Origin of the sequence: Pseudomonas sp. LABIM340 (assembly GCF_040017195.2) — a bacterium.
Lineage (GTDB): Bacteria > Pseudomonadota > Gammaproteobacteria > Pseudomonadales > Pseudomonadaceae > Pseudomonas.
Genome location: NZ_CM200227.1, coordinates 3,549,948 through 3,605,788 on the forward strand (window position 1 = coordinate 3,549,948; position 55,841 = coordinate 3,605,788).

Below are 55,841 nucleotides of genomic sequence, written 5' to 3' on the forward strand. Positions count from 1 at the left end.
CACCGCCGGTGACGCGCCCTTGGTGATGTAGCCCGCCGCGCCGGCATCCAGCGCCTGGCGCACCAGCGGCAGCTCGTCGTGCATGCTGAAGAACAGCACCCGCAGTTGCGGCAGGCGCTGGCGCAGCCGGCGGGTGACTTCCAGACCGCTGATGCCGGGCAGGCCGATATCCAGGATCACCAGGCTGGGTACGCTGCGCTGGACCGCCTCCAGCGCGGCTTCGCCATCGGCGGCCTCGCTCACTTCCACTTCCGGGATCAGCCCGCGCAGCAGCGAGGCGATGCCATCACGCACCACGAAGTGATCGTCCACCAGCAGAATCTTCACGCCCTCTCTCCTTCCATCAGGCTTTCCGTCAACGGCATCCACAGGCGCAATGCCAGGCCGCCACCGGGACGGCGGCGCAGGTGCAGCTCGCCTCCCAGGCAGCGGGCGCGCTCGCGCATGGAGCGCATGCCGATGCCGGCGCGCGGCAACCCATGGCAGCCCCGGCCGTCGTCACGCACCCAGAGCAACAATCGCCCCTCGCGTCGCCGCAGAACCACCCGCACATGGCGAGCGCCGGCGTGCCGGGCAACGTTGGTCAGTGCCTCCTGCAACAGGCGGTACAGGTGGGCCTTGGCGGATGCCGGCAGGGCCGGCAGTTCGTCCAGCTGCAACCGGCAGGCCACGCCCTGGCTGGCCTGCCATTGTTCAATATGCAGACGCAGCGCCTCCTGCAGGCTGACCCGCTCCAGCACCACCGGATAGAGATCACGCACCAGCGCGCGGAAGCTTTCGTTGAGGCCCTGGCAATGCTGCTCCAGGCGGTCGAGGGTGGCGAAGGCAATGCCATCCTGGCGCTCCAGGCTGCGCAGCAGGAACACCTGCGCGCGGATGCCAGCGAGGTACTGGCCGATGTCGTCGTGCAACGCCTGGGCGAGTTGCTGGCGTTCGCGCTCCTGCACCGCGAGCAGCGCGCGGGTCAGCTCGGCGTTCTCCAAGCAGGCATGCTCCAGCGTTGCCGCCATCCCGTTGAAACCGCTGGCCAGGCGCTGTGCCTCGGGCAGAGAGTGATCCGGCAGACGCACCTGGAACCGGCCACGGGAAACTTCGCCCAGCGCGCCATGCAGTTGCTCCACCACCCGCAGGCCACCACGCACCGCCCAGCGGATCGCCAGGAGGCTGGCCAGCAGCGACACGCCGAACAGCACCAGCAGTTGCACCAGCGAATCGCGCACTTCATCGATCTCGTCGCGCGGGTCGAGGCTCAGCTGCACGCGTCGGCCATCGGCCAGGGTCAGCAGGGTCGGCGCCGGCAGGTCGGGGTACAGGCGCGCCGCCAGCCAGTCATCCAGCCCCGAGCGCGGTGCGGGCGCAGCGGAGTCCAGCCAGTGCACGCGCACATGGCGCAGGCCGGCCGTGAGGTCCGGATCGAGGCTGGCGGGGTCGCGCTGCGCCGCTTCGCGCAGGTAATCGAGCACCCCGCGCGCCGCGTCCATCTCGCGGCGCACATCCTCGTTGCCCTGGTGCAGCAGCACGGCCAGGCACACGGCCGCCAGCAGGCCGAAGAACAGCCCGACCAGCAGGTTGATCCGCCACAGCGCCGACATCTACGGCGCGCTGCGACAGGTCGTGATGCACCCAACCGGGGCTACCGGCGCACGCAACTCCGCCGCCGGCAGGTAGCCGTTGCGGGTATAGAGGAAATCGAAGCCGAACAGGCTGAGCATCAGCAGGATCGGCAGGACGAGAGTGACGGCGATACGCATGGCGACGCTCCTCTTCTGGTTCTTGTAGCGCCATCCTAGGACGCGGGCGCGGCGCGCAACCTACTACCTTGGTACTGCCCCAACCGGTACTTTCTGCATATTTTCCGCACCCCTGGCGCTTCCTATGCTGGCCGCACAAGAACTTGTCGGCCCGGAAAAGGAGTCGCCCCATGCGCCAGTTCGTCCTGCACGGCGTCGCCTATCTGCTCGCGGTTGCCTGCGCCGCTGCCTTCAGCCTCGACGCCCGCGCAGAGGAATCCCCCGCGCTGGAAATCCGCATCGGCTACCTGGGTTACACGCCCGACCCCGGCCCGCTGCTGTCCAACGTCATCCCCGAACCCACCGACGCCGGCCTGCGCGGCGCGGAACTGGCGATCACCGACAGCAACAGCACCGGGCGCTTCCTCAAGCACCGCTACAGCCTGCAAGCCGCCAGCACCGACACCCCGGAAAAGCTGCTCGCCGAGGCCAAGCGTCTGCACGATGCCGGCCTGCGCCTGTTCGTGGTCAACGCCCCGGCCGACACCCTGCGCCAGGTGGCCGCCGCCCTGCCGGACAGCCTGCTGTTCAACGCCGGCGCCGCCGATGACGAACTGCGCGCCAGCCAGTGTGCGATCAATGTGCTGCACACCCTGCCCAGCCGGCTGATGCTGACCGACGCCCTCACTCAGTTCCTGGTGCTGCGCAAATGGACGCGCTGGCTGCTGATCGTCGGCCAGCGCCCGGAAGACGCCCTCTACGCCAACGCCCTGCGCCGTTCGGCCAAGCGCTTCGGCGCGAAGATCGTCGAGGAAAAACCCTTCACTTTCGACAACGACCAGCGCCGTAGCGCCCAGGCCGACATGGCGCTGTTCACCCAGTCCAGCGAGGACTACGACGCCGTACTGGTGGCCGACGAGCACGGCGATTTCGGCGAGTACGTGCCCTACAACACCTGGCTGCCGCGCCCGGTCGCCGGCACCCAGGGGCTGGTCGCCACGGGCTGGCACAAGACCGTGGAAACCTACGGCGCCGCACAGCTGCAGAAGCGCTTCGAAGAGCACGCCGGGCGCTGGATGAACGACCGCGACTTCGCCGCCTGGATCGCCGTGCGCAGCATCGCCAGCGCCGTGACGCGACTGCGCGACGCCGACCCGATGGCGATCCGCAAGCTGTCGCTGTCCCCCGACCTGCCGCTGGACGGTTTCAAGGGCTACAAGCTCGGCTTTCGCCCCTGGGACGGCCAGCTGCGCCAGCCGATCCCGCTGGTGCAGCCGCGCGCGCTGGTCAGCACGTCGCCGCAGGAAGGCTTCCTGCACCCCGCCAGCGAACTCGACAGCCTCGGCCTCGACGCACCGGAAAGCCAGTGCCGCCTCGCGCAAGCCAATCCATAAGAAGAACTCCCATGAGGACCCTGCCCATGCCCCGCCTGCTCGCCCTCTCCTGCCTGAGCCTCGCCCTCGGGCTGGCGTCGCCCGCCTTCGCCGCCACCGCCTACGTGTCCAACGAGAAGGACAACAACCTCAGCGTCATCGACCTGGACACGCTGACCGTCACCGGCACCATAGACACCGGCAAGCGCCCGCGCGGGCTGGCGCTGTCCCACGACAACAAGCTGCTGTACATCTGCGCCAGCGACTCGGACACCGTGCAGGTGCTCGATCTAGCCACAAGCAAGATCATCAAACAGCTGCCCTCGGGCGCAGACCCCGAGCAGTTCGCGCTGCACCCCAATGACCGCTGGCTGTACGTTTCCAACGAGGACGATGCGCTGGTCACGGTGGTCGACACCCAGACTGCCCAGGTGCTCGGGCAGATCGACGTCGGCGTCGAGCCCGAAGGCATGGCGGTGAGCCCGGACGGCAAGTGGGCGGTGAACACCAGCGAGACCACCAACATGCTGCACTGGATCGACACCTCGACCCAGAAGCTGGTGGACAGCACCCTGGTGGACCAGCGCCCGCGCCACGCCGAGTTCACCCACAACGGCTCGCAGGTCTGGGTCTCGGCGGAGATCGGCGGCACCGTCAGCGTGGTCGACACCGCCAGCCGCAAGATCCTCAAGACCCTGCGTTTCGCCATACAGGGCGTACACCCCGACAAGGTGCAACCGGTGGGCGTGCAGCTGACCAGCGACGGCAAGCTGGCCTTCGTCGCCCTCGGCCCGGCCAACCATGTGGCGGTGGTGGATGCGAAGACATTCGAGGTGCTCGACTACCTGCTGGTGGGCCGCCGCGTCTGGCACCTGGCGTTCACGCCGGACGAAAAGACCCTGCTGGCCACCAATGGCGTCAGCGGCGACGTGTCGGTGATCGATGTCGCCTCGCGCAAGGTCACCAAATCGATCAAGGTTGGCCGCTACCCGTGGGGCGTGGTGGTGACGCCATGAACGCAGCCAGTATGAGTGCACCTGCCATGAATGCGCTGGCGGTCCGCGATCTCAGCTTCTCCTACGGCTCGCGCCGTGCCCTCGACGGCCTGGAATTCGAGCTGCCCGCCGGGCGCTTCACCGCCCTGCTCGGCCCCAACGGCGCCGGCAAGTCCACCCTGGTCGCTCTGCTCACCCGCCTCTACGACCTGCAGCAGGGCGAGATCGACGTGCTCGGCTGCAGCCTGCGCCGCCAGCCGCGCCTGGCCCTGCGGGAGTTGGGCGTGGTGTTCCAGCAGAGCACCCTGGACCTGGACCTGAGCGTGGAACAGAACCTGCGCTACCACGCCGCCCTGCACGGCCTGCCACGCAGCGTAGCCAACGAGCGGATCGACGCCGAACTGGCCCGCCAGCAGTTGCTGGAGCGTCGCCGCGACAAGGTCCGCGCGCTCAATGGCGGGCACCGCCGCCGGGTGGAGATCGCCCGCGCCCTGCTGCATCGCCCGCGCCTGCTGCTGCTCGATGAAGCCAGCGTCGGCCTCGACCCGGCGGCGCGCCAGGCCCTCAACGAGCATGTACGCCGGCTGTGCCGCGAAGACGGCCTGGCGGTTCTCTGGACCACCCACTTGCTGGATGAGGTGCGCAGCGACGACGCGCTGCTGGTGCTCGACCGCGGGCGCCTGGTCGCCCGCGGCGAAGCGCGGGAAATCTGCGCGCCCGACGCCGGCAACCTGGAGCGCACCTTCGACCGCCTGACCCGCCTGGAGGCCTGTGCATGAGCGCCCTGGCAAACCCTCCCTTCAGCCCCGCCGCCTACTGGCAGTGCCTGCGCGGCATCGTCGTGCGCGAATGGCTGCGCTTCGTCCTGCAGCGCTCGCGTTTCCTCAGCGCGCTGGTGCGGCCGCTGCTCTGGCTGCTGGTGTTCGCCGCCGGCTTTCGCGCCGCGCTGGGCATCTCGATCATCGAGCCGTACGACACCTACGTCACCTACGAGACCTACATAGTGCCGGGGCTGTGCTGCATGATCCTGCTGTTCAACGGCATGCAGGGCTCGCTGTCGATGGTCTACGACCGCGAGATGGGCAGCATGCGCGTGCTGCTGACCAGTCCGCTGCCGCGTGCCTTCCTGCTCGCGAGCAAACTGCTGGCCACCGCGCTGGTATCACTGCTGCAGGTCTACGCCTTCCTGCTGATCGCCTGGCTGTATGGCGTGCAGCCGCCGCCCATGGGGCTGGTGGCGGCGCTGCCGGCGTTGCTGCTGGCTGCCCTGCTGCTGGGAGCGCTAGGTCTGCTGCTGTCCAACGGCATCCGCCAGCTGGAGAACTTCGCCGGGGTGATGAATTTCGTCATCTTCCCCCTGTTCTTCCTCTCCTCCGCGCTCTACCCGCTGTGGAAGATGCGCGAGGCCAGCCAGTGGCTGTACTGGCTGTGCGCGCTGAACCCGTTCAGCCACGCGGTGGAGTTGGTGCGCTTTGCCCTCTACGAGCGCTTCAATCTGCTGGCGGCGGGCGTCTGCCTGGGGCTGACGCTGCTCTTCGCCGGCCTTGCCGTGCTGACCTTCAACCCGCAGCACGCCGCCCTGCGCAAGGGCTGAAACCTACTACTTTGGTACCGGTTCGCCCCTCCTGACGTCGAATTTCCAAAGCCGCACAGCCGGCATCTAATGGCCACTACAAGAAGAACGAACAGAGATCCCGCCATGCCTCGCCTTGCTCCTGCCCTGCCCGGTCACGTGAGCGGCTGCCTCGCCGCGTTCCTGCTCAGCGTGACCCTCGCGTTGCCGACCGCGCAGGCCGAGGACGCGCCGCTGTTTTCCGCCGACGGCTACCGCCAGGCCCAGTACCGCAGCCCGACGCCGCCTTCCGCCGACCACGCCATCACCCTCGACACCCCCGCCCTGCAGGCGTTGCTCCAGCGCGAACCGCAGACCCGGCTGGTGGACGTCTACCGCCGTACCTTCCTAAACGGCCAGTTCGTCGAGGACGAAAAGCACCGCAACCTGCCCGGCAGCCTGTGGCTGGCCAACGTCGGCACCGGCACCCTGGAGCCGCAGTGGCAAGCCTACCTGGAGCAGAATCTCGCCCACCTCACCGACGGCGATGCCAGGCGCCCGCTGGTGTTCTACTGCCGTTCCGACTGCTGGATGAGCTGGAATGCCATCCGCCGCGCACATGCGCTGGGCTATGCCAGCCTCTACTGGTACCGTGATGGAATCGACGCCTGGGAACAGGCAGGACTGCCCCTGCAGGATGCGCAACCGCAACCCCTGAAGTAACTTGCGATCACCGCCCATAACGACAACAACGAGGTGCAGGCCATGTACAAGATCCTGATCGCCGACGATCACCCGCTGTTCCGCGAAGCCATCCACAACGTCATCGCCGACGGCTTCCCCGGCAGCGAAGTGATGGAAACCGCCGACCTCGACAGCGCCCTGGGCCTGACCCAGGAACACGACGATCTCGACCTGATCCTGCTCGACCTGAACATGCCCGGCATGCATGGCCTGAACGGCCTGATGAGCCTGCGCAACGAGGCGCCAACCATCCCGGTGGTGATCGTCTCCGCCGAGCAGGACAAGCAGGTCGTCCTGCAGGCCATCACCTACGGCGCGGTGGGTTTCATCACCAAGTCGTCGCCGCGCGTGCAGATGACCGAGGCCATCGAGCAGATTCTCAACGGCAACGTCTACCTGCCGTCGGACATCATCCGCACGCAGAAATCCTCGCCGCGCCGCAGCGGCCAGGAAGACCACAGCATCCCGCCGGAACTGCTGCAGGCGCTGACCCGCAAGCAGCTGCTGGTGCTGGAGCGGATGACCAAGGGCGAATCCAACAAGCAGATCGCCTACAACCTGGAGATCGCCGAAACCACGGTGAAGGCTCACGTCTCCGCCATCCTGCGCAAGCTGAAGGTGCACAACCGCGTGCAGGCCATCCTCTGCGCAGGCGATATCGACTTCGCCGCCTACCTGCGTCGTTGACGCCGAATCCGTCCGTGCCGCCGAGACCGCTACCGGGAACCCCTCGATGCCCTCCACCCGCACCCTGAGCCTCACCGGCCTGGCGATGATCGCCTTCGCCGGCAACTCCATCCTCTGCCGCCTGGCCCTCAAGGCCACCAGCATCGACGCGGTGAGCTTCACCGGCATCCGCATCTTCGCCGGCGCACTCGTGCTCGGCCTGCTGCTGAAGCTGCGCCGTCGCGCCGCCAGCGACCGCGGCAACTGGCGCGCGGCGGCGGCGCTGTTCGTCTACGCCGCGGCCTTCTCCTACGCCTATGTACAACTGGATGCCGGCACCGGCGCGCTGCTGCTGTTCGGCGCGGTGCAGGTGACCATGATCCTGATCGGCCTGCTGCGCGGTGAAAGCCTGCGCGGCCAGGCCCTGGTGGGTTTCCTGCTGGCACTGGGCGGACTGCTCGTCCAGTTGCTGCCCAGCGCCAGTGCGCCGCCGCTCGCGGGTGCGCTGCTGATGCTGCTCTCGGGCGTGGCCTGGGGGCTGTACTCGCTGCTCGGGCGCAAGGGCAGCGATCCGCTGGCGATCACGACGGGCAATTTCGTGCGCGCCATTGCCTTTGCGGCCGTGCTGGCGGTGCTCTTCCATGCCGATCTGCGGGTGGACACCCTGGGCGTCGTGTATGCCGTGCTGTCTGGCGCGGTGGCCTCAGGGATCGGCTATGCCATCTGGTACAGCGCGCTGCCGGGGCTGTCGGCCATCCAGGGTGCTTCGGTGCAACTGAGCGTACCGATCCTCGCCGCCCTGTCCGGCGCAGTGCTGCTAGGCGAAGCGATCAGCCTGCGGCTGGCGCTGGTTTCACTGGCGGTGCTGGGCGGGATCGCCCTGATCCTGCTGGCGAAGGTACGCGCGCCCGTCGCGCAGCGCGCCTGATCCGCAGGGCGTACAACCGTTCGCGGTTGTACGCTGCTTCATCTCTGCTCGCCGCGCGCCCAGCTTGATCCCGGAGCGCAATGAAGCCACGGCCAAACGGCGGATAACGTCGAACGTTTTCCGCCCTACGGAGGCATCCAGGAGCGCACCAGTAGGATGGTGTGGAGCGCAGCGATACCCATCGATCCGGCGCGGTTGCAGCATGGGTATCGCCTGGGCTCCACCCCTCCTACGCAGAGTCCATCCTGAAAGCGGGGTGATGGGCTCGATGCGAAACAACACGCGACGCCGGCTCAGTGGGCGTTATCGATCAAGTGACACAGCGCCGTCTTCAGCTTCATCGGCCGCACCGGCTTGTGCATCAGCGTGTGCCCCAGCTCGCGGACCTGCTGCTTCAGCTCGTTGCTGTAGTTGGCGGTGATCATCAGCGCCGGTAGCGGCGTGCCGCGGCGGGCGTTGATCGAGGCCACCGCATCGACGCCGTTCAACCCATCGTCGAGGTGGTAGTCGACGATCAGCAGGTCCGACTCGGCGTGGAAGTTGTCCACCTGCCGCGCCAGGTCCTCCTCCGACAACGCCGTCACCACCTGGCAGCCCCAGGTCTCCAGCAGCGTGCGCATGCCGGCGCAGATCGAGGCGTCGTTATCCAGCACCCACACGCGGGATCCGCGCAAGCGCTCCACCAGGTCGTCAGCGGTGCGCTCCGGTTCCGGCGCGCTGCGGGCCACGCGGCGCGCCAGCGGGACTTCGATGGCGAAGCGCGAGCCCTTGCCGGGCACCGATTCCACCTGGATGCGATGGCCCAGCATGCGCGCGATCTTCTCGACAATGGCCAGGCCCAGGCCCAGGCCGCGATCCTGATGGAAACGCTGCACATCGCCGCGCTTGAACTCCTGGAATATCTCGCCGAGCTTGTCGGCGGCGATGCCCACGCCGGTGTCCCAGACCTCGATCCACAGGCTGTGCCGACGTCGCCGGCAGCCCAGCAGTACCCGGCCCGAAGGCGTGTAGCGGATGGCATTGGTCAGCAGGTTGCGCAGGATCCGCGCCAGCAGCTGGATATCGCTGCGCACCTGCGCGCCGCAGGGTACGAAGTCCAGCGCCAGGCCTTCGCTGGCGGCCACCTGGCGGTACTCGGCGGCGAGGTTGCCGAGCAGTTCGCTGACATCGAACGAGGCAATGTCCGGCTTGATCACCCCGGCATCCAGCTTGGAGATGTCCACCAGGGTGCCGAGCAGCGTCTCCACGTCCTCCAGCGACTGGCTGATATTGCGCACCAGCGCTTCGCCGCTGCGCTCCTGCAGGGCGCTGGTGAACAGCCGCGCGGCATTCAACGGCTGTAGCAGGTCATGGCTGACGGCAGCGAGGAACTTGGTCTTCGACAGGTTGGCCTGCTCTGCCTCGCGCTTGGCCTCGCGCAGACGTCCTTCGACCTGACTGCGCTCGTCGATCTCGCGCTTGAGCTGGTCATTCAGGCTGGTCAGCTCGGCAGTGCGTTCGCGCACCCGTTGCTCCAGATTCTGGTACGCCTGGTGCAGCGCCTCGGCGGTGCGGCGGCGCTCGGTGATGTCACGGATCAGCACGAACAGCCCGCTCACCGTGCCGTCGGCCTGGCGGTTCGGCACGTAGGAGCGCTGCATGTAGCGTTCCTGCCCGGCGAGATTGGTCTCGGCGATCTCGAAAGTCACGTTCTCGCCCGAGAGCGCGCGCTCGAAGTACGGTTCCAGCCGCTGGCAGTGCTCGGCGCTGTGCACCTCGCGCAGGTTGCGCCCGAGCATCGAACCGCTGGGCCAGCGGTACCATTCCTCGTAGACCTTGTTGGTGAAGTCGTAGTCCAGGTCGGCGGTGAGGTAGGCGATCAGCGCCGGCACCTGGTCGGTGATCAGGCGAATCCAGCGCTCGCTTTCGCGCAACGCCTCGGCGTGCCGGTAGCGCTCGGTGATGTCGGTGAAGGTGTTGACGAAGCCGCCGGTGGGCAGCGCGTGGGTGCGGATCTCCAGCATGCGTCCGTCGAACAGGCGCTGCTCGATCACCCCTTCCGCCTCGCCCTTGCGCGGCCGGCTGCGCGGGGTCAGCAGCGGCAGTTCGCTGTCGGCCATGACCTCGGCAAAGGGCCGGTGCGCCTCGATCGGCGCCAGGCCGCAAAGTTCGAGGAAGCGTCGGTTCCACAGCTCCAGCGCGCCATCGGCGCCGACCATGGCCACGCCCTGGGACAGGTTGTCCACGGCGCGCTGCAACAGGTGCGACTTCTGCGCCACCGCCTGCTCGCGGCGGGCCATCTCGTTCTGCTTGATCTCGGTGATGTCGCTGTAGAGCACCACCAGCCCGCCGTCGCGGGTCGGCCGCTCGGTGACGCGCACCCAGCGGTCGTTGCGCAGCCGATAAAGGGTGTGTTCGTCATCGCTGCTGCGCTGCTCTTCGACGATCAGCCCGCTGCTCTGCGCCAGCCGGCGCACCTCGGCGAGCCGCGTTCCAGCACCGACGCGGGCGCGGGTCTGCGCCCAGAAGGCACGGAAGCGTTCGTTGTAGAGAACGATGCGCTGCTGCGGGTCGAACAACACGAAGGCATCGGAGATGCTCTCGATGGCATCGAGCAGGTGCTGGTGTGCGGTTTCCGCGCGCAGGCGGGCATCGCTGAGCAGCTGGTTGCTGGACTTCAGCTCGACCATCGCTTCGCTCAGCGCATCGGTGCGCTCGCGCACCTGCTCGGCCAGCACCACCGAATGCTGGAAGGCGCCGTAGGCGTTGTCGCCCCGCGAGGTGGCCGACTCGACACGCTCGATCAGCGCCGCATTGATCCGCTGCAACTTGTGGTTGTCGCGCTCCAGCTCGTCGATGCGCGCGCGCAGCTCAGCGTCCGGCGTTGCCCCGAGGACGGCCAATGGCGACACCGGTGAAGGTCTGGTTGATATGCATGCCATTGAATTGTTCCCCGTAGGTGTTGAAGCCGATCACCTGCTGGCTGCGGAGAAACTCGGCGGTGGGCTCGGTATCGCCGGCCACCTCCAGCTCCAGGCGACGCAGGAAACAGTCGCAGCCAATGGTCAGCAACGGCGGCCCGAGGCGTTCGTGCAGGCGCTGGAACTGCGCCTGCAGCCCGGGCAGCAGCGGGCCGGTGCTCATGGCGGTGAGGACGATGCCGTTCTCCACTGCGCAGTAGAAGGTCAGGCTGAGGTCGTCGTTGACCTGCTGGATCGAGCGCACGTAGTACTGGTCACGCACCCGCACCGCCAGCGGATGCGCCGGGAACAGCGAGAAGTCCAGCTGCTCCAGCGGCACTCCGACCAGCCGGGCGAACTCCAGCGCGGCCGGCTCGGCGTTGAGCTCCAGCACGCGGCGGCTGTCGCTGTCGGCGCGGGTGACTACCAGTTTTTCTTCGCTGGGCAGCACGTGGTGGGTGGTGAACACCTCGAAGTCCAGCCAGGTGTTGAACAGCACCACCACCGCCGCGCCGGTGTGGAACTGGCCCTGGTAATAGACGTGGGTGTGGGTCAGGTGATTATCGTCGCCGGCCGAGCCGCCGAAATGGGGGATGGCGCCCAGCGCGGCACTGAGCGCCGCCAGCACCACTTCCTCGCGGCTGGACAGGCCGTCCAGCAGGGTCAGGGCGAAGCTGTGGTCCTTGATCGGCGCCAGCCCGGCGCTGCGGCAGTCCGCCACCAGCGACTCGACCATCTGCTGCGCGTCGATCAGGCTGAAGCGCTCCATCTCGTCCACCAGCGCGCAGGAGATGGCGAAGCTGCGCAAATCGAAGCCCACGGCGGTGACGCAGCCACGCCCGTAGCCCTGCGGGGTGATCTCCCCGGCGGTGGTGCAGCCGGCCAGGTCTATGCCGCCGAAGTACTGTTCCAGCGCGGCGGCGAGCGCCGGCAGGTCGTATTCGGCGGAACAGAAGAACAGCACGAAGCCGAGGTTGGGATGGATCAGCTGGCGCGCCAGGTCCTGGGCAACCGCCTCGACGTCGCGGGCACTGGACATGCCGCGAACGACTCCTTGTGTTTCGTGCATGGCGTACGCCCAGTCAGGATATCGACGTGGGCATTCTACGAAGCGGCCGGGGCGCGCCCCATGCTACTTGGGTCGCGGCGGGTCTATCCGAAAGTAGCGGGATATCTGTAGGAGCGGGCCATGCCCGCAACCGCGCCCGTGGGTTGATGCCGGCGTTTCCCGTCAGGTACCGAACGGCATGAAACGCCGGCCTTGCCGGCGGTTCGCGGACATGGCCCGCTCCTACAGGTCGATTCCGTCAGTTCGTAGGGCGCATAACCCGGAACGGGTTATCCGCCGATGGCAACGTCGGCGGATAACGCTGACGCGTTATGCGCCCTACGGCGTCAGGCAGCCGGCCAGAACAGCAAGGTCAGCACCAGCATCCCGGCATAGAAGCCCGTCTCCAGCGTCTCCGTCCACGGCTGAATCCTGCGCAGCGCGCCATGGATGTGCACCACCACCATCAGCCCTGCTACCGCCGCCAGCACCTCGAAGGTGGTCACCAGTGCCTCCCCGGTCAGCGCCGCGCGCAGCATCAGGGCTTCGACGATGAGGATGAACGCCCCCAGGCAACGCCCGAAGTACACCGCAAGATCGGTGTGCTCCGGCAGTTGCCACTGCATCACCCTCGCCCACGACATGGGCATCAGGAAGATGGGCAGGGCGAACACCAGGGTGGTGGCGATGGACAGAACCAGCAGGTAACTCTGCGCCTGCGCGCTCCACATTCCGATCATGAAAAATCTTCCTTGAGAGCAAGAAAAAAGGCGGGCGACACACCGTGCCGACCCGCCGAACTGGAGCCAAAGGAGTTGGGTTGTTACCAGTTGAGGACGGCGCCCACCGCGAAGGTGTCGGTGTCCTCGCTGACGGTGGAGCCCTTGCGGCCGTCGATCTCGTAGACGTTGTACTCGGCCACCAGCTTCAGGTTGTCGTTGATGGTGCGGAAGTAGGCGATGCCCTGGGTCGAGTAGTCCGCCGCGCTGCCCAGGCCGTTGCCGTCGTCGCGGGTCTCGCCGGTGGACAGAGCCACACGGTTCTTGCCCCAGCTGTAGGAGCCCTGCAACAGCACGCCGCGGCTGTCCACTTCCCGCAGCGCGGCTTCACCCGCGTTGTTGGTGAAGAACGGGTTGATGCCCTTGGCGGTAAAGCCCGACCCCGTGAGCGAGAAGCCGCCCATCTTCGCCTGGATGCCATAGCCCAGGCCCTTGGAGGTCACGCTGTCGACTTCGTCATTGGTGTTCTTCGAGGTCTGGTAGGCGCCGTTGACCCAGCTGTAGATCTTCGCCCCGCCGACGTCGAACTGGTAGCTGATCTCGCTCTCGTAGCGCGGGTTGTCCTGGTAGGCCTTGTCGTCGAGGCCGTCGCTGGCGTCCTTGTCGATCTGGTTGGTGTCGATCGGGTCCATGATGCCCACCGCGATGTGCAGGCCGTCGACCAGGTTGTTGTTGCGGTAGGTGATCTGCGAGGTCGGGAACGGGTACGGGTAGCCGGTACCGATATTGCCGAAGGACACGCCCTTGCCATCCACCAGGCCGAGGGTGTCGCTCGCGTTGCCGAAGCCGGCGAGCAGTTCGTCGAGGAAGATGTTGGAGCGCGAGAACAGGCCGAAGTCCTTGCCGATCAGTACCTCACCCCAGTCACCGGCGACGTTGCCGTAGAACTGGCGGACGTCGATGGCGGTGTCGGTGCCATCCTGCTCGCTGTCGTTGATGGTCACCCAGAACGAGGAGCGCCCGGTAAGGGTCAGGCCGTCGATCTTCTTGCCGAAGTTGAAGCCGATGTAGTTGGGCAGGAAGCCCATCTTCACCCGCGACTGACGGCGGTCGTAGGTTTCGCCGTTACGGTCGACGTCGCTGTTCACATAGAAGGCGTTGAAGTAGCCGTCGGTGGAGAAGGTGGTGTCGTCCTTGTCGTATAGCACGATGTCGGCGCGTGCGCCGCTCGACAGTGAAGACAGGGCCAGGGTGGCCAGTGCCAGCGGCAGCAGCTGGTGGCGGACGGCGTTCTTGTTCTTGTTCATGGCGCTCTCCGGGTGGGATCGACTGTGCTCAGTCGTGTCGGAGGCGATTATCGAAACGCCCGCAGCCTCGCCATACGCTGCTTTGGCGCTGGTTCCAAGGGCCTTGCAGGCGTCTTGCGGGAGCGCTGCGCAAGGCTCTGCGACCACCGCTACCTCGGGCGCGCGGCGATGGTCGCGGGTAGTCGCGACCTCCGGGCAGCTACCTTGGGCCGGCACACCGGGCGTAAGGCAAAAGTCGACCGTGGCACCGCCTTGCGGACGGCACCCCAGGTCGAAAGTACGAGGATCAGGCGTGGCTGAGCATCAGCCAGTGACCGCCCTGGGCGGAGCTGAGCGCCGAATGCGCGGCGCGCAGTTCGGTGGCGCAGAGGTTGCCGAGCGCCTGGACCATCGCCTCGCGGTGCGACGATGCGACGCCGGCCAACTGGTCGTTCCAGGCCTGATGCAGGCGTTCGGCGAAGTCGCCCGGCGCGCGCGCCAGCTCGGCGGCCAGCGGAGCGCGCAGGCTGTCGACTCGTTGCGGGTCGATCCGCAGCAGGGCTTCGCCCTGGCGGTAAAGGAAGCTGTCGACCTCGGCCTGCAACTCCACCGCCGACAACAACGGCGACTGCACCGCGAAGAGTATGCCGCGGCGCATGCCCACTTGGCGGAAGCCGCAGTACAGCGCATAAGCCAGTTGCCGCTCACCGCGCAGCCAGTGGAAGAAGGCCGGTTCCAGCACGCGGGCCAGCAAGCGCCACGCGGCTTCGTCGGCCGCCGAGCGCGACGCCAGCGGGCAGAACAGCAACAGCGCCGCTTCGCCCGCCAGCTCCAGTACCTGGCGATGCCGACCGGCCGGGCCGCTGCGCGGCGGCAACGCGCTGGTGGTCGAGTAACCGGCCAGGGTATCCGGCAACTCGATGCGGCGAGTCAGGTCGTCCCAATGGGCGGCGGACCAGTCCGGTGATGCATCGCTGTCCCCGGCCAGCATCTGCGGCAGCAGATCGAGCAACTGTCGGATCGGCATTTCACCTTCGCGGCGACGGCGTTCGGCAGCGTGCAGACGCGCGCCCTGCCCCAGCACAGCGGCGGCAGGATGCTGAAGCGCATGGATCGCGCACTCGGCCAGCTCGGCAAGGTGGTTCTTCGCCCCCGACAGCATCAGCGTCCAGTCACTTTCCATGGCTTCCAGACGCAGGCTGGCGCCCTCGTGCCGCGCTGCGCCCGCCAGCGGGCGCAGCGCCTGCCGGGCGCAAAGGAAGGCCGGCCGGCTCGGTGCCAGGGGGAAGCGCCAGCGCAGGTAAAGGGCGGCGGGCTCGGCGTTCGTGGCCGCTTGCGTCGGCGCGAACGACCACGGTTCGCCACGCAACGGTTCGATGCTGCGTTGCGGACTGCGGGCGACATCGAGGATGAAGCCGGCCGAGGTCAGCGACTCGCCGATCACCGACTCGCAGGCGAGCAGGCGGGTCATGCGCGGCGTCACCAATTGGCCGAGCCATGCCGATGGATGGGCGCTTCCCGCGCGGCGTTGCAGCTGTTCCAGGGCGCCGGTGGGTTCGTCGACAGGTGCGCCGGCGAGGATATCCGCCGGCAATTTGCGCAACGCCTCCAGCCAGGAGAGGAAGGCCGATTCCACGAGATCGGCAGTGGAGGCTTCAGCCAGTTCGAAATCGAAACGCAGCAACGCCTGGCTGTTGGCGAAGCGACTCAGGCGCACACGGGCGCTGTCAGCCAGTCCGTTCTGCCCCAGGCAGGCCAGCAGCGATCCGGGCGCCTCGTCGGCCAGCCAGCCCTGCAACTGCTCCAGCAACGCACCACCCTCACCCGCCACGCCCTCCAGGGCGAACGCCAGCACCAGTCGCGGCGCGCCGGTCAGGCGCAGCTTCAGCTCCTGACCGGTCAGCGGCAGGAGGGATTCTTCACTGGCGGGCTCGGCCAGCGCGCCGGACGGGAACACAGCGGCTTCGCGCTCGGCCAGTGCCGCCAGTTCTTCCAGCGATTGCGGCCCCTGCAGCCAGAGTTCCAGCGCCCCGCCCACCTGACAGGAGCGAATGAAGTCACGCAGCGCCTTCTGGAACTCGGCGCTTTCCACCTTGAGGCTGTCGCGGCGACCGGCCACGAAACGCCCCAGCGGGTGCTCCGGCGCCACCGCCAGCGCCAGGGCGGCGTCGATCAGGGTGTCAGGGTCACGGCCGCGGGCGAGGAATTCAGCTTCCAGCACTTCGCGTTCGGCAACCTGCACGGCTTCGTCCAGCAGCGGCCGCGCCAGCATGTCCACCAGCCGCGCCAACCCGTTGCCCAGATCATCGGCCGGCACCTCGAAGAAGTAATCCGTCTGCCGCGCGCGGGTGCTGGCATTGAGTCGGCCGCCACGGGCCTGCACCCAGGGCATCAGGCGCTCGCCCTCGACGAAGCGCTCGCCACAGAGGAACAGCAGGTGCTCGATGAAATGTGCGAGACCAGGGAAGCCTGTCGGTTCGTCGTGGCTGCCACGGGCGATCCGCAACAGCGCGGCGGCGCGGCTGGCGCCCGGAGCCTGGATGACGGTGGCGCGCAGGCCGTTGGCGAGGGTCAGGGTCTTGGCGGGAAGGCTGTTCATCGGCATCCGTTCCGGTTGATGGCCGCCACCATCGCCGAAGGCGCGGCAAAGGGAAATACGGCTTTGGCAGCAAATGCTGGGCGGCATTGGCCCACGCCATCAGGCCGGCTACCATTCCCGGCTCCACTCGACCTTCGCCATTCTCTTGAAAGGAATACGCTCGCCATGAGCACCGCCCTGCTGATCATCGACGTCCAGTCCGACCTGTGTACCGGCGACTACGCCTGTTTCGACATCGACAATGTGCTGCAGCGCATCAATGGCCTGAGTCGCGCGGCGCGTGAGGCCGGCGTGCCGGTGGTGCTGGTGCAGCACGAGGACGATGATCTGCAGTATGGCAGCGCCGGCTGGCAGCTGGAAACGTGCCTGCTCACCGATCCTGCGGACCTCAAGGTGCGCAAGACCACCCCGGACTCCTTCCTGCGCACCGGCCTCGCCGACCTGCTGCAATCGCGCGGCATCGATCACCTGGTGATCTGCGGCCTGCAGAGCGACTATTGCGTCGACACCACCACCCGCCGCGCCCTCGCCCAGGGCTACGCGGTGACGCTGGTGGGCGACGCCCATTCCACCGTCGACAATGCCGTGCTCAACGCCGCGCAGATCAGTGCGCACCACAACGCAGTGCTGGGCAGCATCAGCAGCTTCGGTCCGCGCGCCAAGGTCGTCCCGGCCGCCGACGTGCATTTCTGAAGCCTGCGAGGCCATCGCCGTGAATTTCGACTGGAACGACATCCCGATCCTCCTCGCCCTCGCCCGCCACGGCAGCATGAGCGCCGCCGGCCGCGCGCTGGGCGTCGACCCCTCGACCATGAGCCGGCGCCTGGTGGCGGCGGAAAGCGCGCTGCAGACTCGCATGTTCATCCGCGACAACGCGGGCTACAAGGCCACCGACGCCGGCACGGCCTTCCTTGGCTACGCCGAGCGAATCCTCGGTGACGTGCAGAGCATGCTGCTGGAAACACGCAACGAAGCCAGCGCCATCAGCGGTTCGGTGCGCATCACCGCGGTGGACTTCCTGTTCAGCCACTGGCTGGTGCAGCACATGCCGCAACTGGCGCGCACCTACCCCAACCTGCAACTGCAACTGATCCCGGCGAACCGCGCACTCTCCTTCACCCGCCGCGAGGCCGACTTCGCCCTCCGCCTGGCGCGCCCGGCCGAGGACGCCGCGCTGGTGATGCGCAAGGTCGCCGACATCGGTTTCGCCATCTACGCCGCCACGCCCTTCGCCCAGGTACCGCCTGAACAATGGCCGCAGCAGCCCTGGCTGGGCTACGGCGAAGACCTCGATGACACCCCGGAGATGTGCTGGCTGCGGCGCTTCGTCCCGGATGCCAACTTCGCCCTGCGCGCGAGCAGTGTGACCACGCTGATCCATGCCTGCGAAAGCGGCCTGGGCATGGCGCTGCTGCCCTGCTTCCTCGGCGAGCGCGAAGGCCTGGTGCGTCTCTCCGGCGCGGTGGTCGTGCGGGAAATCTGGCTGCTCGCCCACCGCGACGCCGGCCGTATCGGTCGCTTCCAGGCGGTCAGCGACTGGCTGCGCGAAGTGTTCGACCAGGACACCGCGCAGCTCAGCGGCGAACATCTCGACGGCCGCACGCTCGGCGCGGTGGAAGTCAGCCGGGGCTGACAGCGCCCGGAAGAAAGAAAAAGCCCGGATGTCGCGAGACATCCGGGCTTTTTGCCGTCGGGGCCGAATGCGTGGTTACGGCTGGACCGGCGGCAGGTACTGCAGGGTGGTGCCCAGCGCCCAGAGCAGGAACAGCACCAGGGGCACGTGGACGAGCAACTGGACGAAGCTGAAGCCGATCAGGTCGCGGGCTTTCAGGCCCAGCACGCCCAGCAGCGGCAGCATGTAGAACGGGTTGATCAGGTTCGGCAGCGCCTCGGCGGCGTTGTAGATCTGCACTGCCCAGCCCAGGTGGTATTGCAGCTCGTTGGCCACCTGCATCACGTAGGGCGCCTCGATGATCCACTTGCCGCCGCCGGACGGGATGAAGAAGCCCAGCACCGCCGAATACACGCCCATCAGCAGCGCATAGGTGTCGTGGGAAGCGATCTGCACGAAGAAGGTGGAGATGTGGTGGGCGATGGTGGAACCGTCGCCGCCCTTCACGGTGGTCAGGATCGCCGCGATGGAGCCGTACAGCGGGAACTGGATCAGCACCCCGGTGGTGGTCGGCACCGCGCGGGCCACGGCGTCGAGGAAGTTGCGCGGGCGCCAGTGCAGCAGCGCGCCGACCATGAGGAACAGCAGGTTGTAGGTGTTCAGCCCGGAGATCGCGGTGATCGCCGGCTTGGTGCTGAATTCGTGGACCAGCCAGCCGGCGGCCAGGGCAACCAGCATCAGGATCAGCAGCGGGCTGTGTTCCAGCCATTCGCCCGGCCGGGTCGCCTTCGGCGCGCTGGGCGGGGTGAAGCTGACGTCCACGCCGCAGGCCTTGGCGTCACGGGCGCTGGCCGCGCCGGGTGCGGTCATGTAGGCGATGACCAGCGACACCAGCACCAGGGCCAGCAGCATCACGCCGGACTGCCAGAGGAAGATGGTCTCGGTGAACGGGATGACGCCGGTGATCGCCAGGATCGACGGCGGCAGGCTGGCCGGGTTGGCCTGCAGCTGCGCGGCGGAGGACGACAGGCCCAGCGCCCACACGGCGCCCAGGCCCAGGTAGGCAGCGGCGCCGGCGGCGCGGTAGTCCATCTTCAGGTCTTCGCGACGCGCCAGGGCACGCACCAGCAAGCCGCCGAACACCAGGGACAGGCCCCAGTTGAGCAGCGAGGCGACCATGGAAATGACCGCGACCCAGGCGACTGCCGAGCGGCCGTTCTTCGGCACGCGGGCGAACAGGTCGATGAGCTTGGAGGCCGGGCCGGAGCTGGCGACCACGTAGCCGCCGATGACCACGAAGGCCATCTGCATGGTGAAGGGGATCAGGCTCCAGAAGCCGTCACCGAAGGCCTTGGCGGTTTCCGTGGCCGGTGCGCCAATGGCCAGCGCGGCGACGCTGACGATCAGTACCGCCAGCGCGGCGAACACCCAGGAGTCGGGGAACCAGCGTTCGGCCCAGTTGGAACAGGCCATGGCGAAGCGCGCGGAGCGACTGTCCTGAACGGCTGTGCCGGAAGTGTGGGCGTGGGAATTCATAATGGTCTACCTCGTTGTTCTTGTAATGGCTCATCGTCGAACGGGGCTTGTGGCAATTCCCGTCCTGGAATGAAAAACCGCCCGGCCTGCGTGGGGCCGAGCGGTGACGCAAGGGCTTGCCGGCGCCGGGGGACGCCGAAAACCGCGGCAGGATGTTCGTCTGTCGGTGTGCCCACCTACCATCCCGCCTGCCGGGCTGCATGGGTACATGCCGCCCGGCGCTCGCCAACTGGTCGTTAGTCGCGCACTCCTCAGTCCCTCACGAGAGCCATGGCGACACCCTGACCGCCGCCGATGCACAGGGTCGCCAGACCCTTCTTCGCGTCGCGGCGGAGCATTTCGTGGAGCAGCGTCACCAGCACGCGGGCGCCCGAAGCGCCGATCGGGTGGCCAAGGGCGACAGCCCCGCCGTTGACGTTGACCTTCTCGGCGTTCCAGCCCAGTTCCTTGCCGACCGACAGGGCCTGCGCGGCGAAGGCTTCGTTGGCCTCGATCAGCTCGACTTCATCGAGATTCCAGCCCGCCTTTTCCAGGCAGCTGCGGGTCGCGGTTACCGGGGCGATACCCATGATCGACGGGTCTACGCCACTGCTCGCATAGGCTTGGATGCGCGCCAGAACCGGGAGGTTCAGACTGCGTGCGCGCTCGGCGCTCATCAGCAGCACGGCGGCAGCGCCATCGTTGAGGGTGGAGGCGTTGCCGGCGGTGACGGTGCCGTCCTTCTTGAACGCGGGCTTGAGCTTGCCCAGGGACTCGGCGGTGGTGCCGGCGCGCGGTTGCTCATCGGTGTCGAAGGACAACGGCTCGCCTTTGCGCTGAGGAATCAGCACCGGGGTGATCTCGTCCTTGAAGCGGCCGGCCTCGATGGCCGAGGCGGCTTTCAGCTGGGACTGCGCGGCGAAGGCGTCCTGCGCCTCGCGGCTGATACCGAACTTCTCGGCCAGGTTCTCGGCGGTGATGCCCATGTGGTAGTCGTTGAAGGCATCGATCAGGCCGTCGCGCAGCAGGGTGTCCTGCAGCTCGGCGTGGCCCATGCGCAGGCCGGTACGGGCCTTGGGCAGCACGTAGGGTGCGAGGCTCATGCTCTCCTGGCCACCGGCGATGATCGCTTCGGCGTCGCCGCAGCGGATTGCCTGGACGCCAAGGAACAGCGCCTTCAGGCCCGAGCCGCAGAGCTTGTTGATGGTCATCGACGGCACTTCCACCGGCAGGCCGGCGCCGATGGCGGCCTGGCGTGCAGGGTTCTGCCCGGCGCCGGCAGTGAGCACCTGGCCGAGGATGACTTCGTCGATCTGGTCCGGCTTCACGCCGCTGCGTTCGAGCAGCGAGCGGATGACCAGGCTGCCCAGTTCATGGGCGGGAATGTTCGCCAGGCTGCCCTGGAAGGCGCCGATGGCGGTGCGGGTGGCGGCGACAATGACTACGTCTTGCATCTGGGAACTCCGAAGCTGGCTTTACCTGTAGGAGCGGGCCATGCGCGCGAATCGCGGGCATGGCCCGCTCCTACACAGGGGATCAGAAGGTCATTTCCTTCACATCGTCCGGCACGATGAGGCGGCCGGCGGTCTTCTCGGCGATCTCTTCGACAGTCACTCCCGGCGCGGTCTCGCGCAGGATGAAGGCGCCGTTCTCGATTTCCAGGTAGGCCAGGTCGGTCAGTACCTTGCGGATGCAGCCGGCGCCGGTGAGCGGCAGCGAGCAGCGGTCCAGCAGCTTGGACTCGCCGTCCTTGGAGGCGTGGGTCATGGTCACGATGATGTTGTCCGCGCCGGCCACCAGGTCCATGGCGCCGCCCATGCCCTTCACCAGCTTGCCGGGGATCATCCAGGAGGCGATGTTGCCCTGCACATCCACCTCGAAGGCACCGAGCACGGTGAGGTCGACGTGGCCGCCACGGATCATCGCGAAGGATTCGGCGGAGGAGAAAATCGACGCGCCCTTCACGGCGGTCACGGTCTGCTTGCCGGCGTTGATCATGTCGGCGTCGACCGTGTCTTCGGTGGGGAACGCGCCCATGCCGAGCAGGCCGTTCTCCGATTGCAGCATCACTTCCATGCCCTCGGGCACGTAGTTGGCGACCAGGGTCGGGATGCCGATGCCCAGGTTCACGTAGAAGCCGTCCTGCAGCTCGCGCGCCACGCGCTGAGCCATCTGTTCGCGGGTCAATGCCATGTTCTTGTCTCTCTTGTCCGGTGGGCTCAGGAACGCACGGTGCGTTTTTCGATGCGCTTCTCGAAGGTTCCCTGGATGATGCGGTCGACGTAGATGCCGGGGGTGTGGATCTGGGTCGGGTCCAGCTCGCCCGGCTCGACGATCTCCTCCACCTCGACGACCGTGATACGGCCTGCGGTGGCGACTACCGGATTGAAGTTCTGCGCGGTGTGGCGATAGATGACGTTGCCGTAGTGGTCGGCCTTCCAGCCCTTGACGATGGCGAAGTCGCCGGTGATGGCGCGCTCCATCACGTAGTGGCGGCCGTCGAACTCGCGCACTTCCTTGCCGTCGGCGACCGGGGTGCCGTAGCCGGTGGCGGTGAAGAAGGCCGGGATGCCGGCGCCGCCAGCACGGAGTTTCTCCGCCAGGGTGCCCTGCGGGGTCAGTTCGACCTCCAGTTCACCGGACAGCAGCTGCTGCTCGAACAGCGCGTTCTCGCCAACGTAGGAGGCGATCATCTTGCGGATCTGGCGGTCCTCCAGCAGCACGCCGAGGCCGAAGCCGTCGATGCCACAGTTGTTGGAGACCACGGTCAGGCCCTTCACGCCCAGCTTGCGGATGTGCGCGATGAGGTTCTCCGGGATACCGCAGATGCCGAAACCGCCCGCCAGTACCGTCATGTCGTCGGTGAGCCCGGCGAGGGCTTCCTCGTAACTGCCTACACGCTTGTCGAGTCCTGCCATGTCGCTGCTGCCTCTTGTATTTGGAATGTCCGACCCATCGGTCAGAGAGCGTCTGCAGCTTCACCGGCGGCGACTGATTTGTTAAGTTTGTTTTTCCAATGGATTGATATGGTTTGCTTATCAATATGACCGTGAAGCAACTGCGCGCCTTCCTTGCCGTCGCCCAGAGCCTGAGCTTCGCCCAGGCCTGCGAGCGCCTGCACCTGTCGCAGCCGGCGCTGAGCCTGGCGATCAAGAGTCTGGAAGAGTCCCTGGGCGGTCAGTTGCTGGTGCGCACCACCCGCAGCGTGGCGCTCACACCGGAGGGCGAAACACTGCTGCCCCTGGCCCGCCGGCTGCTGGCGGACTGGGACAACGCCGAAGAAGTGATGCACCAGCACTTCACCCTGCAACTGGGCAGGGTGTCCATCGCCGCCATGCCCTCCTTCGCCGGCAACCTGCTGCCCGCCGTGCTGCGTACCTTTCGCGACCGCCACCCGAAGGTGAACGTGGCGGTACACGACGTGATCAACGAGCAGGTGCTGGAATTGGTGCGCAACCACCGGGTGGAACTGGGCATCGCCCTGGAGCCGGACAGCCTCGACGGGCTGACTTTCACGCCTTTCTACACCGACCGTTTCGTCGCGGTGCTGCCGGCGGATTCAGCGCTGGCGAATGAATCCCGGATCACCTGGGAGCAGTTGCTGGAAGACCATTTCATTACCCTGCAGCGCCCGTCGGCCGTACGTCTGTTGCTGGAAGATCGGCTGCAGGGGCGACTGCCGGTGGCGTTCGAAAGCCACCAGTTGGTGACCGTGGGCCGGATGGTGGCCGAAGGACTGGGCGTGAGCGCCGTGCCGCGCCTGTGCCGGCAGCAGATGGAAGAACTGGGGGCGCGTTGCGTGGCGCTCGACGAACCGCGTATCGAGCGCCGGGTGGGGCTGTTCTGCCTGGCGGAGCACAAGCTTTCCAGTGCCGCACAGGCGCTGGGCGATGTGCTGGTGAACGGGACGGATTGGGCGGGGATGGAGCGGGAGTGAGCGGATTCTGCGCACACCCTGTAGGAGCGCGCCATGCGCGCGATCGCGGGCACGGCCCGCTCCTACAATCCGACTCCCTGGCTGATCAAAGCATCTCAGGCGGTCAAACCTCTCCCCCCATCCGCAAACTGACTTCCCGGGCCATCTCCAGCAGCGCCCGCGCCGCCTCGCCATGGGCTTCGGCAGCAAAGCTCGCCTCCGAACCCACCACGGTAATCACTCCAGCCAGCTCCCGCCCGATCTTGAACAGCGGCACCGACAGCGCATTCACCCCCGGCATCAGCAGGCCGTGGATGGCATGCAAACCCTCGCTACGAATTCCCTCCAGCACCACCTGATCGGCGCCCTCCTCCAGCCCATCCTTGTAGGCGGCGAACACCAGCCCGGTGGACGAACCGTGCAGCGGCAGCACCGAACCGACCTGGGTCACCAGCGTGACCATGCCCTGGGCCGGCTCCACCTGCACCACGGTCGGCCCGTGGCTGCCCCAGATGGCGAGGAAGCAGGTCTGCCCCAGCACATCGCGCAACTCGGCCAGCGCCGGGCTCGCGACTTTCACCACATCCAGCCGGCGGATCGCCGCCAGCCCGACGTACAACGCCTCGCGTCCCAGGCCGTAATGGTTGGTCAGCGGGTCCTGCTCGGCGAAGCCGCTGGCGATCAGCGCCTGCAGGTAGCGGTGGACCTTGGCTGCCGGCATGTCCAGGTACTCGCCCAGGCGCTTGAGCGAGGTGCTCGGCGAGAGGTCCGCCAGGGCCTTGAGGATCTGCGTGCCGACTTCGGCGGATTGCACCTTTGCGCCCTTCGTCGGGACGGAGTCTTCTGCGTCGTTCATGGTCTTCAACTTAAAGGAACTCCCAGACGGACTTGACGGCCCGTCGACACGAAATTACGTTAATCGTAATTCAATTACGATAACAAGAGTGAAACCACCATGACCGCCTCTCCTGCCTACCAATCCGGGTTCGGCAACGAATTCGCCAGCGAGGCCCTGCCGGGCGCCCTGCCCGTGGGCATGAACTCGCCGCAGCAGGTGCCGCTGGGTCTCTACGCCGAGCAGTTCTCCGGCACCGCCTTCACCGTCCCGCGCAGCGAGGCCCGGCGCACCTGGATGTACCGCATCCGCCCGTCCGCCGCGCACCCGCGCTTCGAGCGCCTGGAGCGGCAGATCACCGGCACTGCCCTCGGCCCGGTCACCCCCAACCGCCTGCGCTGGAACAGCTTCGCGATGCCCGAGGAGCCTACCGACTTCGTCGACGGCCTGCTATGCATGGCCGCCAACGCCGAAGCCGAGGCCTGCAGCGGCGTCAGCCTGTACGCCTACCGCGCCAACATCTCGATGCGCCGGGTGTTCTTCAACGCCGATGGCGAGCTGCTGATCGTGCCCCAGGCCGGCCGCCTGCGCCTGGTCACCGAGCTGGGCGTGCTGGAGGTGGAGCCGCTGGAAATCGCCGTGATCCCTCGCGGCATGCGCTTGCGCGTCGAATTGCTGGAAGCCGAGGCTGCCGGCTACGTGGCGGAAAACCACGGCGCCGCGCTGCGCCTACCCGATCTCGGCCCCATCGGCAGTAACGGGCTGGCAAACGCCCGCGACTTTCTCGCCCCGGTGGCGCACTACGAAGACCTGGAAGGCCCGGTGCAGCTGGTGCAGAAGTTCCTCGGCGAACTCTGGGCGACCCAGCTCGACCACTCGCCGCTGGACGTGGTCGCCTGGCACGGCAACAACGTGCCGTACAAGTACGACCTGCGCCGCTTCAACACCATCGGCTCGATCAGCTTCGACCATCCGGACCCGTCCATCTTCACCGTGCTGACCTCGCCCAGCGACACCCACGGCATGGCCAACATGGACTTCGTGATCTTCCCGCCGCGCTGGATGGTGGCCGAGAGCACCTTCCGTCCGCCGTGGTTCCACCGCAACCTGATGAACGAATTCATGGGCCTGATCCAGGGCGTGTACGACGCCAAGGCTGACGGCTTCGTCCCCGGCGGGGCCTCGCTGCACAACTGCATGAGCGCCCACGGCCCGGACAACGCCACCACCGTGCAGGCGATTGCCGCCGACCTCAAACCCCACAAGATCGACAAGACCATGGCCTTCATGTTCGAGACCGGCCGCGTGCTGCGCCCCAGCCGCTTCGCCCTCGACTGCCCGCAGCTGCAGCGTGACTACGACAGCTGCTGGAGCGGCATGCAGAAGACCTTCGACCCTATCCAGGAGCAGTAACATGAGCGCCGCCCACACCGCACAAAGCTGGATCGAATCGGCCAACGGCCACCCGGACTTCCCCCTGCAGAACCTGCCACTGGGCGTGTTCAGCCCGCCGGGCGACTCGCCCCGCGGCGGCGTCGCCATCGGCGACTACATCTTCGACCTGAAGACCGCCTGCGAGACCGGCCTGTTTCACGGCGCCGCGCACCAGGCCGCACTGGTGGCCAGCGGCGACAGCCTGAACGCCTTCTTCGCCGCAGGCCCCACTGCGCGCCGCACCCTGCGCGAAGCGCTGATCCACCTGCTCAGCGAAGGCAGCGGCGAACAGAAACGCATGGAGCACCTGGGTGCCGCGCTGCTCAAGCCCCAGGCCGCGTGCCGCATGCATCTGCCGGCCAAGGTGGGCGACTACACCGACTTCTACGTCGGCATCCACCACGCGCAGAACGTTGGCAAGCTGTTCCGCCCGGACAACCCGCTATTGCCCAACTACAAGTACGTGCCCATCGGCTACCACGGCCGCGCGTCCACCATCGTGCCTTCTGGCACCGAAGTGCGCCGCCCCAACGGCCAGACCTTGCCCGCCGGCCTTGACGTGCCGGTGTTCGGCCCCTGCGCGCGGATGGACCTGGAGCTGGAGCTGGGCATCTGGATCGGCCAGGGCAACGACCAGGGCAAGGCCATTCCGATCAACGCCGCCTCCGGCCACATCGCCGGCTTCTGCCTGCTCAACGACTGGTCCGCCCGTGACGTGCAGGCCTGGGAATACCAGCCGCTGGGGCCGTTCCTGTCGAAAAGCTTCGCCACCACGGTGTCGCCCTGGGTGGTCACCGCCGAGGCGCTGGAGCCTTTCCGCGTCGCCCAGCCGGCCCGCCCGGAAGGCGACCCGCAACCGCTGCCTTACCTGTACGACGAAGGCGACCAGCAGCGCGGCGCGCTGGACATCGAGCTGGAAGTCCTGCTGCACACCGCGCGCATGCGCCGGGAGCACCAGGGCCCGGAGCGCATCGCCCTGAGCAACACGCTGAACATGTACTGGACCGTCGCGCAGATGGTGGCGCACCACAGCGTCAACGGCTGCCGCCTGCAGGCGGGTGACCTGTTCGGCTCCGGCACCCTCTCCGGGGAAACCCCGGACAGCTTCGGCAGCCTGCTGGAGCTCACCGGCGGCGGCAAGCAGCCGATCGTGCTGGCCAATGGCGAGGAGCGACGTTTCCTCGAGGACGGCGACGAGATCATCCTGCGCGCGCGCTGCCGCCGCGACGGCCACGCCTCCATCGGCTTTGGCGAATGCCGCGGGCGGATCCTCCCGGCCCACTAAGGCCGCTCGCGTCATCCGTAGGGCGCATAACGCGCCAGCGTTATCCGCCGAATAGCCGGCGGATAACCTGTTCCAGGTTATCCGCCCTACGCCATCTCCCGCTCTGTGTAGGATGGCGTGGAGCGTAGCGATACCCATCAATGCCCCGCGCCATCAGCATGGGTATCGCTGCGCTCCACCCATCCTACGAAGCTGACGCCGAACCTCCCTGTAGGAGCGCCCCATGGGCGCGATCGCGGGCATGGCCTGCTCCTACAGGGAAAGTCCGCCGCTGGCCGATGTAGGAGCGAGCCATGCTCGCGAACCGTAAGCAGGGCTTACGGCGCCGACGCACACCGGAGCCGCGAGGACTCCGTCCGCGGTTCGCAGGCATCGCACGCTCCTACAGGACGATCTCTTGGAATTCCTGCGAAAAAAAACGGGCCCGAAGGCCCGCTGCTAAACGAGGGTGTTGCTCTCACTATCAATCAGTGCGCGATGCACACCGACTTGATCTCGGTATAGGCCTCGACCACGGCGCGGCCGAACTCGCGGCCCATGCCCGACTGCTTGACGCCGCCGAAGGGCATGCTCGGATCGAGCAGCACGTGGGCGTTGACCCACACGGTGCCGGACTCGATGCGCGGGACCATGTTCATCGCCTTGGACAGGTCGTTGGTCCACAGGCTCGCGCCCAGGCCGTATTCGCTGTCGTTGGCCATCTCGATGGCCTGCTCGTCCTCGTCGAACGGCAGGACCGCCAGCACCGGGCCGAACACTTCGTCACGGGCCACGGCCATCTGCATGGTCACGTCGGCCAGCACGGTGGGCTGCACGTAGAAGCCACTGCCGCCGACCTGCTCGCCACCGCAGACGATGCGCGCACCCTGCTCGCCGGCACGGGCGATGTGGTCGAGCACGCTGCGCTGCTGCTTGGCGGACACCAACGGGTTGATCTGCGCGCTCGGGTCCATCCCCTCGCCCAGGCTCATGCCGGCCACGGCAGCAGCCAGCTTCTCGACGAACTCGTCGTAGCGCGAACGGTGCACGTAGAAGCGCGACGCCGCAGCGCAGACCTGGCCGTTGTTCAGCAGGCCGCCCAGCAGCGCGCCCTGTACGGCGTTGTCGATGTTGGCATCGGCGAGGACGATCATCGGGTTCTTGCCGCCCAGCTCCAGGGCGAAGCGGGTCATGTTCTGCACGGCGGCCAGGCCGACGCTGCGACCCACCGCGGTGGAGCCGGTGAAGGAAACCTTGTTGACCAGCTTGTGGCTGGCCAGGCCGCCACCGATGCGCGGGCCGTCGCCGGTCACCAGGTTGAACACGCCAGCCGGCACACCGGCCTCGAAGGCCAGTTCGGCCAGGCGCAGGGCAGTCAGCGGAGTTTCAGAAGCGGGCTTGATCACCACGCTGTTGCCGGTGGCGAGCGCCGGGATCAGCTTCCACACGGCGATCATCAGCGGGAAGTTCCACGGCACGATGCCAGCCACCACGCCCAGCGGCTCGCGGCGGGTGTAGGCGGTGAACTTGGCGCCGGGCGGCAGCGGGATGGAGACATTCAGCGACTGGCCTTCGATCTTGGTCGCCCAGCCGGCCATGTAGCGCATGAACTCGACGGTGGCGCCGACATCCAGCATCCGCGAGATGTTGATCGACTTGCCCTGGCTGAGGGTTTCCAGCTGGGCCAGTTCCTCGCCGTTGGCTTCCACCAGGTCGGCGAAGCGCAGCAGGATGCGTTCGCGGTCGGCCGGACGCAGGTCAGCCCAGACGCGGGACTTGTAGGCCGACTGGGCAGATTTCACGGCGCGGTCGAGCAGGTCGGTATCGATGTCGGCGACGCTGGAGATCGCCTCGCCGGTGGCCGGGTTCAGCACGTCGGTGCGGGCGCCCTCGGGCACCACCCAGGCGCCGTCGATGAAGCAGCCATGCTTGCGCGCCAGGAAGGCAGTGACCTGAGGCAGGATCTGTGTGACGTTCATGGTCTCTCCTGATTGATCAGTGCTGCTGGCTCAGCCAGCAGGTGAGCGCCCGCCGCTCGGCCGCATCGGCCAGGCCTGCGAAGGGCATGTAGGTTCCGGGCACGGCGGCCTGGGGCTGGCTGACGAAGGCGTCGAGGTTGTCACGCGACCAGGCCGCGCCCTTGCCTTTCATTGCCTGGGAATAGCTGAAGCCGGCAAGCGATCCGGCCATGCGGCCGACTACGCCATGCAGGTTGGGGCCCATCATGCCGGGGCCGTCGGCCTTGGCGGTGTGGCAGATCGAGCAGTCGCGGGCGAAGACGGTTTCGCCCTGCTGGGCGTCGCTGGCCGGGCAGTCGCCGGCGAACGCCAGGACCGGTTGCAGCAGCGCGCCGGCCAGCAGCAGGCCGAGGGCGCGGAATCGGAGCTTGTTGCGGGACATCGGGAAATCACCTTCGAGTACAGCTTGCGGCCGGATGGCGCGCGTCATCGAAGGTGATTGTTGCCAGCGGCGTCGGGGAGGGTCTTTTCCTCTGTGCCAGACGTGTTGGCGGGAGTGCCAGGATGGCGCTCAGGTGACCAGGGTCATGGCGGGAAAGCGTTCGCGAGCAAGCTCGCTCCTACAGTTCCCCGAATACGCCACAGCCGCTCTTCGTAGGAGCGAGCTTGCTCGCGAACCCTCCTGGCGTATGAGCCGGCGGCAGGCAGCGATACCCATCAATAGGCGGCACAAGACCGCCGGGTATCGCCGTCCACCACCCGAGTCAATTCGCGTAGCGCTTGCGGTACTCGCCCGGCGACACCCCGAAGCGGCCCTTGAAGGCTGTGGAGAAGTAGCTCGAATCGGAGAAGCCCCAGGCATAACCGAGCGCCGACAGCTTCTGCTCGAACTGGGCGTTGCGCAGGGTCTCGGCGCAGAAGTCCAGGCGGCGGTTCTTGATGTACTGCGCCACCACCAGGCCCTTCTTGGCAAACATGCGGTACAGGCCGCGCACCGAGATGCCTACCTCACGGGCGATCAGCTCGGGGCAGAGTTCTTCGGCGCCGATGTGCTGGTCGATGAAGGCCGTGGCCTTGCGGAACATGCGTTCGTGGTTGTCCTGCTCGGCGTCCTGGCTGGCCAGCGCGGGGCGCAGCAGCGTCACCAGGGCGTCCAGGGTCGCCTCGCTTTCCAGCATGCCGAGGCTTTCCTGCTGGCTGGTCTCGACGATCAGGCGGTTGGCGAGCACGGCGATCGGCGAGCTGGCCGGGATTTTCGACGCGCAGGTCACTTCAGACATGCGCAGGCCGCGCTCGATCACCTGGCGCGGCAGGATCAGCGAGAGCTGCCGGGATTCCTCCAGGTAGGTCATGTCGCTGGGCCGGCTGGCGTCGATCAGGCTGATGTCGCCACGCGACAGTTCCACGCGGTTGTCGCCCTGCTCCAGGCGCGAGCGTCCTTCGAGCTGGAACACCGCGTAATAGTGCCCGCCGGCGCTGGTGCCGACTTCCTTGCTGGTCCGGTACAGGTGCACCTGGGCCATGTCGACCACGGAAAGCTTGATCGCACCGCCCTGGTATTCGCGCAACCGTCCATGGAACTGGGGGCCGAGGGTGCGCGCATCGAAACGACCGCACGCCCGGTTGACCTGTCCCAGCCACGCCTCGAAAGCGTCATCCCTCAATGTCGATGAAGAATTCATGACCTGCAAAGCCTCACACGCATTGTTTGTTGTTATTCAGCGACGGCCTCCAGGGCCTGTCGTCATCGTTCGCGGCCGCCCTCTATAAGGAAGGTCGCACCGCGCTGTCCCCGCCCTGCAACCGCAACGTTGCAAAGCGAGAGGCATTTTTCACGCCAACTCCTGTCAGTTCAATCCGCCGAAGCGCTTGTAGAAGCTCTCGCCGACGTCCGGTAGCGGGCCGTCGGCGGTCTCCAGGTTGCGGTTCAGCCAGTCCTCGGCCTTGGCGTGGATCAGTCGGTAGATGTTGCGGCACAGCTGCCGCGCCGCGCGCCCTTCCCAATCCCCCGGCAGCAGTTCGTCGGGCAATTGTGGGTCACGCAGGAGCAGCCGGCGGTATTCGTGGATCAACAGGGTGCGCGCGAGGAAGCAGTCTTCCGGGCGCAGTTGGTCCTGCTCGCGCAGCGCTTGCCAGAGCGGGCGGAACAGCTGGATGAATTCGCTGTAGTGCTCACCGAGTTCGTCGATCTTCCAGCTCTCGCGCACCTGCATGCGCATGGCGCGGGAGGCCAGCACGTCCTGGGCGCGGGTTTCGAAGACGATGCAGTCATCGGCCACGTCGAGGTCCTGCAGGGTCGCCATGACATCGCTGCGGTCGGCCCGCGGGCAGGCCATAACGGTCGGCGAAATGGCGCCGAAGCCTTGCCATTCCAGTTCCTCACGGACCTGCTTGCGCTTGTCGGCGGCGATCTGCGAGAGCATCACCAGGGTCCAGGAACCGTCCCAGGCCGGCAGGCTGGAGCTGTAGACGCGCTTGAAGGCCTTCTCGAAACGCCGCCGGCCGGTGCCGGTCAGGCTGTAGTAACTACGCCGGCCAACCTTCTCGGCAGTCAGCCAGTCTTCCTTGGTCAGCCGGAAGATCGAGGTACGGATCAGCCGCTCGTTGATACCGAAGGGTTCCAGCAGATTGATCAGGCTGCCCAGCCAGACGGTGCCGCCGTGGGGTTCGATGGCATCGCCATACAAGGTGATGATCAGCGAACTGGCGCGGATCGGCGTCTGTTCCTGGAAGCGATTGATCAGCTGATTCAGCGGTGCTAGAGCGGTCATGGCACGTTGCGCAGTCGAAGGAGCGGCGACTATACCTGCCCGCCGCACCGCCTGGCCATTGGAGCGAACCCCAGTACTCATGCGCCCTTCCCTACCCCTGCCTCGGCTTTGGGCCGGAAACCGGAATCACCCAGGCGCGGACGCGCTTCTTCTATTTCCGCCAAAGGCTGGCATTCCACCAGGCTATCGATGCAGCGCTTGGCCAGGGCCTGGTATTCCTCGGTGCCGCGGCGCTTCCAGGCGATCTCTTCGTCGCTCAGGCTGCGCTTGACGCTGGCCGGAGCGCCCATCACCAGGCTTTGCGGCGGGCAGTCGAACTTGGCTTTGACGAAGGCGGCAGCTGAAACGATGGAGCGCGCGCCGATCTGCGCGTAATCCATCACCACGGCGTTCATCCCTACCAGGGCGTCCTCGCCGATGCGGCACCCGTGCAGTACCGCGCCATGGCCGATGTGGCCGTTGCGCTCGACGACGGTGTCGCTGTCCGGGAACCCGTGCATGACGCAGGTGTCCTGAAGGTTCGCGCCTTCTTCGAGGACGATCCGCCCGAAGTCGCCGCGCAACGCCGCCAGCGGGCCGACATAGCAGCCGGGGCCGACGATGACGTCGCCGATCAGCACGGCGGTGGGATGGACAAAGGCGGTCGGATGAACGACCGGGCGCACGCCTTCGAGGCTGTAGCAGGGCATCGGGTTCTCCTGCGGCGCTGCCGGCGTTCCGGCATCACCGCACAAAGCGATTTGTTCTTTTGCAAATTTTGTATCACATCAAGGTGAGTACCTCCAATCTAAATCTGACGTATCACTTCCGAATGATGTTGCCAGGACGACGAAAAGGCTTATAAAACCAGTAAATACGCTGCATGGAAGGCATTTCTCAACCACCCGCCTGCCCACTCGGTGGCATCGGCATAAATACTTTAGACACGCGATTCAACTTTTGTAGTTGTTTTTCCGTATCACTTTAGGCCTATACTGCGAGAAGGCCGGAGACGGGCAACGCCTGCCTCCCATAATTCCAATACAGCCGGCCATGCAGCCGCGCGTGCAGCCTGAGGACGATGTCATGCCTCGCACCCTTGCCGTTCAGATGCCTGAAGCGGGCGTCCGCCTGATCACCCTGCAGCGCCCCGAGGCGCTCAACGCACTGAACACCGAACTGCTCGGTGAACTGGCCGCCGAACTCGACGCCGCCGAGCAGGACAGCGAAACCCGCGCCGTGGTGCTGACCGGCAGCCGCAAGGCCTTCGCCGCCGGCGCCGATATCAAGGAAATGGCCGAGCGCGACCTGGTCGGCATCCTCAATGACCCGCGCGTCGGCTACTGGCAGCGCATCGCCGCCTTTTCCAAGCCATTGATCGCCGCCGTCAACGGCTTCGCCCTGGGCGGCGGCTGCGAGCTGGCGATGCACGCCGACATCCTCGTTGCCGGCGAAGACGCGCGCTTCGGCCAGCCGGAAATCAACCTCGGCATCATGCCCGGAGCCGGCGGCACCCAACGCCTGCTGCGCGCCGTGGGCAAGCCGCTGGCGATGCAGATGGTACTCACCGGCGAAGCCATCGACGCCCGCCACGCCCAGCGCGCCGGCCTGGTCAGCGAAGTCACCCAACCCGAGTTCACCGTGGAGCGCGCCCTGCAGATCGCCCGCAGCATCGCCGCCAAGGCGCCGCTCTCCGTGCGACTGGCCAAGGAAGCGCTGCTCAAGGCACAGGACACCGATCTGGCCAGCGGCCTGCGCTTCGAGCGCCACGCCTTCACCCTGCTGGCCGGCACCGCCGACCGCGACGAAGGCATCCGCGCCTTCCAGGAAAAACGCCAGCCGGCCTACGAAGGCCGCTGAGCACCACCCCTTTCTGCCCATTGTCTGCCCTTTGATGGAGCGAGCCCGCCCATGAACTTCGAGCACATCCTGTTTTCCATCGAGGACGGCGTCGCCCTCCTCAGCCTGAACCGCCCGGAGCAGCTCAACAGCTTCAACGCCGCCATGCATGGCGAAGTGCGCGAGGCACTCAAGCAGGTCCGGCAGAACCCGGAAGCCCGCGTCCTGTTGCTGACCGGCGAAGGCCGTGGCTTCTGCGCAGGCCAGGACCTGTCCGACCGCAACGTTGCCCCTGGCGCGGAAGTGCCGGACCTCGGCCAGTCCATCGAGCAGTTCTACAACCCGCTGATCCGCACCCTGCGCGACCTGCCGCTGCCAGTCATCTGCGCGGTCAACGGCGTGGCCGCCGGCGCCGGCGCGAACATTCCGCTGGCCTGCGACCTGGTGCTGGCGGCGCGCTCGGCCAGCTTCATCCAGGCCTTCTGCAAGATCGGCCTGATCCCCGATTCCGGCGGCACCTGGACGCTGCCGCGCCTGGTCGGCATGGCCCGTGCCAAGGCGCTCGCCCTGCTGGGCAATCGCCTGAGCGCCGAACAGGCCGAGCAATGGGGCCTGATCTACCAGGTGGTGGATGACGCCAACCTGCGCGAGGAAGCCCTCAAGCTCGCCCGCCACCTGGCGACCCAGCCGACCTACGGCCTGGCCCTGATCAAGCGCAGCCTCAACGCCAGCCTGAACAACAGCTTCGACGAGCAGCTGGAGCTGGAGCGTGACCTGCAGCGCCTGGCCGGCCGCAGCGAGGACTACCGCGAGGGCGTGTCTGCCTTCATGGAAAAACGCACCCCCAGCTTCAAGGGCCGCTGATCCATGAGCGCACTTTCGAAAGACGCAAAAGTCGCGGTGATCGGTGCCGGCGCCATGGGTGCGGGCATCACCCAGGTCGCCGCGCAAGCCGGTCACCCGGTAAAGCTCTACGACAACCGCCCCGGCGCCGCCGCCCAGGCCATCGACGGCATCGACCGCCAGCTCGGCCGCCTGGTAGAAAAAGGCAAGCTCGACGCTGATGCCCGCAGCGCCATCGTGGCCCGCCTGCAACCGGTGGAAGCCATCGAGGCGCTGGCCGATTCGAAGCTGGTGATCGAGGCCATCGTCGAAAACCTGGAGGTCAAGCGCGGCCTGTTCCAGCAGCTGGAAGCGCTGTGCGCCCTGGACTGCATCCTCGCCAGCAACACCTCTTCGCTGTCCATCACCAGCCTGGCCGCCGGCCTCGAACGCCCACAGCAAGTGGTCGGCATGCACTTCTTCAACCCGGCACCGCTGATGGCGCTGGTGGAAGTCGTCTCCGGCCTCGCCACCGATCCAGCACTGGCTGACAGCCTGTATGCCACCTCGCTGGCCTGGGGCAAGAAGCCGGTCCACACCAAGTCCACGCCCGGCTTTATCGTCAACCGCGTGGCGCGCCCCTTCTATGCCGAAAGCCTGCGCCTGTTGCAGGAAGGCGCCGCCGACTGCGCCACACTGGATGCGCTGATGCGCGACGCCGGCGGCTTCCGCATGGGCGCCTTCGAGCTGACCGACCTGATCGGCCATGACGTCAACTACGCCGTCACCTGCTCGGTGTTCGCCGCCTACTACGGCGACTTCCGCTTCCAGCCCTCGCTGATCCAGAAGGAGCTGGTGGACGCCGGCCGCCTCGGCCGCAAGAGTGGCCGGGGCTTCTACGACTACGCCGAAGGCGCCGAGCGCCCGCAGCCGGTGAGCCTGAGCAGCAGCGCCAGCGTGACCTCCTGCGTACTGGAAGGTGACCTGGGCGTCGCCCAGCCGCTGGTGCAACGGCTGAAGGATGCCGGCATCGAGATCACCCAGCGCGCCGGCAGCGGCCTGCTGCGGGTCGGTGATGCTGTAGTGGCGCTGTCCGACGGCCGCCTCGCCAGCCTGCGCGCCAGGGAAGACGGCCTGCGCAATCTCGTCCTGATCGACCTCGCCCTGGATTACAGCAAGGCTTCGCGCCTGGGCATTTCCGCCTCGGCGGACACCACGCCCGCAGCGCTGGATCAGGTCGTCGCCCTGCTCGCCAAGGCCGGCATCGCCGCCAGCCGCCTGAGCGATACACCCGGCCTCGCCGTACTGCGCACCGTCGCCATGCTCGCCAACGAAGGCGCCGACGCGGTGCTGCAAGGCGTGGGTAGCGCTGGCGACATCGACCTCGCCATGCGTGCCGGGGTGAACTACCCGCAGGGCCCGCTGGCCTGGGCCGCGCAGATCGGCATCGGCAATGTCCTGCGCGTGCTCGACAACCTGCAGGCCGCGTACGGCGAGGATCGCTATCGCCCGTCCCTGCTGCTGCGCCGCCTGCACGCCGAGGGGAGAAATTTCCATGACTGACGCCACCCAATTGGCCCGCGACTGCGCCGAGGCCATGTACGAGCGCGACCAGGCCACCCGTCGCATGGGCATCCAGTTACTGGATGCCGGTCCGGGCAGCGCCAGGCTATCGATGCGCGTGCGCGAGGACATGATCCAGGGCCACGGCACCTGCCACGGCGGCTACCTGTTCGCCCTCGCCGACTCGGCCTTCGCCTTCGCCTGCAACAGCTACAACGACGCCACTGTCGCCATCGGCTGCAGCATCGATTACGTGGCGCCGGCCCGCGAAGGCGACGAGCTGATCGCCAGCGCCTTCGAACAGAGCCGCAGCGGCCGCACCGGTAACTACGACGTGCGCATCGAGAATTCCCAGGGCCAGCTGATCGCCCTGTTCCACGGCAAATCCTACAAAGTGCGCGGCACCGTGCTGGCGCAGGAGACCTCCGAATGAGCGATATGACCGACGCCCTGATCATCGACGCCGTGCGCACGCCCATCGGCCGCTACGCCGGCGCCCTGTCCGGCGTGCGCGCCGACGACCTCGCCGCCGTCCCGATGAAGACCCTGATGCAGCGCCACCCGGAGCTGGACTGGAGCGCCATCGACGACGTGATCTTCGGCTGTGCCAACCAGGCCGGCGAAGACAACCGCAACGTCGCCCACATGGCCTCGCTGCTGGCCGGCCTGCCGGTGACCGTACCCGGCACCACGCTGAACCGCCTGTGCGGCTCGGGCCTGGATGCCGTGGGCAGCGCCGCGCGCGCCCTGCGCTGCAATGAAGCCGGCCTGATGCTGGCCGGCGGCGTGGAATCCATGTCCCGCGCGCCGTTCGTGATGGGCAAGTCCGAGCAGGCTTTCGGCCGTAGCGCGGAAATCTTCGACACCACCATCGGCTGGCGCTTCGTCAACAAACTGATGAAGCAGCAGTTCGGCATCGACTCCATGCCCGAGACGGCGGAGAACGTCGCCGAGCAGTTCAACATCAGCCGCGCCGACCAGGACGCCTTCGCCCTGCGCAGCCAGCACAAGGCTGCCGCCGCGCAAGCCAACGGCCGCCTGGCGAAGGAAATCGTCCCGGTGGAAATCCCCCAGCGCAAAGGCCCGGCCAAGGTCATCGAGCAGGATGAACACCCGCGCGGCGACACCACCCTGGAGCAATTGGCCAAGCTCGGCACGCCGTTCCGCGAAAACGGCAGCGTCACCGCCGGCAACGCCTCGGGCGTCAACGACGGCGCCTGCGCCCTGCTGATGGCAACCCCGGCCGCCGCCGCACGCCACGGCCTGAAGGCCCGCGCCCGCGTGGTGGCCATGGCCACCGCTGGCGTCGAGCCGCGGATCATGGGCATCGGCCCGGTGCCGGCGACCCGCAAGGTGCTGGAGCTGGCCGGCCTGTCGTTGAACGACATGGACGTGATCGAGCTGAACGAAGCCTTCGCCGCCCAGGGCCTCGCGGTCCTGCGCGAGCTGGGCCTGGCGGACGACGATGCACGGGTGAACCCCAACGGCGGCGCCATCGCCCTCGGCCATCCGCTGGGCATGAGCGGCGCGCGCCTGGTCACCACCGCCCTGCATGAGCTGGAGGAACGCGGCGGCCGCTACGCGCTGTGCACCATGTGCATCGGCGTCGGCCAGGGCATTGCGCTGATCATCGAGCGAATCTGATCCATCGGCGGGATCGAACCCCGCACCGCCAGTCGCCTCCGTGCAGCGTCTGGCAGGCAGAGCAAAGTCTCTGGCAGGGGTTCGAATCCTTCCGCAAACGGGGGCGCTATGCTGCTCCCATGACACTCGCAGCCCTCACCAGGGCTGGCGTACAAGAACAAATCGAGTGAACCCATGAACATGTACCATGATGCCGAACGTGCCCTGCTTGACCCGATGGAAACCGCCAGTGTCGACGAGCTGCGCCAGCACCAGCTGGAGCGCCTGCGCTGGAGTCTCAAGCATGCCCACGACAACGTCCCGCTGTACCAGAAGCGCTTCGCCGAAGCCGGCGTACACCCGGACGACCTGACTTCCCTGGACGATCTCGCCAGGTTCCCCTTCACCGGCAAGAACGACCTGCGCGACAACTACCCGTACGGCATGTTCGCCGTACCGCAGCAGGAAATCGTGCGCCTGCACGCCTCCAGCGGCACCACCGGCAAACCCACCGTGGTCGGCTACACGCAGAACGACATCGACACCTGGGCCAACGTGGTCGCCCGCTCCATCCGCGCCGCCGGCGGCCGCAAGGGTGACAAGGTGCACGTGTCCTATGGCTACGGCCTGTTCACCGGCGGCCTGGGTGCGCACTACGGCGCCGAGCGCCTGGGCTGCACCGTGATCCCGATGTCCGGCGGCCAGACCGAGAAGCAGGTCCAGCTGATCCGCGACTTCCAGCCGGACATCATCATGGTCACCCCGTCCTACATGCTCAACATCGCCGACGAGATCGAGCGCCAGGGCGTCGACCCGCACAGCCTCAAGCTGCGCCTGGGCATCTTCGGTGCCGAACCCTGGACCGCCGAGCTGCGCCGCGCCGTCGAGGAACGCATGGGCATCACCGCCCTGGACATCTACGGCCTCTCGGAAATCATGGGCCCGGGCGTGGCCATGGAGTGCGCCGAGACCAAGGACGGCCCGACCGTCTGGGAAGACCACTTCTACCCCGAGATCATCGACCCGGCGACCGGCGCCGTGCTGCCCGACGGCCAATACGGCGAGCTGGTGTTCACCTCGCTGTCCAAGGAAGCGCTGCCGATGATCCGCTACCGCACCCGCGACCTGACCCGCCTGCTGCCGGGCACCGCGCGGCCGATGCGACGCATCGACAAGATCACCGGGCGCAGCGACGACATGCTGATCATCCGCGGCGTCAACGTCTTCCCGACCCAGGTCGAGGAGCAGGTGCTGAAGATCAGGCAGCTCGCCGAGTGCTACGAGATCCACCTGCACCGCAACGGCAACCTCGACTGCATCGACATCCACGTCGAACTGCGCCACGACCTGCAGGGCCTCTCGGCGGACGAGCAGAAGGCGATTGGCAGCGAGCTGAGCAAGCAGGTCAAGACCCACATCGGCGTCAGCGCCCGTGTGTTGGTGCAGCCCTCGCACAGCCTCAAGCGCTCGGAAGGCAAGGCCTGCCACGTGTACGACAACCGGCCCAAGGGCTGAGTCTTGGCGTGATCGAAAGCCCCGCTTCGGCGGGGCTTTTCATTGCTCGCTCCCTGCAGAATCGGGGCTTGAGCTCTCGCTTGACGCAGGCCTTGCCGGCGGATCGCGGGCATGGCCCGCTCCTACAGGTAAAGCGCGGGGCCGGCCTGTAGGAGCTGGCCATGCCTGCGACAGCCCGAGCGCTGGAGTATTCGGGTTGACGCCCGCTCGCGAGCAAGCTCGCTCCTGCATCTCTCACCCAACCCTTCGCGCAACGAAGACCGCCCGTCGCCCCACCACCCGCCCCCTGTCGATCCTCAATCCCGTCCTTCGACTATTCCTCAAAAGCAGGCGGCATCCGGCCGTCCGCCTATCCGCAGGAGATGAACGATGAACTATGTCGATGGCTTCCTCGTAGCGGTACCCACCGCCAAGCGCGAACGCTACATAGAGGTCGCGCGAAAAGCGGCGGCGATGTTCAGGGAGTACGGCGCGCTCGGCGTCGTGGAGTGCTGGGGCAATGACGTGCCCGAGGGCAAGGTGACCTCCTTCCCCATGGCGGTGAAACTCAAGGAGGACGAAACCGTGGTGTTCTCCTGGATCACCTGGCCGAGCAAGGAGGTGCGCGATGCCGGCATGAAGAAGTTCATGGAAGACCCGCGGATGAAGACCGAATTCAACGACATGCCCTTCGACGGGCAACGCATGATCTTCGGCGGCTTCGAGGTCATCGTCCAAGCCTGACCCACTCCGCTCCTGCAGACACCCCCTGCAGGAGCGGGCCACGCCCGCGATCCGCCGGCAAGGCCGGCGCCAAGCCGCGACGCCGCCCTTCAAGCCCTCAACGCGACACATAAACTCTTCACACAAAGAACTCGTTTTACGTATCACTTCGTCGCCTTATAGCTCCATCCCCAGGGCATCAACGCACCGCGACAGAACACAGCAAGCTCCAGAACGTTACCCGCACAATCACTACACTTACCGGAGTAAATCCCGACAAATGCGCCTCTTATTGCCCCTGAAACCTCCGCGAAATCCACCAAAGCGATACCAAGCCCACTTACGACACATCATTTATTGTTAGACATTCATTTCTGTATCATTTAAAAATACAGCCATGGCCAAGGCCGTCCCACGAACAAGACAAAAGGCTGGAGACACAGCATGTACGCACAACTGGTTGAGACCGGCGTGAAGCGCATCAAGGCACTGGAGGAGATGTCCCCCGAGGAACGCGCCTTCCAGGAAAAGATCGATGCCGAGGTGAAGATCGAGGCGAAGAACTGGATGCCCGACGCCTACCGCCAGACGCTGATCCGGCAGATTTCCCAGCACGCCCACTCCGAGATCGTCGGCATGCTGCCCGAGGGCAACTGGGTGACCCGCGCGCCGACCTTGAAGCGCAAGCTGCAGCTGATGGCGAAGATCCAGGACGAAGCCGGCCACGGCCTCTACCTCTACAGCGCCATGGAAACCCTGGGCGCCGACCGCGACGCCGAGATCGCCAAGCTGCATTCGGGCAAGGCCAAGTACTCGAGCATCTTCAACTACCCGACGCTGAACTGGGCCGACATGGGCGCGGTGGGCTGGCTGGTGGATGGCGCCGCCATCGTCAACCAGGTAGTGCTCCAGCGCACCTCCTACGGCCCCTACTCCCGCGCGATGATCCGCATCTGCAAGGAAGAGAGCTTCCACCAGCGCCAGGGCTACGAAATCCTCCTGACCATGATGCGCCACGGCAACCAGGCGCAGAAGGACATGGTCCAGGACGCCATCAACCGCCTCTGGTGGCCGGCCCTGATGATGTTCGGCCCGAGCGATGCCGACTCCCCCAACAGCGCCCAATCCATGGCCTGGAAGATCAAGCGGCAGAGCAACGACGAGCTGCGCCAGCGCTTCGTCGACCAGACCGTGCCGCAGCTGGAACTGCTCGGCTGCACCGCTCCGGACCCGCACCTGAAGTGGAACGAGGAGCGCGGCCACTACGACTTCGGCGACATCCAGTGGGAAGAGTTCTACGAAGTGCTCAAGGGCAACGGCCCGTGCAACACCGAGCGCGTCGCCACTCGCCGCAAGGCCATCGAAGACGGCGCCTGGGTCCGCGAAGCCGCGGTCGCCTACGCCCGCAAACAACAACAGAAACGCGACGCCGCCTGAGCCGCGAGGAGAGAGAAGTCATGTCCGAGTGGACCCTTTTTGAAGTTTTCGTGCGCAGCAAGCACGGCCTGAACCACAAGCACGTTGGCAGCGTCCACGCCGCCGACGCAGCCATGGCCATCGAGAACGCCCGCGAGCTGTACACCCGCCGCAACGAAGGCGTGAGCCTGTGGGTCGTGCCCTCCGCGCTGATCACCGCCTCCTCCCCCGACGAGAAGGACCCGCTGTTCGACCCGTCGCAGGACAAGGTCTACCGCCACGCCAGCTTCTACGAGCTGCCGCCCGAAGTCGGCCACATGTGAGATCGCGTGCATGAATCCGCATAACGACAAGATCGAATACCTGCTGCGCCTCGCCGACAGCGCCCTGATCCAGGGCCAGCGCCTGTGCGAATGGTGTGGCCACGCCCCGGCGCTGGAAGAAGAACTGGCGCTGATGAACGTCGGCCTCGACCTCGTGGGCCAGGCGCGCAACTGGTACGAGTACGCGGTGGAACTGCTGGACGATGGCCGCGATGCCGACGCCCTGGCCTTCCGCCGCGACGAGCGCGCCTTCCGCAACCTGCTGCTGGTGGAGCAGCCCAACGGCGACTTCGCCGTAACCATCACCAAGCAGTTCCTCTATGACGCCTGGCACTTCCACGTGCTGCACGCCCTGAGCGCCTCCAGCGACGAGCGCATCGCCGCCATCGCCGCCAAGGGTCTGAAGGAAGTCACCTACCACCTGCGCCGCTCCGGCGAATGGATGCAGCGCCTGGGCGACGGCACCGAGCAGAGCCATGCGCGCATGCTCGCGGCTATCCCGCAGGTATGGCGCTTCACCGTAGAACTCTGCAATGCCGACGAGATCGAGCAACGCCTGTTCGCCGAGGGCGTAGCGCCGAACCCGGAAGAACTCGCCGACGCGTGGAAGGCCAAGGTCGCCGACATCTTCGCCGCCGCCACCCTGCCGCTGCCGGAACCTGCGGTGAACTTCTACCTCAGCGGCCGTCGCGGCGTGCACACCGAGCACCTGGGCATCCTCCTGGCCGAGATGCAGTTCCTCCAGCGGGCCTACCCCGATGCGACCTGGTGAGCTGATTACCAGCGACCGCGGCGCGCGCGCCGGCACGGCTGACGACCTCAGCCATGCCTGGAACGTGCTCGGCGCGGTAATGGACCCGGAAGTTCCGGTGGTCAGCGTCGTCGAACTGGGCATCGTTCGCGGTCTCGACTGGCAGGACGGGCACCTGCACGTGGTGGTCACCCCGACCTACTCCGGCTGCCCGGCCACCGAGGTCATCGAGCAGGACATCCAGCACGCCCTGGAGCATGCCGGCTTCGCCGCGCCGCAACTGGAGCGCCGGCTGAACCCCGCCTGGACCACCGACTGGATCAGCGACAGCGGCCGCGAGGCCCTGCGCGTCTACGGAATCGCCCCGCCGGCCGGCAGCACCAGCAAGCGCAGCCTGCTCGGCGAAAGCCCGGAAGTCTGCTGCCCGCAGTGCGGCAGCGCGCGCACCGAGCTGCTCAGCGAGTTCGGCTCGACCGCCTGCAAGGCGCTGTACCGCTGCGTCGACTGCCGCGAACCGTTCGACTACTTCAAGTGCATCTGAGCGGCGCCGCCGCCGGAGAAGAACAATGAGCAAGTTCCACAGCCTGAAAATCAAGGAAGTGCGCGCGGAAACCCGCGACGCCGTGTCCATCGCCTTCGACGTCCCGGCGGACCTGGCCGACAGCTTCCGCTTCCAGCACGGCCAGCACCTGGTCATGCGCACCCAGCTCGACGGCGAGGAAGTGCGCCGCTCCTACTCCATCTGCAGCGGCGTCAATGACGGCGAACTGCGCGTGGCGATCAAGCGCGTGCCGGGCGGACGTTTCTCCGCCTATGCCAATGAAGCACTGAAGGTCGGCGCCAGCCTGGAAGTCATGCCGCCAGCCGGCCATTTCAACGTCCAGCTCGACCCGGCGCGCCACGGCAACTACCTGGCGGTCGCCGCCGGCAGCGGCATCACGCCGATCCTGTCGATCGTCAAGACCACCCTGGAAACCGAGCCGAACAGTCGCGTCACCCTGCTCTACGGCAACCGCTCCAGCAACGCCGCGATGTTCCGCGAGCAGCTCGAAGACCTGAAGAACCGCTACCTGCAACGACTCAACCTGATCTTCGTGTTCAGCCGCGAACAGCAGGACGTGGACCTCTACAACGGCCGCATCGACGCCGACAAGTGCGGCCAGCTGTTCAGCCGCTGGCTCGACGTGAAGAGCCTGGACGCCGCCTTCATCTGCGGCCCGCAGGCGATGACCGAGACCGTGCGCGACCAGCTCAAAGGCAACGGCATGCCGGCCGAGCGCATCCACTTCGAACTGTTCGCCGCCGCTGGCAGCGAAAGCAAGCGCGAGGCCCGCCAGGCCGCCGCCGCGATCGACAGCGCGAAGAGCCAGATCACCGTGATCAGCGATGGCCGCGAGCTGTCCTTCGAGCTGGCCCGCAACAGCGTCAGCGTGCTCGATGCCGGCAACGAGCACGGCGCCGAACTGCCTTACTCCTGCAAGGCCGGCGTGTGCTCGACCTGCAAGTGCAAGGTGGTCTCCGGCGAAGTGGAAATGGACAGCAACTTTGCCCTGGAGGACTACGAAGTGGCGGCCGGCTACGTGCTGAGCTGCCAGGCGTATCCGATCAGCGACAGCGTGGTGCTGGATTTCGACCAGCTCTGAGCCGTAGCTGCGGACTCAACCTGTAGGAGCGCCCCATGGCCCGCTCCTACTGGGAGCGTCGTGCTCCGAATGCTCCACCGCCAGCGCCCCACAAGGACCCTGGCGGGCCTTATCCGGCGGCTCGTCCCGCCACCTTGCTCTTCATATGAAGAATGCACCGCCAACGCCCACCCGGCGCGGCGGTCACCGGCACCAGCCGGCACCCTTGCGTAGCGATCCGGAGGAAGACAACCATGGCCCAAGAGCCAATCCTGCAAAGTTTCATCGGCGGCCGCTGGGTCGGCCAGCACGGCGCCCAGGCGCTGCGAAGTGCGCTCAACGGCCAGACCGTGGCACGCACCCACGAAGAGGCGCTGGACTTTGCTGAAGCCGTCGCCCATGCCCGTGAGCAGGGCCTGAAAGAACTGATGTCCATGGACTTCCAGCAGCGCGCCCAGCGCCTGAAGGCCCTGGCGCTGTACCTGACCGAACGCAAGGAACAGCTCTACGAGATTTCCCGCCACAGCGGCGCCACCCGCGCCGACAGCTGGATCGACATCGAAGGCGGCGCCGGCACCCTGTTCGCCTACGCCGGCGTCGGCGGCCGCGAGCTGCCGTCGGGCAACATCGTCCACGAAGGCCCGGCGATTCCGCTGGGCAAGACCGGCAAGTTCGCCGGCAGCCACATCCTGGTGCCGCGCGGCGGCATCGCCGTGCACATCAACGCCTTCAACTTCCCCATCTGGGGGATGCTGGAAAAGTTCGCGCCGAGCTTCCTCGCCGGCATGCCGTGCATCGTCAAACCGGCCACCGCCACCAGCTACATCACCGAAGCCGCGGTGCGCGTAATGCATGAGTCCGGCCTTCTGCCGGCCGGCAGCCTGCAGCTGATCATCGGCGGCACCGGCGACCTGCTGGACCGCCTGCAAGGCCAGGACGTGGTGACCTTCACCGGCTCCGCCGACACGGCCGCCAAGCTGCGCGTGAACCCCAACCTGATCCGCAACTCGGTGCCGTTCAACGCCGAAGCCGACTCGCTGAACTGCGCCATCCTCGCCCCGGACGTCACCCCGGACGACGAGGAGTTCGACCTCTTCGTCAAGGAAGTGGCCCGCGAGATGACCGCCAAGGCCGGGCAGAAATGCACCGCCATCCGCCGCGCCATCGTCCCCGCCAAACACATCGACGCCTTGGCCGAGCGTCTGCGTGAGCGCCTGGCCAAGGTCGTGGTCGGTGACCCGTCGGTGGAAGGCGTGAAAATGGGCGCCCTGGCCTCCCACGCCCAGCAGTCCGACGTCGCCGAGCGCGTCGAAGCACTGCTGAAGTCCAGCGAGCTGGTCTTCGGCGCCAAGGATGGCTTCGCCCCGCGTGGCGACGGTGTCAGCGAAGGCGCGTTCTTCGCCCCGACCCTGCTGCGCAGCCGTGACCCGCATGCCGAAGGCGGCGCCCACGACATCGAGGCCTTCGGCCCGGTGAGCACCCTGATGGCCTACGACGATATCGACGAAGCCATCGCACTCGCCGCCCGCGGCAAGGGCAGCCTGGTGGCGAGCCTGATTACCCGTGATCCGCAGGTAGCCGCCAAGGTCGTCCCGGCCATGGGCGCGCTGCACGGTCGCCTGCACATTCTCGACCGCGAATCCGCCGCCGAATCCACCGGCCACGGCTCGCCGCTGCCGGTGCTCAAGCACGGCGGCCCGGGTCGTGCCGGTGGCGGTGAAGAACTGGGCGGCCTGCGAGCCGTGAAGCACTACCTGCAGCGCACTGCGGTACAGGGCTCGCCGACCATGCTGATGGCCGTCACCGGCGAATACGTGCGCGGCGCCAAGGTCTACGAGACCGAGGTGCACCCCTTCCGCCGCTACTTCGACGACCTGAAGATCGGCGAATCGCTGCTGACCCACCGCCGCACGGTCACCGAAGCCGACCTGGTCAACTTCGGCTGCCTGTCGGGCGACCACTTCTATATGCACTTCGATGAGCTGGCAGCGAAGGACTCGCAGTTCGGCAAGCGCATCGCCCACGGCTATTTCGTGCTCTCGGCAGCCGCCGGCCTGTTCGTCTCCCCCGGCGTCGGCCCGGTGCTGGCCAACTACGGCCTGGACACGCTGCGCTTCATCAACCCGGTGGGCATCGGCGACACCATCCAGGCGCGCCTGACCTGCAAGCGCAAGATCGACCAGGGCAAAAAGAGCCCCAAGGGCGAGCCGCAGGGAGTGGTGGCCTGGGACGTGGAAGTCACCAACCAGCTCGGCGAGCTGGTAGCCAGCTACGACATCCTCACGCTGGTACTCAAGCGCGCGTGATGCGCTGAGCGCAGCGACTCCAGTGTCATTCTCTACCGGCCTTCGGGCCGGTTTTTTATGCCTGCAACTCCGAGGGGTGCGAACCATGCCCGCATCAGCCCGGACCTCGGCCGCCCACGGTAGTCATGCTCTTGCCGTCCACCCGCCGCACCGGCAGCGACTCCGGATCGAACCCGTCGATACAACAGGCATTCACGCTGAGCAGCGCCGGATTGCTGCGGCGCTGGTGGTAGACGTAGATGCCGCACGTCCCGCAGAAATAATGCAGCGCGACGCCGCTGTTCCAGCGATACAGGTGCAAGGCCTGGTCGCCGCGGGTCAGGCGGAAGTTGTCCTTCGGCACGGTGGCCATCAGGGCGTTGCGCTTGCCGCACAGCGAACAGTCGCAGCGCACCAGCTCATCGAGTTCCGCGTCGAAGGCAAAAGCCACCGCGCCGCAGTGGCAGGTGCCGGTGTAATGCATGGCCGATTCCTCTTAACGAATGCACTGAGCGTAGCCGTCCGGCCCATTCGTGACTCCCAATCAACTATCCTTTGTCGTTGCCTGCGTTTTTCTCAAGGGCCGACTTCCGGACAATGCCTCCCATCGCATCCCATTCGTCCGGAGCCCCACACCATGCCCCTCGCACTCCTGGCGCTGACGCTCAGCGCCTTCGCCATCGGCACGACGGAGTTCGTCATCGTCGGCCTGATCCCGACCATCGCCACCGACCTGGGCGTCACCCTGCCCTCCGCCGGCCTGCTGGTCAGCCTCTACGCCCTGAGCGTCGCCATCGGCGCGCCGCTGCTCACCGCCATAACCGGGCGCATCCCGCGCAAGGCCTTGCTGGTCGGCCTGATGGCGCTGTTCACCATCGGCAACCTGGTGGCCTGGCAGGCACCCAGCTACGAATCGCTGATCATCGCGCGGATCCTCACCGGCCTCGCCCACGGCGTGTTCTTCTCGGTCGGATCGATCATCGCCACCAGCCTGGTGAGCAAGGACAAGGCCGCCAGCGCCATCGCCACGATGTTCAGCGGCATGACCGTCGCCTTCGTCACTGGTATCCCGCTGGGCACCTTCATCGGCCAGCACCTGGGCTGGCGCGTGACCTTCCTGGTAGTCGCCGCCTTCGGCGTGGTCGCCCTGCTCGGCAGCCTGCTGTTCGTGCCGAAGAACATCCAGCACACCCCGCCGGCACCACTGCTGCGCCAGGCCCGCGTGCTGCTGCAACCGCGTCTGCTGCTGGTCTATGCGATGACTGCGGTGGGCTACGGCGGCTCGCTGATCGCCTTCACCTTCCTCGCGCCGATCCTCCAGGACCTGGCCGGATTCAGCCCGAACATGGTCGGCGCCGTGCTCCTGGCCTACGGTGTCTCGGTGGCCATCGGCAACATCTGGGGCGGCCGCCTGGCGGACAAGCGCGGCCCGGTGAGCGCACTAAAGATCATCTTTGGCCTGCTGGCTTCGGTACTGCTGGTGCTGACCTTCACTGCCGGCAACCCGTGGCTGGTGGTGCTGACAGTGCTGGCCTGGGGCGCAGTGGCCTTCGGCAACGTGCCCGGCCTGCAGGTGTATGTCGTGCAACAGGCCGAGCGCGTGGCGCCGGATGCCGTGGACGTGGCCGCGGGCTTCAACATCGCCGCGTTCAACCTCGGCGTGGCTGGCGGGTCCTGGGCGGGCGGCCTGGTCGTCAGCCACCTGGGCCTGGGCCACACACCCTGGATTGCAGCCGTCGTCACCCTCGCCGCTTTCGGCCTGACCGCCCTGAGTGGCCGTCTGGACCGCAGCAATTCCATGGAACCGGCCGCCGCTGGCGCGGTTCCCACTCACTGATCGACCAAGGAGACTTCCCATGAGCGTTCCCGCATTCGGCCTCGGCACCTTCCGCCTCAAGGGCCAGACCGTCATCGACTCCATCCGCACCGCGCTGGAGCTGGGCTACCGCGCCATCGACACCGCGCAGATCTACGGCAACGAAGCCGACGTCGGCGAGGCCATTGCCGGCGCCAGGGTCAAGCGTGAGGAGCTGTACCTGACCACCAAGATCTGGACCGAGAACTACGCTGCCGACAAGCTGATCCCCAGCCTCAAGGACAGCCTGCACAAGCTGCGTACCGACCGCGTCGAACTGGCCCTGATCCACTGGCCATCACCCAAGGGAGAAGTGCCGGTCGCCGAATTCATGGGCGCCCTGGCCGAAGCCAAGGCCCAGGGTCTGACCGGCGAGATCGGCGTCTCCAACTTCACCATCGCGCTGATGCAGGAAGCCATCGCCGCGGTTGGCGCCGGCCAGATCGCCACCAACCAGGTGGAACTGCATCCCTACCTGCAGAACCGCAAGGTCGTGGATTTCGCCAAGAGCCAGGGCATCCACATCACCTCCTACATGACCCTGGGCTACGGCAAGGTGCTCAGCGACGGGGTGATCATCGAGATCGCCAAGCGCCACAGCGTCACCCCCGCACAGGTCACCCTGGCCTGGGCCATGCAGCTGGGTTACTCGGTGATTCCGTCGTCGACCAAGCGTGAGAACCTCGAAGGCAACCTGCGTGCCGTGGACCTGCGCCTGACCGACGCCGACATGGCCGCCATCGCCGCGCTGGAGCGCAACGAGCGCATCACCAGCCCGGAAAGCCTGGCCCCGGCCTGGGATTGATTCCTCGCTGTCTGACAGCCGCCCCTCGGGGCGGCTTTGCCGTTTCCAAGGAGTCTTCATGAGTACAAACGACTATGCCGCCTGGACCTGGACGCCCGGCGCCAGCCTTGACGGGCTGAGCCTCGCCCGCATGCCGGTGCCCACGCCGGGCCCGGACGAAGTGCTGGTGGCCAACACCGCCATCGCATTGAACCCGGTGGACTGGAAGATGATCGACTGGGGCCGCGACGACTGGCAGCAAGGCCAGGTGCCCGGCGTGGATGGCGTCGGCGTCATCATCGCGGTGGGCAGCGAGGTGAACCTGCGCGCCGGTACCCGCGTCGCCTACCACCAGGCGCTGACCCGCGGCGGCAGTTTTGCCGAATACACCCTGCTGCGCGCCCGCGCCGTCTACCCGGTTCCGGACTCGCTGGACGACGCCACTGCCGCCAGCCTGCCCTGCCCCGGCCTCACCGCCTGGCAGGCGCTGGACAAGCTGCCGGCCTGCCACAACCGCGACGTGCTGGTGACCGGCGCCGGCGGTGCCGTCGGCTACCTGCTGGCGCAACTCGCCCTGCAACGCGGCCTGCAACGCGGCCTGCGCGTGTGGGTGACGGCCTCGGCGAAGCACCGTGAACACCTGCTGCAACTGGGTGTCGCCGGAGTCTTCGACTACCGCGACGGCCAGTGGACCCAGCAACTGCTTGAAGCCCTCGGTCCGCGCCGCCTGCATGGGATCTTCGACACCGTCAGCGGCAACCATGCCGCCAGCCTCGCCCCGCTGCTGGGCTACAACGGCCATCTGGTGTGCATCCAGGATCGCCAGGAAAGCGCCCCGCTGCCGGCTTTCAGCACCGCCATCTCGCTGCATGAAGTGGCGCTCAACAGCATCCACGCCCACGGCGAAACCCTCGACTGGCAAGAGCTGCACGCCGGCGCAGAGCATCTGATGCAAGGCGTCGCCAGCGGCCAGTTGCAGGCGCCGGCGAAACAGTTCTTCGACTTCGCCGAACTGCCCGAAGCACTGCGCCGCTTGAAGTCCGGCGCAGGCAGCGGTAAATGGATCAGTCGCCTGCCGGCGGCCTGACCGGCGGCCGCCATTTCGCAGGGAGAACACGTCGTAGGATGGCGTGGAGCGCAGCGATACCCATCAACACCAGGCACCCGCAGCATGGGTATCGCTGCGCTCCACCCATCCTACAAAGACGCTCCCGGACAGTTCCGCCAAACACTCTCACCGAACAGGAGAACATCATGGATCTGGGCATCAATGGCCGCTGGGCCGTGGTCTGCGCCGCCAGCAAGGGCCTCGGCAAGGGCTGCGCCCTGGCGCTGGCCCGCGAGGGCGTGAACCTGGCGATCAACGCCCGCGACGTCGACACCCTCGCCGCCACCGCCGCCGAACTGCGCCAGCTGGGTGTGGAAGTGCGCGAAGTGGCCGGCGACATCAGTCAGCCGGACGTGCGCGCCGCGCTGCTCGCTGCCTGCCCGCAGGTGGATATCCTGGTCAACAACGCCGGCGGCCCGCCGCCCGGCGATTTCCGCGACTGGGAGCGCGAAGACTGGCTGCGCGCCCTGGAGCTGAACATGCTCACGCCCATCGAGCTGATCAAGGCCACCATCGACGGCATGGCCGAGCGCGGCTTCGGGCGCATCGTCAACATCACCTCCGGTTCGGTGAAAGCGCCGATCGCCACCCTTGGCCTGTCCAACGGCGCGCGCAGCGGCCTGACTGGCTTCGTCGCCGGCGTTGCCCGCCAGCCGCAGGTTGCCGGCAACAACGTGACCATCAACGGCCTGCTGCCCGGCTCCTTTGACACCGACCGCCTGCGCAGCGGCTTCCACCGCGCGGCGACCCTCAGTGGCCGCGACGAAGGCGAACTGGTGGATGCGGGCAAACAGGAAATCCCCGCGGGGCGCTTCGGCAGCGCCGAGGAGTTCGGCGCTTTCTGCGCCTTCCTCTGCAGCGCCCACGCCGGCTACCTGACCGGGCAGAACCTGTTGCTCGATGGCGGCGCCTACCCGGGCACCTACTGACCAGCCTCAGGCATGGACGTTAAATCAATCGCGGACAAAGTCCGCTCCTACGGCAACCCAAACACCGGAGCCGACCTGTAGGAGCGGGCCATGCCCGCGATCCGCCGGCAGGGCCGGCGCTGCTCAGCGAATACACTATTGCCGGGAGCAGCGGACTCGATATCGCCGACAGAGTCCGAGCTTATGACTTGCAGGAGCGCCCCATGGGCGCGATCGCGGGCATGGCCCGCTCCTACAGGGACATCCCCGCTTCAAGCCCCTACAATCACCCCGCCGCTCCCGAACAGGCCTGCCGATGAAAGCCCACTCCGACGAACTCAAGACCTTCGCCACGGTGATCGACTGCGGCTCCATCACCGCCGCCGCCGAACAGCTGGGCCTGACACCCTCGGCGGTGAGCCGGGCGCTGTCGAAGCTGGAGGAGAAGCTCGGCACCACCCTGCTCAACCGCACCACGCGGCGCATGAAGCTGACCGAGGAAGGCGAATTCTTTCTCGAGAACGCCCGCCACATCCTCGAACAGATGGACGCCCTGGAAGAACGCCTGGCCCTGCGCCAGCAATCCCCGGCCGGGCGCCTGCGGATCAACGCCGCGTCGCCCTTCATGCTGCACGCCGTGGTGCCGCATATCGGCGCCTTCCGCGAGCGCTACCCGGACATCGAGCTGCAGCTCAATACCAACGACCTCAATATCGACCTGCTGGAACAGAGCACCGACATCGCCATCCGCATCGGCCACCTCGCCGACTCCAGCCTGCACGCCCGTCCGCTGGGCAGCAGCCGCCTGAACCTGCTCGCTGCTCCCCAATACCTTGAGCGCCACGGCACCCCGACCAACCTGGAAGAGCTGCTCGGCCACTCGCTGCTGGGCTTCACCCAGCCCGAGGCGCTGAACGTCTGGCCGATCCGCCACGCCGGGGGCGACACCCTCACGGTCGACCCGTCGCTGTCCGCCTCCAGCGGCGAGACCTTGCGCCAGCTGGCCATCGGCGCCCAGGGCATCGCCTGCCTCGCCAGCTTCATGACCTGTGACGACATCCGTGCCGGGCGGCTGGTGCGCGTGCTGCCGGAGATGACCAGCGAACGCCGCCAGCCGATCCACGCGGTGTACTACCGCAACTCGCAGCTGGCGCTGCGCATCCAGTGCTTCCTCGACTTCATCCAGGAGCGTCTGGCGCAGTCGCTGCACGCCACCGGCTAAGCCAAGAAAATTCCCACAGCCGGAAAACCTCGACCACACTCAACAGGGTTCGCGACGCCCCAACGCCGGGGGCGTCTTCCCGCCGAGATCGAGGGCCTGGCATGTCACCCATGCTGCTGTACCTGCGCGCCATCATCCATCCTGGCCGCGATACCCTGCTGTTCGCCCTGCGCACCGTGCTCGCGGGGCTGCTGACGCTGTACCTGGCGTTCCTGCTCGACCTCGACCAGCCCAAGTGGGCGACCATGACGGTGGTGATCATCAGCACCCCGCTGGCCGGCATGACCCTGCAGAAAAGCTTCGCCCAGGTGATCGGCACCACCATCGGCGCCATGGTCGCCGTGGCCATCATGGCGTTGTTTCCCCAGGCGCCGCTGCCCTTCATCGTCACCCTGGCCCTGTGGCTGGCGCTCTGCACGGCCGGCGGCACCCTGATGCGCTTCACCTATTCCCATGCCTTCGTCCTCAGCGGCTTCACCGCGGTGATAGTTGCGCTGCTGGCCCAGCCGGCGCCCGAATCCACCTACACCCTGGCCATCACCCGCGTCACCGAAACCCTGCTCGGCGTGGCCTGCGTGACCCTGGTCAGCCTGTTCTTCGCCCGCCCGCAGAGCGTCGCGCGCGGCTACTTCGCCAAGGTCGACCAGTTGATCCGCCTGATCGCCGTGCACGCCGCCGCGGTGATCCGTGGCGAGGAGCTGGAGGAAGACTTCCAGCAACGCCAGAAGCAACTGCTGGGCGAAATCGCCGCCCTGGAGATGCTGCGCCGCCACCTGTATTTCGATGCCCCGCGCCTGCGCGGCGCCGATGAACTGGTGCAGCAGTTGGCCAACCAGCTGGTGCTGATGACGTCGCGGCTGGCCATCCTGCGGCGCCAGCGCAAGCTGATCGAAGCGCGCCTGAGCGGCCCGCTGCCCGAATCCGTGCGTCGCCTGCGCGAAGACGAACTGGCCTGCCTCGCCGAGCTGGCCGAATTCGGCCGCGACCTGCCCAACGCTACCCGCAAACGCATCACCCAGCTGCGCCAGCGCTTCGACGCCGCCGCGCGGCAGGCGGAAGAACTGGCCGACGGCCTGCCGACTTCACTACGTTCCCTGGCCTGGGCGCTGCGCTTCGAGCAGGCGCGGCTGATGCAGCAACTCGACGAGATGATCGAGCTGAGCGAGGCGATCCAGGAAGGCCGCCCCGGCAGCAGTTCCTATCCGCAGAGCCAGGCCCATGCCCTGCACCTGGACTTCCACCTCGCCGCAATGAACGCCACCCGCGCCTTCGTCGCGCTGTGCTGCGCCGGCTGGGTCTGGATCGAGACCGCCTGGGACGGCGCCCGCGCCGGGATGATCCTGGTCGGCATCCTCTGCTCGCTGCTCGCCACCTTCCCGCGCCCGCTGATGGCGAGCCTGGCCTACATGCGCGGGCTGGCCATGGCGTTGGTGGCGGCGGCACTACTGCAGTTCCTGTTGCTGCCCAGCGTTGGCGACTTCGAGATGCTCGCACTGTTCCTCACGCCACTGCTGTACGTGATCGCGGTGGGCCTGGCCAATCCGCAGACCGCCGGGATCGGCATCGGCCTCGGGCTGTCCACCTTCCTGCTGGTCGGCCCGCAGAACCAGGGCGCGTGGATCAACACCTCGCTGCAATGGTTCGAGTTCGCCGGCGGCTACGTCAGCGCCGGTGTGCTGGCGTTGCTGGTCTATGCCTGGGTGTTCCCCTTCGACGCCGATGCGCGCCTGCGCCGGCAATCGCGCCGCACCCGCGCCGAGGTGCGCTCGGTGCTGCTGTCCAAACCCAGCGAGGCGCGCCGCTTCCTGTTCGAGAGCCGCATGGTGGATCGCCTGGCGATCATGCTCGGGTTGCTGCCGGCGGCGCGCGACAGCCAGTCCGGCGAGCGCTTCCAGTGCAGCCTGGCGAGCATGACCCTGGGCGTGGTGCTGCACCAGCTACGCCGCGAGAGCCTGAACCCCAACGGCCTGCCGCAAGCCCTGCGCGAGCGCCTGTCGCTGCTGCTGGATGAACTCGCCGCCTGCCTCGACCAGCCACCCGCCGCGCCGCTGCACCGGGTACTGCCGGCCATCCGCGAGCTGGGCAACGAGCTGGACGAGCTGCAAAGCCACGGCAACTACCCCAGCGGCGATGCCATGCGCCCGGTGTTCGTCAGCGGCGTCGCACTGCTGGTCGCCGCCGAGCTGCTGGAACGCTTCCGCGACCTCTACGGCGAATCCGCCGACCTCCACGACGATCACGGGGAAGCCGCGCTGCATGCCCGTTGATATCGAACTGGGCGGGGTCTACCTGCCGCCGCTGGCCCAGGCGCTGCTGCTGGCCCTGCCGATCTTCCTGCTGCTGGACTGGAGCCTGCGTCGCCTCGGCGTCCTGCGCCTGGTCTGGCACGAGGCGCTGTTCGAAGGCGCACTCTATGCCTGCATCTGCGCGGGCCTGATCCTGCTCATGGGAGCCCTGCACTGAATGGCCAGCCTGCGCAAAGCCCTGCCACCCCTGATCACCCTGGCCGTGGTCGCCCTCGCCCTGATCCTCGGCTACTTCGCCTGGACCTACTACACCCAGGCGCCCTGGACCCGTGACGCGCGGGTACGCGCCGACGTGGTGACGCTGTCGGCGGACGTCACCGGGCGTATCGTCGAACTGCGGGTGAAGGACAACCAGCACGTCAGCAAGGGCGAGCTGCTGCTGAGCATCGACCCGGCGCGCTACGAACTGGCGGTACTGCACGCCGACCGCGCAGTGGAAGTTGCCCGCGCCGCACTCGGCCAGTCCCAGGCGGCCATCACTGCCAACCAGGCGCTGTTGCAGCAGCGCCATAGCGAGGAAGTCCGCCGTCGGGCGCTGAAGGCGCGTTCGGCGATCTCCAACGAGGAATGGGAGAAGGCCCAGACCGACGTCACCGTGGCCGAGGCCCAGCTGCTGCGCGAACAGGCCAACCTGGGCCTGGCGCAGGCCAATGTGGCGCTCTCCGAGGCCGCGCAGAAGCAGGCACGCCTGGACCTGGAGCGCACCCAGGTGGTGGCGCCGGTGAACGGCTACGTGACCAACCTGCTGACCCGCGCCGGCGATTACGCCACCGCCGGCCATTCACTGGTGGCGCTGGTGGACAGCGACTCCTTCTACGTCGGCGGCTACTTCGAGGAAACCAAGCTGCCGCGCATCCGCGAGGGGGATCAGGTGAACGTGCAACTGATGAGTGGCGAGCGCTTCGACGGTCACGTCGAGAGCATCGCCTTCGCCATCACCGACCGCGAGAACGTCGCCGGCGCGCGGCTGCTGGCCAACATCAACCCGAGCTACACCTGGGTGAAACTCGCCCAGCGCATCCCCGTGCGCATCGCCATCGACCCGGACTACAAGGGCCGCGACCGCCTGCGCGCCGGCACCACTGCCACCGTCAGCGTGGTCGAAGGCGCTCGCTAGACCCCGATCTTCCGATGGGCACGGGGAACTTTCATCACCGCCCCGTCATCAACCCATCGCGTGATTGTCACCCGCCCGGTGCAGCATGCATTCAGCTTCCCGCATCCCGCGCGGACGCCTGCGCACGAGGATGACCCTTGCCCCGCCTTCGCCTTCTGGCCGCTTCCCTGCTGACCTGCACCACTCTCGCCCTGGTGGCCTGGCGCTCGCTGCCGAC

Annotated in this window: 53 protein-coding genes (2 of these 53 cut by a window edge); 34 read left to right on the forward strand and 19 right to left on the reverse strand. The window is 67.0% G+C overall.

Going from position 1 to position 55,841, the window contains the following annotated elements:
- The 3 genes in view from ABKS89_RS16280 to ABKS89_RS16290 are tightly spaced (each overlapping or abutting the next) and all read right to left on the reverse strand, a layout consistent with a single transcriptional unit that may run on beyond the window.
- Positions 1-327, reverse strand: the 5' portion of a protein-coding gene (locus ABKS89_RS16280) for a response regulator (RefSeq protein WP_348586131.1). The gene continues 330 nt to the left of window position 1, outside the view; only the first 327 of its 657 coding nucleotides appear in the window; the start codon lies at positions 325-327; its stop codon lies beyond the left edge, outside the window.
- Positions 324-1,592 carry a sensor histidine kinase gene (locus tag ABKS89_RS16285; RefSeq protein ID WP_348586132.1) on the reverse strand — a complete coding sequence of 423 codons (1,269 nt, stop codon included), beginning with the start codon at positions 1,590-1,592 and terminating at the stop codon, positions 324-326. Before ABKS89_RS16285 ends, ABKS89_RS16280 begins: the two co-directional genes overlap by 4 nt.
- Entirely contained in the window at positions 1,593-1,751 is a 159-nt protein-coding gene (locus tag ABKS89_RS16290) for a hypothetical protein (RefSeq protein ID WP_171039443.1), read from the reverse strand.
- 170 nt (positions 1,752-1,921) lie between these two features.
- Between ABKS89_RS16290 and pedA1 the strand changes: the two genes are divergently transcribed.
- From pedA1 to ABKS89_RS16325, 7 genes are all read left to right on the forward strand, one after another.
- Positions 1,922-3,124 (forward strand): lanthanide ABC transporter ABC transporter substrate-binding protein PedA1, encoded by a 1,203-nt coding sequence (pedA1, locus tag ABKS89_RS16295; RefSeq protein ID WP_348586133.1) that lies wholly within the window; start codon positions 1,922-1,924, stop codon positions 3,122-3,124.
- A 26-nt stretch (positions 3,125-3,150) separates the two neighbouring features.
- The gene (locus ABKS89_RS16300) at positions 3,151-4,119 is read left to right on the forward strand and encodes a YVTN family beta-propeller repeat protein (RefSeq protein ID WP_348586134.1); all 969 of its coding nucleotides are present in this window, start codon (positions 3,151-3,153) and stop codon (positions 4,117-4,119) included.
- A gap of 26 nt (positions 4,120-4,145) precedes the next feature.
- Positions 4,146-4,877 (forward strand): lanthanide ABC transporter ATP-binding protein PedB/LutE, encoded by a 732-nt coding sequence (pedB, locus tag ABKS89_RS16305; RefSeq protein WP_348587587.1) that lies wholly within the window; start codon positions 4,146-4,148, stop codon positions 4,875-4,877.
- Positions 4,874-5,692, forward strand: coding sequence for a lanthanide ABC transporter permease protein PedC (gene pedC, locus ABKS89_RS16310; RefSeq protein ID WP_138215599.1), 819 nt, complete (start codon positions 4,874-4,876; stop codon positions 5,690-5,692). Before pedB ends, pedC begins: the two co-directional genes overlap by 4 nt.
- 105 nt (positions 5,693-5,797) lie before the next feature.
- Positions 5,798-6,373 carry a PQQ-dependent catabolism-associated CXXCW motif protein gene (locus ABKS89_RS16315; RefSeq protein WP_138215598.1) on the forward strand — a complete coding sequence of 192 codons (576 nt, stop codon included), beginning with the start codon at positions 5,798-5,800 and terminating at the stop codon, positions 6,371-6,373.
- 42 nt (positions 6,374-6,415) lie between these two features.
- The gene (gene agmR / locus ABKS89_RS16320) at positions 6,416-7,081 is read left to right on the forward strand and encodes a response regulator AgmR (RefSeq protein WP_024764454.1); all 666 of its coding nucleotides are present in this window, start codon (positions 6,416-6,418) and stop codon (positions 7,079-7,081) included.
- Positions 7,082-7,127: 46 nt separating this feature from the next.
- The gene (locus ABKS89_RS16325; protein WP_348586135.1) at positions 7,128-7,988 is read left to right on the forward strand and encodes a DMT family transporter; all 861 of its coding nucleotides are present in this window, start codon (positions 7,128-7,130) and stop codon (positions 7,986-7,988) included.
- A gap of 293 nt (positions 7,989-8,281) precedes the next feature.
- Here the strand turns inward: ABKS89_RS16325 and nahK are convergent, their stop codons facing one another.
- The 5 genes from nahK to pqqF form a co-directional block, all read right to left on the reverse strand.
- A complete protein-coding gene (gene nahK / locus ABKS89_RS16330; RefSeq protein WP_138215596.1) occupies positions 8,282-10,909 on the reverse strand; it encodes a hybrid sensor histidine kinase/response regulator NahK/ErcS' in 2,628 nt (875 codons plus the stop codon).
- Positions 10,839-11,996 (reverse strand): nitric oxide-sensing protein NosP, encoded by a 1,158-nt coding sequence (nosP, locus tag ABKS89_RS16335; RefSeq protein WP_138215595.1) that lies wholly within the window; start codon positions 11,994-11,996, stop codon positions 10,839-10,841. Before nosP ends, nahK begins: the two co-directional genes overlap by 71 nt.
- Positions 11,997-12,322: 326 nt before the next feature.
- Positions 12,323-12,715: a hypothetical protein gene (locus tag ABKS89_RS16340; RefSeq protein WP_348586136.1), complete on the reverse strand. Its 393-nt coding sequence runs from the start codon at positions 12,713-12,715 to the stop codon at positions 12,323-12,325.
- 83 nt (positions 12,716-12,798) lie between these two features.
- On the reverse strand, positions 12,799-14,001 hold the full coding sequence (locus ABKS89_RS16345; protein WP_348586137.1) for a porin family protein: 1,203 nt from the start codon (positions 13,999-14,001) through the stop codon (positions 12,799-12,801).
- A gap of 286 nt (positions 14,002-14,287) precedes the next feature.
- Positions 14,288-16,579, reverse strand: a complete 2,292-nt coding sequence (gene pqqF / locus ABKS89_RS16350) for a pyrroloquinoline quinone biosynthesis protein PqqF (protein ID WP_348586138.1) — start codon at positions 16,577-16,579, stop codon at positions 14,288-14,290.
- Positions 16,580-16,744: 165 nt separating this feature from the next.
- On the opposite strand from pqqF, the gene ABKS89_RS16355 reads away from it, so the two are divergent.
- Both ABKS89_RS16355 and ABKS89_RS16360 read left to right on the forward strand, forming a co-directional pair.
- Entirely contained in the window at positions 16,745-17,272 is a 528-nt protein-coding gene (locus ABKS89_RS16355; protein WP_348586139.1) for a cysteine hydrolase family protein, read from the forward strand.
- 19 nt (positions 17,273-17,291) lie between these two features.
- Complete coding sequence (locus tag ABKS89_RS16360) at positions 17,292-18,212, forward strand: LysR family transcriptional regulator (protein WP_348586140.1); 921 nt, start codon at positions 17,292-17,294, stop codon at positions 18,210-18,212.
- A 75-nt stretch (positions 18,213-18,287) separates the two neighbouring features.
- On the opposite strand, the gene ABKS89_RS16365 is transcribed toward ABKS89_RS16360, so the two are convergent.
- The 4 genes from ABKS89_RS16365 to ABKS89_RS16380 all read right to left on the reverse strand — a co-directional run bounded on the left by ABKS89_RS16365 (position 18,288) and on the right by ABKS89_RS16380 (position 22,624).
- A complete protein-coding gene (locus ABKS89_RS16365; protein WP_138215590.1) occupies positions 18,288-19,727 on the reverse strand; it encodes a short-chain fatty acid transporter in 1,440 nt (479 codons plus the stop codon).
- Positions 19,728-19,978: 251 nt separating this feature from the next.
- Entirely contained in the window at positions 19,979-21,160 is a 1,182-nt protein-coding gene (locus tag ABKS89_RS16370; protein WP_348586141.1) for an acetyl-CoA C-acetyltransferase, read from the reverse strand.
- An 82-nt stretch (positions 21,161-21,242) separates the two neighbouring features.
- Positions 21,243-21,899 (reverse strand): CoA transferase subunit B, encoded by a 657-nt coding sequence (locus ABKS89_RS16375; protein WP_138215588.1) that lies wholly within the window; start codon positions 21,897-21,899, stop codon positions 21,243-21,245.
- Between the two features lie 26 nt (positions 21,900-21,925).
- Complete coding sequence (locus ABKS89_RS16380; RefSeq protein WP_081519809.1) at positions 21,926-22,624, reverse strand: CoA transferase subunit A; 699 nt, start codon at positions 22,622-22,624, stop codon at positions 21,926-21,928.
- A 125-nt stretch (positions 22,625-22,749) separates the two neighbouring features.
- Between ABKS89_RS16380 and ABKS89_RS16385 the strand changes: the two genes are divergently transcribed.
- The gene (locus tag ABKS89_RS16385) at positions 22,750-23,643 is read left to right on the forward strand and encodes a LysR family transcriptional regulator (protein ID WP_138215861.1); all 894 of its coding nucleotides are present in this window, start codon (positions 22,750-22,752) and stop codon (positions 23,641-23,643) included.
- Positions 23,644-23,746: 103 nt separating this feature from the next.
- On the opposite strand, the gene ABKS89_RS16390 is transcribed toward ABKS89_RS16385, so the two are convergent.
- Positions 23,747-24,478: an IclR family transcriptional regulator gene (locus ABKS89_RS16390; RefSeq protein WP_348586142.1), complete on the reverse strand. Its 732-nt coding sequence runs from the start codon at positions 24,476-24,478 to the stop codon at positions 23,747-23,749.
- A gap of 99 nt (positions 24,479-24,577) precedes the next feature.
- Between ABKS89_RS16390 and hmgA the strand changes: the two genes are divergently transcribed.
- Together hmgA and fahA are read left to right on the forward strand one after the other, a co-directional pair.
- The gene (gene hmgA, locus ABKS89_RS16395) at positions 24,578-25,870 is read left to right on the forward strand and encodes a homogentisate 1,2-dioxygenase (RefSeq protein WP_348586143.1); all 1,293 of its coding nucleotides are present in this window, start codon (positions 24,578-24,580) and stop codon (positions 25,868-25,870) included.
- A 1-nt stretch (position 25,871) separates the two neighbouring features.
- The gene (gene fahA / locus ABKS89_RS16400; protein ID WP_348586144.1) at positions 25,872-27,176 is read left to right on the forward strand and encodes a fumarylacetoacetase; all 1,305 of its coding nucleotides are present in this window, start codon (positions 25,872-25,874) and stop codon (positions 27,174-27,176) included.
- A gap of 467 nt (positions 27,177-27,643) precedes the next feature.
- Here the strand turns inward: fahA and ABKS89_RS16405 are convergent, their stop codons facing one another.
- The 5 genes from ABKS89_RS16405 to paaY form a co-directional block, all read right to left on the reverse strand.
- Positions 27,644-29,134, reverse strand: coding sequence for an aldehyde dehydrogenase family protein (locus ABKS89_RS16405; protein ID WP_348586145.1), 1,491 nt, complete (start codon positions 29,132-29,134; stop codon positions 27,644-27,646).
- 16 nt (positions 29,135-29,150) lie between these two features.
- Positions 29,151-29,555, reverse strand: a complete 405-nt coding sequence (locus ABKS89_RS16410; RefSeq protein ID WP_081519803.1) for a c-type cytochrome — start codon at positions 29,553-29,555, stop codon at positions 29,151-29,153.
- A 322-nt stretch (positions 29,556-29,877) separates the two neighbouring features.
- Positions 29,878-30,795 carry a transcriptional regulator FeaR gene (gene feaR, locus ABKS89_RS16415; RefSeq protein WP_081519802.1) on the reverse strand — a complete coding sequence of 306 codons (918 nt, stop codon included), beginning with the start codon at positions 30,793-30,795 and terminating at the stop codon, positions 29,878-29,880.
- 165 nt (positions 30,796-30,960) lie between these two features.
- On the reverse strand, positions 30,961-31,884 hold the full coding sequence (gene paaX / locus ABKS89_RS16420) for a phenylacetic acid degradation operon negative regulatory protein PaaX (RefSeq protein ID WP_081519801.1): 924 nt from the start codon (positions 31,882-31,884) through the stop codon (positions 30,961-30,963).
- 77 nt (positions 31,885-31,961) lie between these two features.
- On the reverse strand, positions 31,962-32,573 hold the full coding sequence (gene paaY / locus ABKS89_RS16425; protein WP_348586146.1) for a phenylacetic acid degradation protein PaaY: 612 nt from the start codon (positions 32,571-32,573) through the stop codon (positions 31,962-31,964).
- 376 nt (positions 32,574-32,949) lie between these two features.
- Here paaY and paaF point away from each other — a divergent pair, with 376 nt between their 5' ends.
- The 13 genes from paaF (at position 32,950) to paaZ (ending at position 46,345) form a co-directional block, all read left to right on the forward strand.
- Positions 32,950-33,723, forward strand: a complete 774-nt coding sequence (gene paaF / locus ABKS89_RS16430) for a 2,3-dehydroadipyl-CoA hydratase PaaF (protein WP_348586147.1) — start codon at positions 32,950-32,952, stop codon at positions 33,721-33,723.
- 51 nt (positions 33,724-33,774) lie between these two features.
- On the forward strand, positions 33,775-34,566 hold the full coding sequence (gene paaG / locus ABKS89_RS16435) for a 2-(1,2-epoxy-1,2-dihydrophenyl)acetyl-CoA isomerase PaaG (RefSeq protein WP_348586148.1): 792 nt from the start codon (positions 33,775-33,777) through the stop codon (positions 34,564-34,566).
- A 3-nt stretch (positions 34,567-34,569) separates the two neighbouring features.
- Positions 34,570-36,087: a 3-hydroxyacyl-CoA dehydrogenase PaaH gene (gene paaH / locus ABKS89_RS16440; RefSeq protein ID WP_348586149.1), complete on the forward strand. Its 1,518-nt coding sequence runs from the start codon at positions 34,570-34,572 to the stop codon at positions 36,085-36,087.
- The gene (gene paaI / locus ABKS89_RS16445) at positions 36,080-36,520 is read left to right on the forward strand and encodes a hydroxyphenylacetyl-CoA thioesterase PaaI (protein WP_192296150.1); all 441 of its coding nucleotides are present in this window, start codon (positions 36,080-36,082) and stop codon (positions 36,518-36,520) included. Before paaH ends, paaI begins: the two co-directional genes overlap by 8 nt.
- 5 nt (positions 36,521-36,525) lie before the next feature.
- Complete coding sequence (pcaF, locus tag ABKS89_RS16450; RefSeq protein WP_518301051.1) at positions 36,526-37,731, forward strand: 3-oxoadipyl-CoA thiolase; 1,206 nt, start codon at positions 36,526-36,528, stop codon at positions 37,729-37,731.
- 174 nt (positions 37,732-37,905) lie between these two features.
- A complete protein-coding gene (gene paaK, locus ABKS89_RS16455; protein WP_348586151.1) occupies positions 37,906-39,225 on the forward strand; it encodes a phenylacetate--CoA ligase PaaK in 1,320 nt (439 codons plus the stop codon).
- 369 nt (positions 39,226-39,594) lie between these two features.
- Positions 39,595-39,948, forward strand: a complete 354-nt coding sequence (locus ABKS89_RS16460; RefSeq protein ID WP_348586152.1) for a DUF1428 domain-containing protein — start codon at positions 39,595-39,597, stop codon at positions 39,946-39,948.
- 423 nt (positions 39,949-40,371) lie between these two features.
- On the forward strand, positions 40,372-41,364 hold the full coding sequence (gene paaA, locus ABKS89_RS16465; protein WP_348586153.1) for a 1,2-phenylacetyl-CoA epoxidase subunit PaaA: 993 nt from the start codon (positions 40,372-40,374) through the stop codon (positions 41,362-41,364).
- A 20-nt stretch (positions 41,365-41,384) separates the two neighbouring features.
- Positions 41,385-41,666: a 1,2-phenylacetyl-CoA epoxidase subunit PaaB gene (gene paaB, locus ABKS89_RS16470; RefSeq protein ID WP_017520939.1), complete on the forward strand. Its 282-nt coding sequence runs from the start codon at positions 41,385-41,387 to the stop codon at positions 41,664-41,666.
- 10 nt (positions 41,667-41,676) lie between these two features.
- Positions 41,677-42,438 (forward strand): 1,2-phenylacetyl-CoA epoxidase subunit PaaC, encoded by a 762-nt coding sequence (paaC, locus tag ABKS89_RS16475; protein ID WP_348586154.1) that lies wholly within the window; start codon positions 41,677-41,679, stop codon positions 42,436-42,438.
- Positions 42,425-42,958: a 1,2-phenylacetyl-CoA epoxidase subunit PaaD gene (gene paaD, locus ABKS89_RS16480; RefSeq protein WP_138215574.1), complete on the forward strand. Its 534-nt coding sequence runs from the start codon at positions 42,425-42,427 to the stop codon at positions 42,956-42,958. Before paaC ends, paaD begins: the two co-directional genes overlap by 14 nt.
- A 25-nt stretch (positions 42,959-42,983) precedes the next feature.
- Positions 42,984-44,060, forward strand: a complete 1,077-nt coding sequence (gene paaE, locus ABKS89_RS16485) for a 1,2-phenylacetyl-CoA epoxidase subunit PaaE (protein WP_138215573.1) — start codon at positions 42,984-42,986, stop codon at positions 44,058-44,060.
- Between the two features lie 233 nt (positions 44,061-44,293).
- Positions 44,294-46,345 carry a phenylacetic acid degradation bifunctional protein PaaZ gene (gene paaZ / locus ABKS89_RS16490; RefSeq protein ID WP_348586155.1) on the forward strand — a complete coding sequence of 684 codons (2,052 nt, stop codon included), beginning with the start codon at positions 44,294-44,296 and terminating at the stop codon, positions 46,343-46,345.
- Positions 46,346-46,439: 94 nt separating this feature from the next.
- Here paaZ and ABKS89_RS16495 read toward each other — a convergent pair whose 3' ends face one another.
- Positions 46,440-46,808 (reverse strand): GFA family protein, encoded by a 369-nt coding sequence (locus ABKS89_RS16495; RefSeq protein ID WP_348586156.1) that lies wholly within the window; start codon positions 46,806-46,808, stop codon positions 46,440-46,442.
- 153 nt (positions 46,809-46,961) lie between these two features.
- On the opposite strand from ABKS89_RS16495, the gene ABKS89_RS16500 reads away from it, so the two are divergent.
- From ABKS89_RS16500 to pmrG, 9 genes are all read left to right on the forward strand, one after another.
- Positions 46,962-48,161 carry an MFS transporter gene (locus tag ABKS89_RS16500; RefSeq protein ID WP_348586157.1) on the forward strand — a complete coding sequence of 400 codons (1,200 nt, stop codon included), beginning with the start codon at positions 46,962-46,964 and terminating at the stop codon, positions 48,159-48,161.
- Positions 48,162-48,180: 19 nt separating this feature from the next.
- A complete protein-coding gene (gene dkgB / locus ABKS89_RS16505) occupies positions 48,181-48,984 on the forward strand; it encodes a 2,5-didehydrogluconate reductase DkgB (protein ID WP_348586158.1) in 804 nt (267 codons plus the stop codon).
- Between the two features lie 58 nt (positions 48,985-49,042).
- Complete coding sequence (locus ABKS89_RS16510; protein WP_348586159.1) at positions 49,043-50,050, forward strand: zinc-binding dehydrogenase; 1,008 nt, start codon at positions 49,043-49,045, stop codon at positions 50,048-50,050.
- A 167-nt stretch (positions 50,051-50,217) separates the two neighbouring features.
- Positions 50,218-51,000, forward strand: coding sequence for an SDR family oxidoreductase (locus ABKS89_RS16515; protein ID WP_138215567.1), 783 nt, complete (start codon positions 50,218-50,220; stop codon positions 50,998-51,000).
- A 295-nt stretch (positions 51,001-51,295) separates the two neighbouring features.
- Positions 51,296-52,201 carry a LysR family transcriptional regulator gene (locus ABKS89_RS16520; RefSeq protein ID WP_081520426.1) on the forward strand — a complete coding sequence of 302 codons (906 nt, stop codon included), beginning with the start codon at positions 51,296-51,298 and terminating at the stop codon, positions 52,199-52,201.
- A 101-nt stretch (positions 52,202-52,302) separates the two neighbouring features.
- On the forward strand, positions 52,303-54,468 hold the full coding sequence (locus ABKS89_RS16525; protein ID WP_348586160.1) for an FUSC family protein: 2,166 nt from the start codon (positions 52,303-52,305) through the stop codon (positions 54,466-54,468).
- Positions 54,458-54,664, forward strand: coding sequence for a DUF1656 domain-containing protein (locus ABKS89_RS16530; protein ID WP_045207441.1), 207 nt, complete (start codon positions 54,458-54,460; stop codon positions 54,662-54,664). The genes ABKS89_RS16525 and ABKS89_RS16530 overlap by 11 nt, the downstream gene beginning before the upstream one ends.
- Positions 54,665-55,624 (forward strand): HlyD family secretion protein, encoded by a 960-nt coding sequence (locus ABKS89_RS16535; protein WP_138215565.1) that lies wholly within the window; start codon positions 54,665-54,667, stop codon positions 55,622-55,624.
- Positions 55,625-55,761: 137 nt separating this feature from the next.
- Positions 55,762-55,841 carry the start of a lipopolysaccharide core heptose(II)-phosphate phosphatase PmrG gene (gene pmrG / locus ABKS89_RS16540; RefSeq protein ID WP_138215564.1) on the forward strand. Its footprint extends 538 nt past the window's final position, so only the first 80 of its 618 coding nucleotides appear in the window; it begins with the start codon at positions 55,762-55,764; its stop codon lies beyond the right edge, outside the window.

Bases quoted from the DNA above. Each gene is read 5' to 3' on its own strand.
- paaC (WP_348586154.1), top strand. From the start codon at position 41,677: ATGAATCCGCATAACGACAAGATCGAATACCTGCTGCGCCTCGCCGAC.
- ABKS89_RS16460 (WP_348586152.1), top strand. From the start codon at position 39,595: ATGAACTATGTCGATGGCTTCCTCGTAGCGGTACCCACCGCCAAGCGC.
- pqqF (WP_348586138.1), bottom strand. From the start codon at position 16,579: ATGAACAGCCTTCCCGCCAAGACCCTGACCCTCGCCAACGGCCTGCGC.
- ABKS89_RS16385 (WP_138215861.1), top strand. From the start codon at position 22,750: ATGACCGTGAAGCAACTGCGCGCCTTCCTTGCCGTCGCCCAGAGCCTG.
- paaG (WP_348586148.1), top strand. From the start codon at position 33,775: ATGAACTTCGAGCACATCCTGTTTTCCATCGAGGACGGCGTCGCCCTC.
- ABKS89_RS16365 (WP_138215590.1), bottom strand. From the start codon at position 19,727: ATGAATTCCCACGCCCACACTTCCGGCACAGCCGTTCAGGACAGTCGC.
- ABKS89_RS16355 (WP_348586139.1), top strand. From the start codon at position 16,745: ATGAGCACCGCCCTGCTGATCATCGACGTCCAGTCCGACCTGTGTACC.
- dkgB (WP_348586158.1), top strand. From the start codon at position 48,181: ATGAGCGTTCCCGCATTCGGCCTCGGCACCTTCCGCCTCAAGGGCCAG.
- paaB (WP_017520939.1), top strand. From the start codon at position 41,385: ATGTCCGAGTGGACCCTTTTTGAAGTTTTCGTGCGCAGCAAGCACGGC.
- paaI (WP_192296150.1), top strand. From the start codon at position 36,080: ATGACTGACGCCACCCAATTGGCCCGCGACTGCGCCGAGGCCATGTAC.
- ABKS89_RS16405 (WP_348586145.1), bottom strand. From the start codon at position 29,134: ATGAACGTCACACAGATCCTGCCTCAGGTCACTGCCTTCCTGGCGCGC.
- ABKS89_RS16315 (WP_138215598.1), top strand. From the start codon at position 5,798: ATGCCTCGCCTTGCTCCTGCCCTGCCCGGTCACGTGAGCGGCTGCCTC.
- paaZ (WP_348586155.1), top strand. From the start codon at position 44,294: ATGGCCCAAGAGCCAATCCTGCAAAGTTTCATCGGCGGCCGCTGGGTC.
- ABKS89_RS16525 (WP_348586160.1), top strand. From the start codon at position 52,303: ATGTCACCCATGCTGCTGTACCTGCGCGCCATCATCCATCCTGGCCGC.
- pedB (WP_348587587.1), top strand. From the start codon at position 4,146: ATGAATGCGCTGGCGGTCCGCGATCTCAGCTTCTCCTACGGCTCGCGC.
- fahA (WP_348586144.1), top strand. From the start codon at position 25,872: ATGAGCGCCGCCCACACCGCACAAAGCTGGATCGAATCGGCCAACGGC.
- ABKS89_RS16495 (WP_348586156.1), bottom strand. From the start codon at position 46,808: ATGCATTACACCGGCACCTGCCACTGCGGCGCGGTGGCTTTTGCCTTC.
- ABKS89_RS16380 (WP_081519809.1), bottom strand. From the start codon at position 22,624: ATGGCAGGACTCGACAAGCGTGTAGGCAGTTACGAGGAAGCCCTCGCC.
- paaE (WP_138215573.1), top strand. From the start codon at position 42,984: ATGAGCAAGTTCCACAGCCTGAAAATCAAGGAAGTGCGCGCGGAAACC.
- hmgA (WP_348586143.1), top strand. From the start codon at position 24,578: ATGACCGCCTCTCCTGCCTACCAATCCGGGTTCGGCAACGAATTCGCC.
- pedC (WP_138215599.1), top strand. From the start codon at position 4,874: ATGAGCGCCCTGGCAAACCCTCCCTTCAGCCCCGCCGCCTACTGGCAG.
- paaX (WP_081519801.1), bottom strand. From the start codon at position 31,884: ATGACCGCTCTAGCACCGCTGAATCAGCTGATCAATCGCTTCCAGGAA.
- paaF (WP_348586147.1), top strand. From the start codon at position 32,950: ATGCCTCGCACCCTTGCCGTTCAGATGCCTGAAGCGGGCGTCCGCCTG.
- ABKS89_RS16300 (WP_348586134.1), top strand. From the start codon at position 3,151: ATGCCCCGCCTGCTCGCCCTCTCCTGCCTGAGCCTCGCCCTCGGGCTG.
- pedA1 (WP_348586133.1), top strand. From the start codon at position 1,922: ATGCGCCAGTTCGTCCTGCACGGCGTCGCCTATCTGCTCGCGGTTGCC.
- ABKS89_RS16500 (WP_348586157.1), top strand. From the start codon at position 46,962: ATGCCCCTCGCACTCCTGGCGCTGACGCTCAGCGCCTTCGCCATCGGC.
- ABKS89_RS16370 (WP_348586141.1), bottom strand. From the start codon at position 21,160: ATGCAAGACGTAGTCATTGTCGCCGCCACCCGCACCGCCATCGGCGCC.
- ABKS89_RS16325 (WP_348586135.1), top strand. From the start codon at position 7,128: ATGCCCTCCACCCGCACCCTGAGCCTCACCGGCCTGGCGATGATCGCC.
- nosP (WP_138215595.1), bottom strand. From the start codon at position 11,996: ATGCACGAAACACAAGGAGTCGTTCGCGGCATGTCCAGTGCCCGCGAC.
- ABKS89_RS16290 (WP_171039443.1), bottom strand. From the start codon at position 1,751: ATGCGTATCGCCGTCACTCTCGTCCTGCCGATCCTGCTGATGCTCAGC.
- ABKS89_RS16390 (WP_348586142.1), bottom strand. From the start codon at position 24,478: ATGAACGACGCAGAAGACTCCGTCCCGACGAAGGGCGCAAAGGTGCAA.
- pcaF (WP_518301051.1), top strand. From the start codon at position 36,526: ATGACCGACGCCCTGATCATCGACGCCGTGCGCACGCCCATCGGCCGC.
- ABKS89_RS16285 (WP_348586132.1), bottom strand. From the start codon at position 1,592: ATGTCGGCGCTGTGGCGGATCAACCTGCTGGTCGGGCTGTTCTTCGGC.
- ABKS89_RS16345 (WP_348586137.1), bottom strand. From the start codon at position 14,001: ATGAACAAGAACAAGAACGCCGTCCGCCACCAGCTGCTGCCGCTGGCA.
- ABKS89_RS16520 (WP_081520426.1), top strand. From the start codon at position 51,296: ATGAAAGCCCACTCCGACGAACTCAAGACCTTCGCCACGGTGATCGAC.
- ABKS89_RS16530 (WP_045207441.1), top strand. From the start codon at position 54,458: ATGCCCGTTGATATCGAACTGGGCGGGGTCTACCTGCCGCCGCTGGCC.
- paaY (WP_348586146.1), bottom strand. From the start codon at position 32,573: ATGCCCTGCTACAGCCTCGAAGGCGTGCGCCCGGTCGTTCATCCGACC.
- paaD (WP_138215574.1), top strand. From the start codon at position 42,425: ATGCGACCTGGTGAGCTGATTACCAGCGACCGCGGCGCGCGCGCCGGC.
- feaR (WP_081519802.1), bottom strand. From the start codon at position 30,795: ATGAATTCTTCATCGACATTGAGGGATGACGCTTTCGAGGCGTGGCTG.
- ABKS89_RS16515 (WP_138215567.1), top strand. From the start codon at position 50,218: ATGGATCTGGGCATCAATGGCCGCTGGGCCGTGGTCTGCGCCGCCAGC.
- nahK (WP_138215596.1), bottom strand. From the start codon at position 10,909: ATGGCATGCATATCAACCAGACCTTCACCGGTGTCGCCATTGGCCGTC.
- ABKS89_RS16410 (WP_081519803.1), bottom strand. From the start codon at position 29,555: ATGTCCCGCAACAAGCTCCGATTCCGCGCCCTCGGCCTGCTGCTGGCC.
- paaA (WP_348586153.1), top strand. From the start codon at position 40,372: ATGTACGCACAACTGGTTGAGACCGGCGTGAAGCGCATCAAGGCACTG.
- ABKS89_RS16340 (WP_348586136.1), bottom strand. From the start codon at position 12,715: ATGATCGGAATGTGGAGCGCGCAGGCGCAGAGTTACCTGCTGGTTCTG.
- agmR (WP_024764454.1), top strand. From the start codon at position 6,416: ATGTACAAGATCCTGATCGCCGACGATCACCCGCTGTTCCGCGAAGCC.
- paaH (WP_348586149.1), top strand. From the start codon at position 34,570: ATGAGCGCACTTTCGAAAGACGCAAAAGTCGCGGTGATCGGTGCCGGC.
- ABKS89_RS16510 (WP_348586159.1), top strand. From the start codon at position 49,043: ATGAGTACAAACGACTATGCCGCCTGGACCTGGACGCCCGGCGCCAGC.
- ABKS89_RS16535 (WP_138215565.1), top strand. From the start codon at position 54,665: ATGGCCAGCCTGCGCAAAGCCCTGCCACCCCTGATCACCCTGGCCGTG.
- ABKS89_RS16375 (WP_138215588.1), bottom strand. From the start codon at position 21,899: ATGGCATTGACCCGCGAACAGATGGCTCAGCGCGTGGCGCGCGAGCTG.
- paaK (WP_348586151.1), top strand. From the start codon at position 37,906: ATGAACATGTACCATGATGCCGAACGTGCCCTGCTTGACCCGATGGAA.